Annotated in this window: 42 protein-coding genes (1 of these 42 only partly in view); 26 read left to right on the top strand and 16 right to left on the bottom strand. The window is 64.8% G+C overall.

All coding sequences use genetic code 11. The features are described 5' to 3' along the window. Positions 1-4 precede the first annotated feature (4 nt). The 3 genes from htpG to KUW00_RS08595 form a co-directional block, all read right to left on the bottom strand. Positions 5-1,909 (bottom strand): molecular chaperone HtpG, encoded by a 1,905-nt coding sequence (htpG, locus tag KUW00_RS08610; protein ID WP_045993791.1) that lies wholly within the window; start codon positions 1,907-1,909, stop codon positions 5-7. Positions 1,910-2,210: 301 nt separating this feature from the next. Beyond that, a complete protein-coding gene (locus KUW00_RS22375) occupies positions 2,211-3,230 on the bottom strand; it encodes a PaaI family thioesterase (protein ID WP_231498734.1) in 1,020 nt (339 codons plus the stop codon). A 196-nt stretch (positions 3,231-3,426) separates the two neighbouring features. Beyond that, the gene (locus KUW00_RS08595; RefSeq protein ID WP_045993792.1) at positions 3,427-3,783 is read right to left on the bottom strand and encodes a YkvA family protein; all 357 of its coding nucleotides are present in this window, start codon (positions 3,781-3,783) and stop codon (positions 3,427-3,429) included. Between the two features lie 260 nt (positions 3,784-4,043). Between KUW00_RS08595 and KUW00_RS08590 the strand changes: the two genes are divergently transcribed. After that, the gene (locus tag KUW00_RS08590; RefSeq protein ID WP_124803029.1) at positions 4,044-5,987 is read left to right on the top strand and encodes a transglycosylase SLT domain-containing protein; all 1,944 of its coding nucleotides are present in this window, start codon (positions 4,044-4,046) and stop codon (positions 5,985-5,987) included. Between the two features lie 158 nt (positions 5,988-6,145). On the opposite strand, the gene KUW00_RS08585 is transcribed toward KUW00_RS08590, so the two are convergent. Next, entirely contained in the window at positions 6,146-6,799 is a 654-nt protein-coding gene (locus KUW00_RS08585; RefSeq protein ID WP_045993794.1) for a LysE family translocator, read from the bottom strand. After that, complete coding sequence (locus KUW00_RS08580; RefSeq protein ID WP_045993795.1) at positions 6,799-7,224, bottom strand: NINE protein; 426 nt, start codon at positions 7,222-7,224, stop codon at positions 6,799-6,801. The genes KUW00_RS08585 and KUW00_RS08580 overlap by 1 nt, the downstream gene beginning before the upstream one ends. Positions 7,225-7,581: 357 nt before the next feature. Here KUW00_RS08580 and KUW00_RS08575 point away from each other — a divergent pair, with 357 nt between their 5' ends. Next, positions 7,582-7,788, top strand: a complete 207-nt coding sequence (locus KUW00_RS08575) for a cold-shock protein (protein ID WP_045993796.1) — start codon at positions 7,582-7,584, stop codon at positions 7,786-7,788. A gap of 272 nt (positions 7,789-8,060) precedes the next feature. Here KUW00_RS08575 and KUW00_RS08570 read toward each other — a convergent pair whose 3' ends face one another. Next, the gene (locus tag KUW00_RS08570) at positions 8,061-8,621 is read right to left on the bottom strand and encodes a hypothetical protein (protein ID WP_222568826.1); all 561 of its coding nucleotides are present in this window, start codon (positions 8,619-8,621) and stop codon (positions 8,061-8,063) included. A gap of 425 nt (positions 8,622-9,046) precedes the next feature. Then, entirely contained in the window at positions 9,047-9,976 is a 930-nt protein-coding gene (gene yegS / locus KUW00_RS08565) for a lipid kinase YegS (protein WP_045993797.1), read from the bottom strand. A gap of 259 nt (positions 9,977-10,235) precedes the next feature. On the opposite strand from yegS, the gene KUW00_RS08560 reads away from it, so the two are divergent. Together KUW00_RS08560 and KUW00_RS08555 are read left to right on the top strand one after the other, a co-directional pair. Continuing rightward, complete coding sequence (locus tag KUW00_RS08560) at positions 10,236-11,858, top strand: cation:proton antiporter family protein (RefSeq protein WP_205254743.1); 1,623 nt, start codon at positions 10,236-10,238, stop codon at positions 11,856-11,858. A 297-nt stretch (positions 11,859-12,155) separates the two neighbouring features. Continuing rightward, positions 12,156-12,449: a hypothetical protein gene (locus KUW00_RS08555; protein WP_045992573.1), complete on the top strand. Its 294-nt coding sequence runs from the start codon at positions 12,156-12,158 to the stop codon at positions 12,447-12,449. A 112-nt stretch (positions 12,450-12,561) separates the two neighbouring features. Here the strand turns inward: KUW00_RS08555 and pepN are convergent, their stop codons facing one another. The 4 genes from pepN to KUW00_RS08535 all read right to left on the bottom strand — a co-directional run bounded on the left by pepN (position 12,562) and on the right by KUW00_RS08535 (position 17,007). Continuing rightward, positions 12,562-15,195 carry an aminopeptidase N gene (gene pepN / locus KUW00_RS08550; protein WP_222568825.1) on the bottom strand — a complete coding sequence of 878 codons (2,634 nt, stop codon included), beginning with the start codon at positions 15,193-15,195 and terminating at the stop codon, positions 12,562-12,564. Positions 15,196-15,318: 123 nt separating this feature from the next. Further along, the gene (locus KUW00_RS08545; protein WP_231498735.1) at positions 15,319-15,699 is read right to left on the bottom strand and encodes a YbaN family protein; all 381 of its coding nucleotides are present in this window, start codon (positions 15,697-15,699) and stop codon (positions 15,319-15,321) included. Between the two features lie 174 nt (positions 15,700-15,873). Then, positions 15,874-16,359, bottom strand: coding sequence for a YajQ family cyclic di-GMP-binding protein (locus KUW00_RS08540; protein ID WP_108133842.1), 486 nt, complete (start codon positions 16,357-16,359; stop codon positions 15,874-15,876). A 27-nt stretch (positions 16,360-16,386) separates the two neighbouring features. Continuing rightward, on the bottom strand, positions 16,387-17,007 hold the full coding sequence (locus KUW00_RS08535; protein ID WP_222568824.1) for a GNAT family N-acetyltransferase: 621 nt from the start codon (positions 17,005-17,007) through the stop codon (positions 16,387-16,389). A 327-nt stretch (positions 17,008-17,334) separates the two neighbouring features. Here KUW00_RS08535 and KUW00_RS08530 point away from each other — a divergent pair, with 327 nt between their 5' ends. Continuing rightward, positions 17,335-18,897 carry a RimK family protein gene (locus KUW00_RS08530; protein ID WP_045992570.1) on the top strand — a complete coding sequence of 521 codons (1,563 nt, stop codon included), beginning with the start codon at positions 17,335-17,337 and terminating at the stop codon, positions 18,895-18,897. Between the two features lie 78 nt (positions 18,898-18,975). Continuing rightward, complete coding sequence (gene cobO / locus KUW00_RS08525; RefSeq protein ID WP_222568823.1) at positions 18,976-19,581, top strand: cob(I)yrinic acid a,c-diamide adenosyltransferase; 606 nt, start codon at positions 18,976-18,978, stop codon at positions 19,579-19,581. A gap of 203 nt (positions 19,582-19,784) precedes the next feature. Here the strand turns inward: cobO and KUW00_RS08520 are convergent, their stop codons facing one another. Beyond that, positions 19,785-25,802: a retention module-containing protein gene (locus KUW00_RS08520; RefSeq protein WP_222568822.1), complete on the bottom strand. Its 6,018-nt coding sequence runs from the start codon at positions 25,800-25,802 to the stop codon at positions 19,785-19,787. A gap of 871 nt (positions 25,803-26,673) precedes the next feature. Between KUW00_RS08520 and KUW00_RS08515 the strand changes: the two genes are divergently transcribed. From KUW00_RS08515 to mgrA, 7 genes are all read left to right on the top strand, one after another. Beyond that, complete coding sequence (locus KUW00_RS08515; RefSeq protein WP_108450058.1) at positions 26,674-28,020, top strand: UDP-glucose dehydrogenase family protein; 1,347 nt, start codon at positions 26,674-26,676, stop codon at positions 28,018-28,020. 10 nt (positions 28,021-28,030) lie between these two features. Further along, positions 28,031-29,944 carry a glycosyltransferase gene (locus KUW00_RS08510; RefSeq protein WP_213231479.1) on the top strand — a complete coding sequence of 638 codons (1,914 nt, stop codon included), beginning with the start codon at positions 28,031-28,033 and terminating at the stop codon, positions 29,942-29,944. Between the two features lie 108 nt (positions 29,945-30,052). After that, complete coding sequence (locus KUW00_RS08505) at positions 30,053-31,621, top strand: PilZ domain-containing protein (RefSeq protein WP_045992564.1); 1,569 nt, start codon at positions 30,053-30,055, stop codon at positions 31,619-31,621. An 81-nt stretch (positions 31,622-31,702) separates the two neighbouring features. After that, a complete protein-coding gene (locus KUW00_RS08500) occupies positions 31,703-32,581 on the top strand; it encodes a polysaccharide lyase (RefSeq protein ID WP_213231484.1) in 879 nt (292 codons plus the stop codon). Between the two features lie 275 nt (positions 32,582-32,856). After that, entirely contained in the window at positions 32,857-34,017 is a 1,161-nt protein-coding gene (locus KUW00_RS08495) for an alginate lyase family protein (protein WP_253552709.1), read from the top strand. 29 nt (positions 34,018-34,046) lie between these two features. After that, positions 34,047-36,818, top strand: a complete 2,772-nt coding sequence (locus tag KUW00_RS08490; protein ID WP_261392067.1) for a tetratricopeptide repeat protein — start codon at positions 34,047-34,049, stop codon at positions 36,816-36,818. Between the two features lie 295 nt (positions 36,819-37,113). Then, positions 37,114-38,142, top strand: coding sequence for an L-glyceraldehyde 3-phosphate reductase (gene mgrA, locus KUW00_RS08485; protein ID WP_124803047.1), 1,029 nt, complete (start codon positions 37,114-37,116; stop codon positions 38,140-38,142). A gap of 211 nt (positions 38,143-38,353) precedes the next feature. Here the strand turns inward: mgrA and KUW00_RS08480 are convergent, their stop codons facing one another. Further along, positions 38,354-38,806: a hypothetical protein gene (locus KUW00_RS08480; protein WP_045992561.1), complete on the bottom strand. Its 453-nt coding sequence runs from the start codon at positions 38,804-38,806 to the stop codon at positions 38,354-38,356. Continuing rightward, entirely contained in the window at positions 38,806-39,654 is an 849-nt protein-coding gene (locus KUW00_RS08475; RefSeq protein ID WP_124803049.1) for a tyrosinase family protein, read from the bottom strand. The genes KUW00_RS08480 and KUW00_RS08475 overlap by 1 nt, the downstream gene beginning before the upstream one ends. Positions 39,655-39,934: 280 nt before the next feature. Here KUW00_RS08475 and KUW00_RS08470 point away from each other — a divergent pair, with 280 nt between their 5' ends. From KUW00_RS08470 to KUW00_RS08460, 3 genes are all read left to right on the top strand, one after another. Beyond that, positions 39,935-40,234 carry a 2OG-Fe(II) oxygenase gene (locus tag KUW00_RS08470; protein WP_124803051.1) on the top strand — a complete coding sequence of 100 codons (300 nt, stop codon included), beginning with the start codon at positions 39,935-39,937 and terminating at the stop codon, positions 40,232-40,234. 417 nt (positions 40,235-40,651) lie between these two features. Continuing rightward, entirely contained in the window at positions 40,652-42,070 is a 1,419-nt protein-coding gene (locus KUW00_RS08465; RefSeq protein ID WP_222568820.1) for a DUF1800 family protein, read from the top strand. A 33-nt stretch (positions 42,071-42,103) separates the two neighbouring features. Further along, positions 42,104-43,243, top strand: coding sequence for a DUF1501 domain-containing protein (locus KUW00_RS08460; RefSeq protein WP_222568819.1), 1,140 nt, complete (start codon positions 42,104-42,106; stop codon positions 43,241-43,243). Between the two features lie 61 nt (positions 43,244-43,304). Here the strand turns inward: KUW00_RS08460 and zigA are convergent, their stop codons facing one another. After that, the gene (gene zigA, locus KUW00_RS08455) at positions 43,305-44,528 is read right to left on the bottom strand and encodes a zinc metallochaperone GTPase ZigA (RefSeq protein ID WP_222568818.1); all 1,224 of its coding nucleotides are present in this window, start codon (positions 44,526-44,528) and stop codon (positions 43,305-43,307) included. 115 nt (positions 44,529-44,643) lie between these two features. On the opposite strand from zigA, the gene KUW00_RS08450 reads away from it, so the two are divergent. After that, positions 44,644-45,333 (top strand): DUF1826 domain-containing protein, encoded by a 690-nt coding sequence (locus tag KUW00_RS08450; protein WP_222568817.1) that lies wholly within the window; start codon positions 44,644-44,646, stop codon positions 45,331-45,333. A gap of 61 nt (positions 45,334-45,394) precedes the next feature. Here KUW00_RS08450 and KUW00_RS08445 read toward each other — a convergent pair whose 3' ends face one another. After that, positions 45,395-46,666, bottom strand: a complete 1,272-nt coding sequence (locus tag KUW00_RS08445; protein WP_222568816.1) for an NAD(P)/FAD-dependent oxidoreductase — start codon at positions 46,664-46,666, stop codon at positions 45,395-45,397. 153 nt (positions 46,667-46,819) lie between these two features. On the opposite strand from KUW00_RS08445, the gene KUW00_RS08440 reads away from it, so the two are divergent. The 9 genes from KUW00_RS08440 to KUW00_RS08400 all read left to right on the top strand — a co-directional run. Continuing rightward, a complete protein-coding gene (locus KUW00_RS08440) occupies positions 46,820-48,271 on the top strand; it encodes an NAD-dependent succinate-semialdehyde dehydrogenase (RefSeq protein WP_222568815.1) in 1,452 nt (483 codons plus the stop codon). 263 nt (positions 48,272-48,534) lie between these two features. Then, positions 48,535-50,718 (top strand): putative bifunctional diguanylate cyclase/phosphodiesterase, encoded by a 2,184-nt coding sequence (locus KUW00_RS08435; RefSeq protein ID WP_222568814.1) that lies wholly within the window; start codon positions 48,535-48,537, stop codon positions 50,716-50,718. A 106-nt stretch (positions 50,719-50,824) separates the two neighbouring features. After that, on the top strand, positions 50,825-51,421 hold the full coding sequence (locus KUW00_RS08430) for a sigma-70 family RNA polymerase sigma factor (protein ID WP_045992553.1): 597 nt from the start codon (positions 50,825-50,827) through the stop codon (positions 51,419-51,421). Then, complete coding sequence (locus KUW00_RS08425; protein ID WP_222568813.1) at positions 51,418-52,176, top strand: anti-sigma factor domain-containing protein; 759 nt, start codon at positions 51,418-51,420, stop codon at positions 52,174-52,176. Before KUW00_RS08430 ends, KUW00_RS08425 begins: the two co-directional genes overlap by 4 nt. 335 nt (positions 52,177-52,511) lie before the next feature. Next, positions 52,512-52,967 carry a hypothetical protein gene (locus KUW00_RS08420; protein WP_045992551.1) on the top strand — a complete coding sequence of 152 codons (456 nt, stop codon included), beginning with the start codon at positions 52,512-52,514 and terminating at the stop codon, positions 52,965-52,967. Between the two features lie 393 nt (positions 52,968-53,360). Then, positions 53,361-54,293 carry a 4-hydroxyproline epimerase gene (locus KUW00_RS08415; protein WP_222515852.1) on the top strand — a complete coding sequence of 311 codons (933 nt, stop codon included), beginning with the start codon at positions 53,361-53,363 and terminating at the stop codon, positions 54,291-54,293. Between the two features lie 122 nt (positions 54,294-54,415). Continuing rightward, on the top strand, positions 54,416-55,363 hold the full coding sequence (locus tag KUW00_RS08410) for a dihydrodipicolinate synthase family protein (protein ID WP_222568812.1): 948 nt from the start codon (positions 54,416-54,418) through the stop codon (positions 55,361-55,363). Positions 55,364-55,514: 151 nt separating this feature from the next. Continuing rightward, positions 55,515-57,092, top strand: coding sequence for an aldehyde dehydrogenase (NADP(+)) (locus KUW00_RS08405; protein WP_222568811.1), 1,578 nt, complete (start codon positions 55,515-55,517; stop codon positions 57,090-57,092). Between the two features lie 109 nt (positions 57,093-57,201). Continuing rightward, on the top strand, positions 57,202-57,671 hold the 5' portion of the coding sequence (locus KUW00_RS08400; protein ID WP_222568810.1) for a GntR family transcriptional regulator. Its footprint extends 202 nt past the window's final position; 470 of the gene's 672 nt are visible here — the first part of the coding sequence; its start codon is at positions 57,202-57,204; its stop codon lies off the right edge, out of view.

Here is a 57,671-nt window from a genome sequence, read left to right as displayed (position 1 = left end):
CTTGTCAGGCACTCAGCAGGGCGTTGAGACGCTTGACGTAGGCGGCCGGATCGTCGAGATGACCACCCTCGGCGATGATCGCCTGATCCAGCAGGATCCGCGCCAGATCACCGAAGCCGTCACCGTCGGCCCCTTCCAGGCGAGCGACCAGGGCGTGGTCCGGATTGAGCTCGAGGATCGGCTTGACCTCCGGCAGGCTCTGGCCCGCAGCCTCCATGATACGGCGCATCTGGAAGCCCATCTCGTGCTCGGGCAGCACCACGCAGGCCGGTGAATCGGTCAGGCGGTGGGTGATCTTGACCTCCTGAACCTCCTCGCCGAGCGCTTCCTTGACCCGCTTAACCAGATCCTCCTTGGACTTGGCGGTCTCCTCCTGAGCCTTCTTCTCGTCCTCGTCCTCGACGTCCCCCAGGTCCAGATCGCCCTTGGCAACATCGGCAAACTTCTTGCCGTCAAACTCGGTGAGATGGCTCATCAGCCACTCATCGATGCGATCGTGGAGCAGCAGCACCTCGATGCCCTTCTTGCGGAAGATTTCCAGGTGGGGGCTGTTCTTGGTGGCGTTGAAGCCATCGGCGACGATGTAGTAGATCTTGTCCTGACCTTCCTTCATCCGCTCCACGTAGTCGGCCAGGGACTGATCCTGGGTGGCGCTGTCGGTGTGGGTGGAAGAGAAACGCAGCAGGCCGCTGATCTTGTCGCGGTTGGCGTAGTCCTCCGCCGGGCCTTCCTTCAGCACCGAACCGAAGGTGTTCCAGAAAGTCTGGTAGGCTTCCTTGTCCTTGGCCAGCTTCTTGAGCATGTCCAGGGCACGCTTGGTCAGCGCGGACTTGATCTTCTCTACCTTCGGGTCCTGTTGCAGCAGCTCACGGGACACGTTCAGCGACAGATCGCGGGTGTCCAGCACCCCCTTGATGAAGCGCAGGTACAGCGGCAGGAATTGCTCGGCGTCGTCCATGATGAACACGCGCTGGACGTACAGCTTGACCCCACGGGCGCCGTCACGCTCGTACAGGTCGAAGGGTGCGCGGCCCGGCACGTACAGCAGGCTGGTGTACTCCAGGTTGCCCTCGACCTTGTTGTGGCTCCAGGTCAGGGGGTCGGAGAAGTCGTGGGCCACGTGCTTGTAGAAGGCCTTGTACTCGTCCTCGGAGACCTCGCTCTTGGGCCGCACCCACAGCGCGGTCGCCTCGTTGACGGTCTCCCAGGTGGTGACCTCGCTACCGTCGACCTCGTTGCCATCGTCGTCGGTGGCCTTTTCGGTACGCGGCATCTTCACCGGCACTTCGATATGGTCGGAGTACTTGCGCACCAGGCTCTGCAGACGATAGTCGTCGGCGAACTCCCTGGCGTCCTCCTTGAGGTGGAGGATGATCTCGGTGCCGTGCTTCTCGCGCTCGATCTCGGCGACCACGAACTCGCCCTCGCCTTTCGAGCGCCACTCGACGCCGGCATCAGCGGCGTCACCGGCCTTGCGGGTACGCACGGTAATCTCGTCGGCGACAATAAAGCCAGAATAGAAGCCGACCCCGAACTGGCCGATCAGCCGGGCGTCCTTCTGCTGTTCGCCGGAAAGCTGCTTGAGAAACTCGGCGGTGCCACTCTTGGCGATGGTGCCCAGGTTGGCGATCACGTCCTCGCGGTTCATGCCGATACCGTTGTCACGAAGGGTGACGGTGCCGGCCTCGCTGTCGTGCTCGATCTCGACGCGCAGCTCGCTGTCGCCCTCGTAGAGCGCATCATTGTCCAGCGCCTGATAACGCAGCTTGTCGCAGGCGTCGGCGGCGTTGGAGATCAGCTCCCGAAGAAAGATCTCGCGGTTGGAGTACAGCGAGTGGATCATCAGGTTGAGAAGCTGCTTGACCTCGGTCTGAAAGCCCAGGGTTTCTTCGTGGGTAGCGGTGGTCATGGTAGATCGAACCCCTTTCGACATGGCGATTTCCGGGCCAGCGATGGGTCGCTGGCGGTCCAGAGTGCACGGCTCGCGCCGCACGTCATTCAAGATGACAATCGATATGGGGTCCGCGCTGCGCTTTTCAAGGCTGGCGCCACCAAGTCAAGGCTGGCACCACCAAGTCAAGGCTGGCACCACCAAGTCAAGGAAGGCACCTTCACATCAAGGCTGGCGCCAGCAGGTCGACCTTCCCGGACCTGGGCCGACGTCCCTGGCCGTGGTCACCTGGCTAACCGCTGCCCGGGCCGGCTCTCACCTACGCCGGCGCCCCCAGCACGTAGGTCAAGCGAGCCCGGGCAACCGGCGCGTCTTCGTCGTCCTGCCACGCCCATGCCTCGACATTGGCCATGCGCCGCCCTTCTCGCACCAGACGACAACGCGCGTAGGTTGGCTTCACCCCGGCCGAACTGAGGTAGTCCACGGTAACGTTGACCAGCCTCGGCAGGCGCGGCTCACGGGTCTGCGCCAGGGTATCCAGCGCTGCCGCAGTCTCCAGAAAGGCCGACACCACACCACCGTGCAGCGCCGGCAGCATCGGATTGCCAACGTTGTGGGGACGCGTCTCCAGTACAAAGCGCCTGCCGTGCTCATCGCGGTCCTCCCTCACCCCGATGAAGTCGGCGTAGGGCACCTCGCCAAGCCAGGCGTTGATCTCACCGCTGGCACGCCCACGTTCCAGCAAGCCGCTGACACTCTCGTGTGGAGCCGCCGCTATCGCACCACTGTCGGCATCGCCAACTGGGGCCTTCTCTTCGATAAGGGGATCGCCCTCGTCTTCCATAAGACCGGCGAACATGGCCTCGGCAAAACCTGCTGGCGTGTTGCGCGGCCCCAGCCGGGCAAAGTGCCCGCGGGCGCAGGCCACCACCTGTCCTTCGTGCTGCCAGGCCCGGGCCTCGGTGAACACCACCGAGTCGGTGATGGCCTCCACTTCGGCACGTACCCACAATGACGCCCCCTGACAGGCAGGGCGACGATGACTGATATGCAGATCCAGGGTGGGACAGACCTCAGGACTTGGCAGTGCCGGCAGGACCGAGGCACCGCAGGCGGTGTCCAGCAGTACGCTGAGCACCCCGCTGTGCACCAGGCTTCTCGAGCGATCACCGCACAACTCGGCGCCCCCGGGCAGATATAGGGTGACGCCGCTGGCATCCACCGCAACGACGCGCATGCCGAGCGCCTGGGTATGTGGAATGACATCGACAAAGCGCTGAAGCGCCTGCCGCCAGAGCGACACGGAGGGTGGCTGCAGGGTGCGGTGCGAGGAGGACATGAGCGGGCTCGAATTCAAACGTTTGACTGACAATCTAGACCCAGCCCGCCGACGCCACAATACGTCCTTGGTCCGCATTTTTACCTTTTACCCGCCAAATGCTCGCCAAGCGTCAGAAACAGACGACGTACCCTGAAGCAAACGCAAAAAGCTCGAATCCGCACACTTCGAGCCAGAAAATCAAGAACAAGGCACCTTAGATGTCGTGGATATCCCGCTCCTCCCGCGGAGCATCGTCCTCGCCAATACCACGCCAGGCGCGATAGTCGGCCAGACTATTGTCCACCTTGGTCAGCAACCAGCCGACGATGACCACATCATCGAGAAGACCGAACAGCAGCAGCACATCGGGAATCAGGTCCAGCGGTGACACCAGATAGGCAAAGGCCACCGCCATCCAGCCGAAAGCCGCCCAGGGCACCGGGCGGTAGCGACCGCTGAGCACGTCCTGCAGCATCGGGATAAACAGCTTGAGCGCCCGCATTATATGCTTGAACGCTCGTGTGCGTTGGGTAAAGCGACCAATAACGGGGATTCGATCAAACAGGGCCATGGATAGTCTCCTCGACTCAATTCAGCACCAACGATTGCCGATGGTATTTATCGGGTGTCAACGGCTATCTTCATGGCGTCGACGTCGTCTTATCGCAACATGGGGGCGAAGCTGACCGGGGTCAAGTCTCGTAACCTGGCCGGGCAACTGTTCAAGGCCCGCCGGTTCGGTCACCATGTGGCTTCGATCCGACATCGATTCGCCGTCTACGGCACAAAAAGGCAGCAATGTCTTCTTCTTCACAGACCAGGAGGGTCTCCATGCCATTCGCCTTGTTTCGTCGCCTCGTGCCGCTGGTGGCAGCCACGGCACTGTGCATGCCATTGACGGCTACCGCCCAGGGCAGTGACGGCGCCATGCGCAGCGCCCTGGAAGCCGCCCGTAGCGGCAACTTCCACAACATCAACGACGCCGCCATTCGCGGCCACGAACTGGCCGGCTATGTGGCGTACTATCGTCTGCGCGACCGCCTGCCCAACGCCAGCCCTCAGGAAGTTCTCAGCTACATCTCGGCCAATGCCGATGCACCGCTGGGTGACTGGATGCGTGAGCAGGCCATCCTGCGCTACGGCAAGGCCGGGCGCTACGGCGACCTGCTGGCCGTCGCCGGCGGCGTTCCCGAGACCACCGCCGAGCAGTGCTACTACTACACCGCGCAACTGGGTCAGAGCCCCGCCGTCGCCGCTCAGGGCGGCCGCGAACTATGGCTGGTGGGTCGCTCCCAGCCCGATGCCTGCGACTCGCTATTCTCCACCCTGCGCGCCCGCGGCGAGATCGGTGGCACGGAAATCTTCGAGCGCATGATGCTGGCCTGGGAAAACGGCGAAGACGGACTGGTCAGCTATCTTGGCCGTCAATTGGGACCCGCCTGGAGCTCCGCTGCAGCAGCACAGCAAAGCGTGGCCGCCAACCCGTCTCGACTGGCAAGCGTAGCGCGCTGCGTCGGCCCCAACTGCGCCGGCACCGCCTCCTTTGTGCGGGCCGCCATCATCGCCACTGCAGAGTCATCCCCGGCGGCGGCGCTGTCCGCCTGGCAGCAGGTCTCCGGCAGTGTGAGCCTGCCGGCCCAGTCGCGCCAGGCGCTGGAGCGCGAGATCATCTATTACGCCCTGCGCCGCGACCAGCGCAGCCTGCTCGGCTGGATCGACGGCGCCCTGGCCGGCCAGCAGGATCCGGAGGTGTTCGAACTGCGTGCACGCCTGGCCATCCGCGATCGCGACTGGGCCGCCGTCGAGCGCACCGTTGGCATCATGCCCGCCGAGACCCAGGCCAAGGCGCGCTGGCAATACTGGCTGGGCCGCGCGCTGGCCCTGCGCGGGCAGCAGGCAGACGCGCAGGCCGCCTACGCCCGGGCAGCGGGTCAACGCGACTTCTTCGGCTTCGTCGCCGCCGACCGCCTCGGCCAGTCCTACGATCTCAACATGGAAGACACGCGTTTCAGCGAAGCCGAGCGCGCCCAGGTCGCCGGCTGGCCGACGGTGCGTCGCACCGAGGCGCTGCTGCGCGTCGGACAGGAAGGGCTTGCCAACCTCGAGTGGAATCACGCGGTACGCAGCGCAGGCCCCACCGACGCCCGGCGCCTGGCGGACTACGCCGCAGGACGCGGTTGGCACGTACGCCTGGTGCAGACGACCATCGTCGGCAAGATGCTCGACGCCCTGCCCTGGCGCTTTCCCGAAGCCTACCGGGAGGACTTCCGCCGCTGGGGCCAGGCCAACAATGTCGATCCCTACCTGCTGATGGGGATCGCCCGTCGCGAGAGCGCCTACAACCCCGAAGCGCTATCACCCGCCGGGGCCAGGGGCCTGATGCAGTTGATGCCGGGTACCGCCGCGCTGGTGGGACGCCAGGTGGGCATCGGTGATCCTGGACCCTACGGCGTGCTCGACCCGGCCACCAACATTCGTCTGGGCAGCACCTATATCCGTGACATGATCGCGCGCTACGGCGGCAACCGTATCGCCGCGGCGGCGGCCTACAACGCCGGCCCCCACCGGGTCGACACCTGGCTTGCCCGCGCGCCGGGCGAATTCGACCTGTTCGTCGAGGAGATCCCCTTCAAGGAAACCCGCCGCTATGTGCGCGCGGTGCTCGAGTACCGGGTAGTGTTCGAGAGCCTGGCCCAGGGCTCGACCCAGGGCGTGCAGGTGCTGACAGCGGCCGAGAAGAGCTCGCGCTACGACGGTTCCATGGTACGTCGATGATGTGGCGGAGCCCCGGCACGTCGATGAGGTGAGATCGCCTCGCAAAGCAAGAACCCCCGGCCTGTGGTCGGGGGTTCTTGCTGTCGAGGTCCGGTTTTTTGCGGTAGCTTCGCTGGCCTGTGTCTCGGGCTATTGACCTCCGCGCCAATCGCATCGGCTCAGGACGGCGCCCGCGTCAACGCCAACTTGACCCCGAACGCCACCAGCACACCGCCGGTCAAGCCGTTGAGCACGCGCGAGAACGCCGGCCGAGCGAGCCAGTGGCTGGCGCTGCCCACCAACACCGCGACCAGGATCTGCCACAGGTTGGCAATCACGAAGTGGATACCGGCAAGCCACAGGGACTTCAGCAAGGCCGGATCCGTGGGGGCGATGAACTGGGGCAGAAAGGCCATGTAGAACACCACCGTCTTGGGATTGAGCACGTTGGACAGCAACCCCTCGCGCAGCGGCCGCCACGGCGATACGCGCTGGCGGCGGGCGCCACTCGCCGCCGACACCGCGAGCCCCTTGCCGGCCCAGGCCTGACGCAGGCTGGCGACTCCCAGCCAGGCCAGGTAGCCGGCCCCGATCATCTTCAACGCCGAAAACGCCCAGGCCGACTGCAGCAGGATCAGCGATACCCCCAGGGCGGAGATGGTGGCGTGGACGAACAGCCCCGAGCAGATCGCCAGGCTGGTCAGCACACCGTCGCGCAGACCGCCCCGAGCGGTGTTGCGAATCACCAGCAAGGTGTCGACCCCGGGAGTGACGCTCAACAGCGTGATCGCCACCACGAAGCCCAGCAGCTGGGCATCGATCCAGCCTTCCATCAGCGCACGGACTCGAGGCTATCGGAGTGTTTCAGCGAAATCTGGTCGTTGAGCGTCCAGAAGTCGTAGAGGATGCCGATCAAGAACAGACCACCGGTGAGCAGATAGATGATGCCGGTCACCCATTTGCCCATGTAGAAACGGTGCAGGCCGAATACCCCGAGGAAGGTCAGCAGCACCCAGGCCAGGGTGTAGTTGGTGGGACCACCGCGGAACCGCAGGTCGGCCTCGCGATCCATGCTCGGGATCAAGAACAGGTCGATGATCCAGCCGATGAAGAACAGTCCGAGGGTCAGAAACCAGATGGTGCCGGTCACCGGCTTGCCGTAATAGAACCGGTGGGCGCCGAGGAAACCGAACAGCCACAACAGGTAGCCCACCACCTTGGAGTGGGTATCGTCGCTATGGATCACGGGGGCAGTCATGTGAATTCCTTGTGTCATCTTTTCCGTTAAGAGGCAGCAACGGGCGTCCGGCTGGACGCTGCTGGCCTTTCGATCTACAGTAACTTGGCGAGTCGAGGTAAGCCATTCTCGCCTGCCAGGGGTGGTCGACACCAGAGGTGTCGTTTCCCGGGTGATCGGAATCGCGAACTCGACCGCAGCGTAGGACAGCAAGTAGAAACGTCAGCAGTGGTAGTTCGATCGCTCTATTGTCGAAACACGCAATGCGCCCTTCTTTCTTGTCATGCCCACGCAACAGGGTTCAGACCACACGACGGGAGAAAAGCTCCCCGGGTGGTTGAGCCTGCACCATCATTTAGCGAGTTAAGGAAATCGACAATGGCAACTGGCACTGTCAAGTGGTTCAACGATACCAAGGGCTACGGCTTCATCTCTCCGGACGACGGCGGAGACGACCTGTTCGCCCACTTCTCCGAGATTCAGGCTGAAGGCTTCAAGTCCCTGCAGGACGGCCAGAAGGTCTCCTTCGAGGTGACTCAGGGCAAGAAAGGCCTTCAGGCCTCCAACATCAAGGTCGCCGACTGAGCCTAGTGCCTGTCTGACCTTGTCACGGGGAGATCGCATTCTGCGTGATCTAGCCACCCCGTGAAGCAACAGCGCTTGAGCAGGATTGCCGCAAGTTGTGACAATCCTCGATCATGCGACAAGAAGGCCCACCATATGGTGGGCCTTTCTTGTTGGTCGGCAGAGCCTGCCGGGGGGCCGATCGGATGCCGTAAGAGCTTGCTAGCACGCCTTGGGCCCATGACTAAGCCCTGAACTAAGCCACCCGGACCTGATACCCTGCCAATACCAGCTCAGGGCGCATTGTCGGTACGGGTCTCGACGTCGCCTTCGGCGTTGACGTCGGCATCGAAGGACGCGTCCGCGTCGGCGGGCACCTCCTCGGGGACCTGGCGCTCGGCCTGCTCGAAGGTCTCGTCGATCTTGCGCTTGGCTTCCTCGAACCGGCGTTCGGTTTCCTGAAGGATGGCGTCGACTTCCTCGCTCGATCCCTCGAGTTGTACCGGTTCCTCGACAGGGTCCGGCACCGAGGGCGCCGAGGCTTCTCCGTCGCCTGTGTCGCTCTGCTGCCCTTCACTGTCCGGTGTGCCTTGGGTAGCGCTCGTTGCCTCGGCCTGCTTATAGGTCTCGTCGATCTTGCGTTGCGCTTCCTCGAAGCGACGCTCGGTCTCCTCCAGGATGGCATCGACATCTGACTCGGTGCTCTCCCCCGGCAGCGCCTGGCCCTGCTCCAGGGTGTCGGTGGCACTGCTGCCGAGGTCTACATCGGCCCCATCGGCGTCACTGTTGGTCTCCGCCCCGTCGGCCCCGCTCGACGCCGCTTCACTCGATGACTCTGACTGGGCTGCGGACATCCCGCTCTCGGAATCGGATGGCTGTTGTTGAGTCGCTGAGGGCTCTTCGTCAGTAGCTGAGGGCTCTTGCTGAGTCGCTGAAGGCTCTTCTTCAGTGGCTGAAGGCTCCTCCTCAGTAGCTGACGGCTCTTCCTGAGCAGCTGAAGGCTCTTCCTGAACAGCGGAAGGCTCACTCTGAGACGCCGGGGGCTCCTCGCCATCACACCCAACCAGCCACAGCGGTACGCTCAGTGCCACCAGGGCCGCCGCCATTCGAGGGGTCATTGCCATCGTCTTCTCTCCATAAAGCCTTTGTCCATGCGCCCAATCTCCATGATTGATCGCGCGCTATTGCACCAAAGCCACCCCGGCCACGCAACTTGCGTTGGCGCTGCAGCACGCCGCAATCTCGCCTATCGGGCGACGTCTATGGCGGCCCGCCCTGATCATTCTCCCCGGGGTGAGGCCATGCGACAGCTGTCGGGCATGGTCAGACGCAGCGCCAACGGCATGACCCGGGCCTCGAACGCGCGCTGATAGCAGGCTTCGCCGTCCAGCGTCAGCGGCAGGCGCGCCTCGCCATCGGCTTCAAAGCGCAACCAGGCACTGCGAAAGGCGTCGACGTACTGCCCATGGTAGGGCCTGGCCCGCAGTTCCTGCATCATCGCCCGAAGCTGGCGCAGCGAGCGGAAGTCACGCACCAGCAGCACGTCGAACAGGCCGTCGTCCAGTCGCGCCGCCGGCGTCAACTGCTGACCGCCACCGGCCTGGATGCCATTGCCGATACCCAGCAGAAAGATGCCCGCTCGACTCTCCCCGCCATCCCAGGCCAGGTGGCCCTGGTAGAGCTGATAGCGCCAGGCCTTGAAGGCACCGAACACCGAGTAGGCTCCCCCGCCCATCAAGCGCTTGAGTGGCTTCGGCGTCGATGTGGTGATCTCGGCACCGAAACCTCCGGTGGCCATGTTGATGAAATAGCGATCGTTCATCCTTGGCACATCCACCCAGCGGCTGGGCAGACGACAGGCGGCGTCCAGCGACGCTGCCTGGCCGAGCGGCAGGCCCAGAGACTTGGCCAGGTCATTGGCGCTGCCCAACGGCATGATGGCAAGCTCCGGACGCTCTTCGCGCGGCAACTGCATCAGCCCGTTGACCACCTCATGCACGGTACCGTCACCACCGCCGGCGATGACCCGCTTGACCCGATCGCGTCCAGCCTGGGTGGCCTGGCGTTCGCCGTCGCCCTTTTCCCAGGTGACACGCACATCGACATCGAGGCCGCCTCGCCGACAGGCGAAGACAGCGCTTCGCACTTCCGGCAATTGCGCCGATTGTCCGTTGAGGATCAGCCGATTGGTGCCCGGCGGCTGGGTCATCCTGACGCTTCCTTTTTCACATGAGGTTCATGAAAGTCGCACATCCTCCCTGTGCGGCGCCTATTTCATCACATCCTTCCCCCGGCATGGAGGCCCGCAGCGGCGATCCGATACCTGCCGGCCTCTAGCCACGTCCTGCTGCCGACGCCGCACCTATGCTGTTGCGGGACGGGCACAATCGCAGCCATAGCGCTGACTTGACCCGTATTTCCCTTACAATTGATCAAGACACGCCCCCCCTTTGCGACCGAGTTCCTGCATGATTGAACCAATTTTTGTGCTGACCGCCTTTGTTTCAGGCCTGGCCGCCATGGCCCTCAGACTACCACCCTTGGTGGGTTTTCTCGCCGGTGGCTTCATCCTCAATGCACTCGGCTACGACGAAACGCCGGTCCTGACGCTGATCGCCCACCTTGGCGTCACCCTGATGCTGTTTACCATCGGTCTCAAGCTCAACGTCAAGACCCTGCTGCGCCCGGACGTCTGGGGAGGCGCCAGCCTGCATATGCTGGCAAGCGTCGTGCTGTTCGTAGGTATTCTGGCTGTCCTGAAGGCGATCGTCACCCTCGGCTGGCTGACGTCACCCAACGGTCTGCTCGCCGGACTCGACCTGACGACGCTGCTGGTGCTGGCGTTCGCCCTGTCCTTCTCCAGTACCGTCTTCGTGGTCAAGGTGCTCGAAAAGCGAAGCGAGACCCATGCGGCCTACGGACGCCTGGCCATCGGTATCCTGATCATGCAGGACCTGTTTGCGGTGATCTTTCTCACCGCCTCCACCGGCAAGCTGCCCAGCCCCTGGGCCCTGGGCCTGTTCGCGCTGCTGCCGCTGGCGCCGTTGCTGCGGCGGCTGCTCGACCGCATGGGCCACGGCGAGATGCAGATGCTGTGTGGCGTGGTGATGGCCCTGGTGCTGGGCTACGGCCTGTTCGAGGCGGTCGGCGTCAAGGGGGATCTCGGGGCGCTGATCATCGGCATGCTGCTGGCGCCCCACCCCGCCGCCCAGACGCTGTCGCGCTCGATGTTCAATATCAAGGAACTGCTGCTGGTCGGCTTCTTTCTGAGCATCGGCCTTACCGCCCTGCCCAGCTGGTCGCTGTTCGGCATCGCCCTGCTGCTGGTGGCGCTGTTGCCGCTGAAGAGCCTGCTCTACCAGTTTATTCTGATGCGTTTCGGCATGCGCCACCGCACCTCGGTGCTGGCCACCCTGAGCCTGAGCAACTATTCCGAGTTCGGTCTGATCGTCGGTGCCATCGCGGTATCCAGCGGCTGGCTGGCGCCGCAGTGGCTGGTGGTGGTGTCGCTCGCGGTCGCTCTGAGCTTCGTGGTATCGGCGATCCTCAATGGCGTCAGCGAGCAGTTCTACCGCTGGCTCGAGCCACGCCTGCCACCGGTCGACGAGGCGTCGCTGTCCCCCAGCGACCGCCCCATCGAGGTCGGCGACGCCGAAGCGGTGGTGCTGGGCATGGGCCGTATCGGTCGCAGCGTCTACCGTCGCCTGACCAAGGAGTATGGACTCAAGGTGCTGGGGGTCGACTCCAATCCCAAGAGCGTGAAGATGCTGGCCGACAAGGGCTTCAATATCGTCGAGGGCGACGCCGTAGACTCGGACTTCTGGGACAAGATGCTGATGTCCTCTCAGGTAGAACTGGTGGTGCTGGCGATGCCCCACCACGCCGGTAACCTGTTCGCCCTGAAGCAGCTGCGAAGCCGCCACTTCCCGGGCAAGATCACCGCAGTGGTCGAGTACCTGGAAGAGATCGACACCATCCGCGAACTGGGCGCCCACGCGGTCTACCACGTCTACGACGAGGCCGGCCGCGCCCTGGCCGACAGCGCGGCGGAGGAAGCGGGAATCATCTCGCGTACCGAACAACTCGGCTAGGCGCTGTCCGAAAAGTCGACGAGCGAAGGTTAGACAAGGCAAAAATCGGTGAGACAGCGCAGTTTACGGGGTGTAAATGAGCATTTTGATCCGATTTTTAACGCCGTATTACCGAGCGCAGGCACTTTTCAGACAAGCCCTAGCAAGTGGCGCGCGCAGACCTGTGCAACACCCAGACGCGCTCGGCCACGGGGCTTGCCGTGGACAGATCGGATGCGGATACTCGGGGCTCCCATGGCCAAGGCTCGTGCTCAAGGCGCGCGCCGAGGCCCTTTGCAAGCTCCACGACAAGGATGCATGGCGGTGGAAGACGTCTTTACCTGGCTGGGCGAGGCCCTTGGCACCCTGATTCGCTTTGTGGTCGATACCCTGGGCACCTTCTTCAACAGCATCGATGACGCCGCCGCCGGCTTTATCGACGGCCTGTCTCGCTCGCTGGGCATCGCACCGACCTTCTTCACCCTGGCGCTGCTGGTGCTGGGCCTTTTCTTTCTTTGGCGGGGGCTGCGCGCGATCCTCACAGGCTCCCCCATCGCCGCCCTGCTGTGGGCACTGCTGGGCCTCTTGACCCTGGGCATGCTGCTGCCCTGAGGCGGGACGGTCTTCAAGGCCAGCCGAGCCGGTAGCACACAGCACAACGCCGCCCCGAGGGGCGGCGTTGGCATTTGTGACGGTGGCTCCAGCAGTGATCGTCGTCGCTACATCAGGCCAGCGCCTTTTCCACGATCTCGTAGACGTTGGGTGAGATTTCCTCGCCACGGATGCGCTCCAGCTCGGCGCGCATCAGCGCCTGGCGAGCCTCGTCGAAGCGCTGCCAGCGGGTCAGCGGCGTGATGATGCGTGCGGCGATCTCGGGATTCAGCCGGTTCAACTCGATCACCACGTCGGCCAGCAGGCGATAGCCTTCGCCATCCAGGCGGTGGAAGTTGACCCGGTTCTGCCCGGCAAAGGCACCGATCAACGCGCGCACCTTGTTGGGGTTCTTCAGCGAGAAAGCCGGGTGCTCCATCAGATAGCGGACCCGATCCAGGGCGTCCGCCTGGGGACGGGTCACCTGCAGGCTGAACCACTGGTCCATCACCAGCGGATCGTGGGACCACTTGCGCCCGAAGGCCTTGAGTGCCGGATCGGCGATATCCGAGCGGCTACTGTGGACCAGCAGGGTCAACGCTTGGCGCACGTCGGTCATGTTGTGGTCGGCCTCGAACTGGGCCTGGGCCAGCTCGATCGCCACCTCGTCCTCGATGCTCATCAGGTAGGACAGCGCGACATTCTTCAGGGCGCGCTGGCCGATCTGCTCGGGCGTGGGCGCGTAGGCGGCGTCGCTCTGGTTGTCGCGATACAGTGCCATCAGTTCGTCACGCAGCTCTTGCGCCAGCGACTGCTGGATGAAGGTGCGCGCGGCGTGGATGGCGTCCACGTCGACCAGCGGCTGCTGTTCGGCGATGTAGGCCTCGCTCGGCAATTGCAGCATCTCGGCCAGCACCGCCTTGTCGTCATTGCCTTCCTCGATCAGTGCGCGGAAGGCCTCGACCAGGCGCGTATCCATGACCTTCTCGACACCATTGCGGTGGGCCGCGATCAGATCATCGAGGGCCAGCAGGGTCAGCCGCTGGCCGGCGTCCCAGCGGTTGAAGCCATCGCTGTCGTGGGCCATCAGGAAGGCCAGATCCTCCCGCGAATAGGGGAAGGACAGCTTGACCGGCGCCGAGAACCCGCGCAGCAGCGAGGGCACCGGCGCCTCTTCGATATCGGTGAAGATGAACTCCTGCTCGTCTTCACGCAGATGAATCACGGCGTCTCTACCCAGGCTCTCGCCGTCCAGGGTCATCGACAGGTCGCGGCCGCTCTTGGTGCCGACCAGGCCCAGGCGAATGGGGATATGCAGCGCCTGTTTCTCCGGCTGGCCGGGGGTGGCCGGTGTGCGCTGACGCAGGATCAGGCGGTAGCGGGAGTTGGCGTAGTCGTACTCCCCGAAGGCGTCGATCTCCGGCGTACCCGCCTGGGAGTACCAGCGCATGAACTGCTCGAGATTCTGCCCGGACACCTCGGCCATGCAGTCGACGAAGTCCTCGATGGTGACCGCCTGCCCGTCGAAGCGCGAGAAGTACAGATCCGAGCCCTTGCGGAAGGTCTCCGGCCCCACCAGGTTGGACAGCATCCGCACCACCTCGGCACCCTTCTCGTAGATGGTCAGGGTGTAGAAGTTGCCGATCTCGATGTAGGAGTCGGGGCGAATCGGATGCGCCGTGGGGCCTGCGTCCTCGGCGAACTGGGCGGTGCGGAAGAACGACACTTCCTCGATGCGCTTGACCGGCGCGGAATTGACCTCGGCCGAGAAGCTCTGATCGCGAAAGACGGTGAAGCCTTCCTTCAACGACAGTTGGAACCAGTCACGGCAGGTAACGCGGTTGCCCGACCAGTTATGGAAGTACTCGTGGGCGACGATTCCCTCGACCCGCTGGAAGGCAGCGTCGGTGGCGGTGTTGGGGTGGGTCAGCACCGCCGCCGAGTTGAAGATGTTGAGCCCTTTGTTCTCCATGGCGCCCATGTTGAAATCATTGACCGCCACGATCATGAACAGGTCCAGGTCGTACTCGCGACCGTAGGCCTCTTCATCCCAGCGCATGGCACGCTTGAGTGAGCCCATGGCGTGGTCGGTCTTGTCGAGGTTTTCTTCCTCGACCCAGATCTGCAGGGTGACGTCGCGGCCGCTCATGGTGGTAAAGCGGTCCTCGACCTTCTTCAGGTCACCGGCCACCAGCGCAAACAGGTAGGCGGGCTTGGGATGAGGATCGTCCCAGGTCACGAAGTGGCGGCCATCCGGCAGCTCTCCTCGCTCCACCGGATTGCCGTTGGACAGCAACACCGGCTCACGAGTCAGGTCGCCGATCACGGTGGTCGAGAAGGTCGCCATCACGTCCGGGCGGTCCGGGTAGAAGGTGATGCGGCGGAACCCTTCGGCTTCGCACTGGGTGCAGAACATGCCACCGGAACGGTAGAGGCCGGATAGCGCGGTATTGTCCTCGGGCGAGATGTCGACCTCGGTGTCCAGAACAAACGCCTCCGGCGCACCGGTAATCGACAGCCCCTTGCGGGTCAGTTCGTACTCGCCTTCCTCCAGCGGCTGGCCATCGATGGCGATGGCCTTGAGCGAAAGCTGCTCGCCATCCAGCCAAAGCGGTGCACCAGCCTCGCGCTCGGGATGACGCTCCAGATGCAGGCGTGCCTTGACGCGGGTGGTGCCAGGCGCCAAGTCGAAGGTCAACTCGGTGCGTGAGACAAGGTAGGCCGGCGGACGATAGTCGCTCAGATGGATCGGCTGGGGGTCGGACATCGGGGATGCTCCAATCAGAAAAGTCGTCGATATTGTACGGGTACGGACGTGCCGGGCTCAAAGAACCGGCGCGACCCGGAGCACGTCGGAACCATCAGGCGAAACGGATCAAGGCGGAAGACGTCAGGACGAGGAGGCGGGCTCGGGCCGGGTCACGATCCAGATGGCAATCCCGATCAGCATGACGGTCAACCCAAGCTTCAACCACCACAGTGACACCGTGATCAACAGCACCACCACCGACAGTGACAGCATCGCCAGCGCCATCCACTTGGCATGACGGGGAATCGCACCGGATTCTTCCCAGGCCACCACCGCAGGGCCGAACCGAGGATGACTGCGAATCCAGCGAGCGAACCGCGGCGACCCCTTCGACGCCGCCCACACCGCCACCAGCAGAAAGCAGGTACTGGGCAACAGCGGCACGAAGGCCCCGATGACACCGAGGGCAAAGCTGGTCCAGGCCAGCAACTGCCAGGCCAGGCGACGGGTGGTGGAAATCAAGGGCGAACTCCGGCGGCGCACTCGCCACGCCAATTGGTCAAGAATTCACTTATTGAAACGCAGCAGGTGCGACGAGGCCAATCGGACGCCGCTATCAGGCCAGTAGCCTGCCGAATCCGCAGGGCCACTCGCCTCACGATGCCGGCAACAGAGACATGTCAGCCGCCGATCCTGTCAGTCGCGGAAGTTGTCGAACTGCAGCGCCAGATCAGGGCCCTCATCAGCGCGCAGCAGTGCCATCACACTTTGCAGGTCATCGCGCTTCTTGCCGGTCACGCGTACCTTGTCGCCCTGGATCTGGGCCTGGACCTTGAGCTTCGAGTCCTTGATGCGCTTGACGATGTCCTTGGCTTCCTTCTGCTCCAGCCCCTGCTTGAGGGCGACCGTCTGACGCGCCTTGACGCCGGACAGCTCAGCGTCCTGAACGTCCATGATGCGCGGGTCGATGCTTCTGGCGATCAGCTTGTTGCGCAGGATGTCGAGCATCTGCTTGAGCTGGAAGTCGACCTCGGCGTGCAACGCCACGGATTCATCGGACAGCTCGAAACCGGCGTCGACACCGCGAAAGTCAAAGCGCCCCTGGACCTCACGGTTAGCCTGGTCCACGGCGTTCTGGGCTTCGTGGCGATCGAATTCGGACACAATATCGAAAGAGGGCATGCTCGCTCTGCTCCGCTGACAAAAACGCTAGTCTACCATCGACGGCGACCCGCAGGGTGTCACTACCGCGTCCTCCCCGGATGTCACGGAGGACGGCTCGGAAGGTGGTGTAGAAGACGGCGCAGAAGATGTCGCTGGAGCTGCCACGGACGGTGAACCCTGAGGCACGACGGCAGGCTGCTCTCGAGACAGGCCCAGCGCCTTGACCATGCGCCAGGCGGCACAGCCATCCTCATAGTAGTCGTCGAGCCAGCAAGCCAGGCGAAAGCCCGCCCGTCGATAGAGGCCGAGAGCAACACGATTGTCGGCCCGCACCTCCAGCGTCATGCGCTCGCAGCCACGCTTGCGCCCGTCACGCTCGAGCGCCTCGAGCAAGGCCTTGCCCACTCCTTGGCCACGCGCCTCGGGGGCCACACACAGCGAATAGAGGCGCGCTGCGCGGCTGTTGCGACGAAACAGCAAGGTACCGTAGCCGAGAGGCACAACGGAGCCGGTGGCGTCCTCGGCGATCAGGGTCAGCCCATGGGCGCGCTGGAGCAGGTGGCGCAATTGGCGACGAGTGAAGCGGTCCCCCGAAAAACCGCGACTCTCCAGTCCCTCCAGGGCATCGAGATCGCTTGGGGTGGCCGAACGCAAGGCAAGTGGCATAGTGAGAGGTCCCGTCTCGGCAGCCCGACGCCCGACTCGGGCGAGGTGTGTTATCTGTTGATTCTGTCTGGCCCACACGCCGCTGTCAGCCGCCGACAGAATGAATATTTTTCACTTTCTTGCCGTATTGCTTTGCCGCCAACCCAGGCGCATCCTGCCACCGTCGGCCCTGACCTCTCCCCGACTCGTGCGGTGTCCTCCGGCTTCGGGCTATCACCTTGTTTCGGCCTTGCTTCACCCTTGCTCCGCCATTGTCTCGTCCCAGTTTCGTACCAGTTTCGCCCCTTGTCTCGCCCCTATCTCGCCCCTTGCCGAGGAATTCTTGCGATGTGCGCCCTGCGTATCGTTGTCGACCGCCAGCGCGACTGGCAGCCCTACCACCCCAGTGACGATGTGATCGACGCCGACCACTATGTCGACGCCGCGGACATCGCCGATGCCAAGGCCACCTCGGGCGCCACCAGCGCACAGGTCATCAACCTGTGTTCCGACCTCGGCTACCTGGGCCGAGGCTACTATGTCTCACTGCTCGCCCAGGCGCGGGGTGCCAGAGTGATCCCCAGTGTCGATACCCTCAACTCCCTGCGACGCAAGTCGACCACCGACATGCAGCTCGAGGGCCTTACCGGGCTGCTCGATGAGCTGAGCCGGCCCGCTGCAGTCGAGCGACTCGGCGATGACGTCCATTTCAGGGTGCTGTTCGGCGAATGCGTCGAGCCCCTGCTGGCACGTGTCGCCCGCCGCCTGTTCGAGCGACTTCCCTGTCCGCTGATGGAAGCGCGCCTGAATCGCACCGCCCAGGGCTATCGACTGGTGCGGCTGCGTCCGCTTGCGCTTGGGCGGCTTCACGAAGACGAGCAGGACGCCTTCGCTCGCGCCCTCAATCGCCATTCGCTGAAGATCTGGCGTACCCCCAGGGCGCGGCGGCGCTATCGCTTCGACCTGGCCATGTTGATAGACCCTGAAGAACACCTGCCGCCCAGCAACAAGGGCGCGCTCAAGCAGTTTATCCGCGCTGGTCGGCGCCAGGGCATCAACGTCTCGCTGATCACCCATCGCGACAGCGCCCGGCTGGCCGAATTCGACGCTCTGTTTCTGCGCCAGACCACCGCCCTCGACCATCCCACCTGGCGCATGGCCCGGCGTGCCGAACACGAGGGCCTGGTGGTCATCGACGCACCCCAGGACATTCTGCGCTGCACCAACAAGGTCTATCTGCATGAACTGCTTCGCACCCGGGGGGTCGCCGCTCCCGAGGGACTGTTGCTCAAGCGTTCGGATAGAGCACGTCTCCTCGAGCAGACGCAGGGGCTCAGCTACCCGAGGGTGCTGAAGGTCCCCGATGGCGCCTTCTCCCGTGGCATCGTCAAGGTGACGTCCAGCGAATCGCTGGCGCGGGAAGCCGATACCCTGTTCAAGAGCTCGGACCTGCTGTTGCTGCAGGAATGGCTGCCTACCGAATACGACTGGCGCATCGGCGTGCTCGACGGTGCTCCACTGTTCGCCAGCCGCTACTACATGGCCCGTGGCCATTGGCAGATCTACGATCATTCCGGTGCTCGTACCCGCAGCGGCGGCTTCAGCAGCCACCCCATCGACGAGGTGCCGGCCGCCGTGCTGCGTGCGGCGCTCAAGGCCACCCGGCTGATCGGCAATGGCCTCTACGGTGTCGACCTCAAGCAGGTCGGCGACCGTGTGCTGGTGATCGAGGTCAACGACAATCCCAACATCGATGCGGGCATCGAGGACAGCGTGCTGGGTGCGGCGCTCTACGATCGCCTGATGGAGGTCTTCGCCAGGCGCATGGAGGCGCGCCGACAGGCACGCTCGGCTAACACGGCTTCGCCCCAGGCGGGACGCCAGAGCCTTCCAGCCAATGATCCCGGCTGAGGCGGAAAGGCATATCCGGGCTGACGCCGGCGTCCGCCTCGGCTACCCTGCGCTTTTCACCAGACAGCGGGAGCCGGCATGAGCGAGCAGGACAGAAACACCCGACACAAGAAGGCCATGGAGAAGCTCAAGTCCCACGTCGACGCCAAGGTCGCCGCCGCCGACGAGGAGCGCGGGCTGATGCTGGTGTTTACCGGCAACGGCAAGGGCAAGACCACCGCCGCCTGGGGCACCGTCACCCGCGCCCTGGGTTACGGCTACCGGGTGGGCGTGGTGCAGTTCATCAAGGGACTGTGGGAGTGCGGAGAGCGCGACCGTCTCGAGGCCGACGACAACCTCGAGGTGGCGATCATGGCCACCGGTTTCACCTGGGATACCCAGAATCGCGAGTCGGACACCCAGGCATGCCGCGAGGTCTGGCAGGAGGCCAGCCGCATGCTGGGCGACCCCGAGGTCTACCTGGTGGTGCTCGACGAGATCACCTACATGCTCAAGTTCGGCTACCTGGACATCGACACCGTGCGCACGGCCATCGCCAACCGGCCTGCCGAGCAGACGGTCATCATCACCGGGCGCAACGCCCATCGCGAACTAATTGCCATGGCCGACACCGTGACCGAGATGCAGGAGGTCAAGCACGGCTTCACCAATGGCCTCAAGGCCCGCCGCGGCATCGACTTCTGAGCGCACCCGACACCAGCAAGCGCCGCGAGCGACGATAGGCACCCGCGCCACAAACGCCCTCGACTCAACGACACAGAGCCCGACGCCAGCCGGGCTCTGTTCCTTTTCACTCGCCGAGACCGGACGCCCCGGCCCGGCGTCGGCCTCCCCCGGGCGCGCCGAGGGAGACCGCTGCCCTGCAACTCAACCTGCTATTCCACCTGCTACTCCACCTGCAACTGGCCGTCGTCGATCATCTGCTGCAGGAAGGTCGCCGAGTCCTGTCCCCCCATATCGACGCCATTGAGGGTAATGACCTGATCGGCATCGCCTCCTGTATTGCCGATGCCACCATCGCTCTTCACGTACAACACGGTATTGCCGCCGCCGTCCTCCTCGGCGTAAAGATAGTTGTTGACGGTTGCCTCGGTCGCTCCATCGAGTAGATCCGACATCTCCAGGCGATCGGCCTCGGCGTCACTGCCGACGTCTCCCAGGGTAAAGCCATTGATCTCATCACTGGCAGGCGCAGCACTGGTCCCAGCGTCGCCATCATTCCAGGCGACCACATCGGCGCCGGTGCCCAGATCGATGATATCGTTGCCCGCGCCGCCATCGAGCGTATCGTTGCCCGCGCCGCCATCGAGCGTATCGCCGCCCTTGCCACCTATCAGGGTATCGTTGCCTTCGCCCCCAAGGAGGGTATCCACTCCGGCGCCACCAATCAGGGTATCGTTGCCATCGCCGCCGTCCAGGGTGTTGCTACCGCCATCATTTCGCGTGTCGTCGATCAGGTCATCGAGATTGTCTCGGATATAACCGATCATTTCGCCATCGGTGGGTTCGGTACCACCATTGACTCCCCACTTGACGTATTCGTAGAGCCCTTCGTAGCCCAGGCCGTCATGCCCGCCCGCGGTAAAGACCTCACCTGTGTCGGTATTCGTCCAGGCCAGATGGTCACTGTTGAGCACATCGCCGATCAGGATGTCGCCGCCGCCTCCGCCCGACAGGACGTCATCGCCAAGTTGCAGAAGCCCTCCTGCGGCTTCCTGGATGGCACTGTTGAGACCGTCCTCGTCGTTGACGATCTGAACCTGGCCGACCGGATCATTAAACGTCGTACCGCCAATGGTCAGGCCTCCGGTGCCATCGACGTTGCTGTTGTCGAAGTACTCAAGCGTTTCCTCGTTGATCCCGTTGCCGATGCCGATAGCGGCCACCTCGACTTGCGGATAGCCAGCTCCCGGCGTGGTTGGTGCAAGATCCTGGAACGCTTCCAGGGAGTTGTTCATGACGGGGACGCTGTTGTTTCCCCCGGGGCCGTAGCGGCCGGGGGTGCCATCTCCATCAGCGTCGTCCAGATAGAACGTCGGCTCACCGTCGGTGAGAAACAGGGCCAGGTTCTTGTATCCGGGTGTCGACGTGTATTGTTCGCTGAAGAACTCCTGAGACTCACGGAAGCCCGCCTCGTAGTTGGTGCCGCCTTCGGCCACCATGGCGTCGATAAAGGCCATGGCGGCGGCCAGATCCGAAGCGTCAAAGTCTTCGATAGTAATCGAATCGACCCCGACCACACCGCCACCGTCCGTACCAACCCGGACGCCACTGTCAAAGTCCACGATCTGCAGATTGATGGTCCCACCGTAGGTCTGGAGATGGACAAGAAGATTCTCCAGGGCGTCCTTGGCCAGCTGCATCCGCGTCTTGCCGGCGGTGCCCGACGCATTGCCCATGCTGCCCGAGCTGTCGATGATCAGTGACAGGTTGTAATTCTCCGGCTGCGCCTGGGCCACCCCGCCGGCGTCGCCGATCAGCACGTCGTCGCCATCACCACCGGCCTGTTCGCTGTTGTCGTTGTCATCCACGTACAGGGTATCCGGCGCCTCTCCGTTAAGGGTCAGGGTGCTCTCGAGCCGATCGCCGTCGCCATCGACACCGACCAGACCGAGGGGCACCTCGAAGTCCTCGCGCTGCTCGCCGCTGCGATGGTTGATGTCACCCAGTGACAGATCGCCAGGGGACTCACTGCCACTCTGCTGCGCCTCGATGGAGACCGCCTCGAAGGGGCGATCGTCACCGGTGCTCAGGCGCACCTCCCAGCCATCCTTTAAGCCGTCGACCTCAATGCCATCGCCGGTATCGACCAACAACACCCTTCCCGTGACATCCACGCCCCGAGCGTCGAACACCTTGACGTCATCGACGCTCAGATCCATGGCGGCACCGCTGGTCGCCCCTGGATCACCGTTGCCTGCGCCTTCAGCATCGAACACGACGGCAGAGAGCAACAGAGCGGCGGTGACACCGTTGGTCACATGGACCTTCTGCGAATAGCTCGTCAGGCCAACGTGGTCCTGCCACTCGGGCGTCGTCCCGGAGGCGCTAACGCCCTTGAGCGCATCGATGCGTAGGGTCCCGTCGGTACCAAGGGCGATACGGCCGTCGCTATCCTGGTCGGTCGTTCCCGATAGCAAGAGGTCGTTGACCGCGACGTCATCACCGGCGTGCAAGGCCAGGTAGTCACCGATCGTCTGGGCATCTGCCGGGCTTGAGTCGAACGCCTCGCCATTGGTGATCGCACCGATCACCTCGACGCTGTAGCCGTCACCTGCTGCGTTGAGGGTGACGCTGAAGCCGTCCTCGGCACCGTCGGCGCTTTCGGCGTACAGCGTCGTTCCGTCGGCGCTCAGACGATAGCTCAGCGGCTTGCCGTCGACCCGCAGCGCGTTGCCCTGGCTATCCGTCGCCGGCTGTCCGTCGAGGGCGGCGGCAAAGACCACCTCCCCGACCCCATCGGCTCCGACATTGGGCCCGAAGTCCAAAGTGCCGTTGCCACTTTCCAGGACGTGCTCCGCCTCGGAGAACACCTGGGGCACGTCGTCCTTGATGTCGATGGTCAGGGTGGCCGGATCACTGGCGTCACCGTCGGAGTCGGTCACCACCACGCTGAAGGCGTCCTGCACAGCGTCGCTGGCGGTACCCTGGCTGGTGTGGTCCGTGCTGTTGTCGGTCAGGGTATAGCGATACTGATAGGTCCCCGCGCTATCCTTCCACACCTCCAGGGTGCCGAGGTCTCCGTCGACCTCGACCGGATTGGCCTCGGTACCGTCGGTCACATCGATACCATCGATCTCCACCTTGGCCAGGCTGTCGCTGCCGGTGTCGATGGTGAGCGACCCCAGAGCGGTCTCGAGGTCGGTGGCGGCCTTGCTCCCGCCGTCGTCGAGACCCGCCTCGTCCACCTCGCTGTTGCCCGAGGCGTTGGGCGACTCTGGATTGACCTCGACCTCGGGCGTGGCGTCCACGGTGATCGTCAGGGTCGCGCTGCTGATATCACCGTCGGCGTCGCGGATCGCGTAGTTGATCACCGCGTCACCCTCGAAGCCGTCGGCCGGCGTGAAGGTGATATTGCCGTTGGCGTCGACGTTGGTGATGGTGCCGCTGCCGCTTTCCAGGCTCACGCTGTCGGTGACGAAGGTGTAGGGACCGTCGGCCCCGGTCACGTCAGGCTCGCCCGCCGTACCGTCGAGCACATTGACGGTGATCGGCTGGTTCTCGTCTGTCTCGGCGGCGTCATCCTTGGCCAGGGGCACGTCATCCTTGATGTCGATGGTCAGGGTGGCCGGATCACTGGCGTCACCGTCGGAGTCGGTCACCACCACGCTGAAGGCGTCCTGCACAGCGTCGCTGGCGGTGCCCTGGCTGGTGTGGTCTGTGCTGTTGTCGGTCAGGGTATAGCGATACTGATAGGTCCCCGCGCTATCCTTCCACACCTCCAGGGTGCCGAGGTCTCCGTCGACCTCGACCGGATTGGCCTCGGTACCGTCGGTCACATCGATACCATCGATCTCCACCTTGGCCAGGCTGTCGCTGCCGGTGTCGATGGTGAGCGACCCCAGAGTGGTCTCAAGGTCGGTCTGCGCCTTGCTTCCGCCGTCATCGAGACCCGCCTCGTCCACCTCGCTGTTACCCGAGGCATTGGGCGACTCGGGATTGACCTCGATCTCGGGCTCGTCGTCCTCCACCTCCACCCGCCAGGTCGCCTGGCTGGTATCACCGTCGTTGTCGGTCAGGGTATAGAGGATTTCGGCGGTCCCCTCGAAGCCCGCCGCCGGAGTAAAGGTGATGGTACCGTCGGCGTTGAAGTCCAGGCTGCCGGCGGTGCTGTCCACCAGTTCTGCGGCGGTCAGCTCGGCGCCATCGGCACCGAGCGTATCGGCGCCTGGCCCATCGTTGATAACGTTCAACATGACCGGAGCATTGTCGGACGCGCCGATAGTCTCGTCATCCTTGGCCTCGGGCACGTCGTCCTTGATGTCGATGGTCAGCGTGGCGCTGTCGTTGACGTCGCCGTCGCTGTCCTCGATCACCAGCGCGAAGTCGTCCTTGATTCCGTCGGTGGCGGAGCCCTGGGTCGAGTGCTCTTCGGTGTTGTCAGCCAGGGTGTAGCTGTAGCTGTAGTCGCCGTTCGACTCGGTCACCGTCAGGGTGCCGTAGACGCCTTGCACAGTACCGCCATTGGTCACGTCGACCTGGGTGCCATCCTTGTCCACGATCTTCAGCGAGGCCAGGCTGTCACTGCCGGTGTCGATGGTGAGCGACCCCAGAGCGGTCTCGAGGTCGGTGGGGGCCTTGCTCCCGCCATCGTCGAGACCCGCCTCGTCCACCTCGCTGTTACCCGAGGCGTTGGGCGACTCGGGATTGACCTCGATCTCGGGCTCGTCGTCCTCCACCTCCACCCGCCAGGTCGCCTGGCTGGTATCACCGTCGTTGTCGGTCAGGGTATAGAGGATCTCGGCGGTCCCCTCGAAACCCGCCGCCGGGGTAAAGGTGATGGTACCGTCGGCGTCGAAGTCCAGGCTGCCGGCGGTGCTGTCCACCAGTTCTGCAGCGGTCAGCTCGGCGCCGTCGGCACCAAGCGTATCGGCGCCGGTCGTATTGGTGATGACGTTGATACTCACCGCCGTATCGTCGGTGGTCTCGACGGTAGGATCGTCTTCAGCGCGGGGCGCGTCATCCACGATCAAAATGTCGAGCGAGCCGCTGGCGCTACTGCCGTCCACGTCCACCGCCTGAACATTCAGGCTCTCGAGATAGCCGCCATCGGTGGCGCCGGCAACGCTGTCATTGTCGACGTTGTCGGTCAGTTCATAGGTGTAGCTGACGGTGCCCCCTGCGGCCGACCCGGTGAAGCCGGTCAGCGTCACCACACCATGATCGGTGACGATGGTGACCGGCGAGGTCCCCAGGGCATCAAGCTGGGCAAGCGTCAGGGAAACCGGCCCCACCGTCAGGGTGGCCAGGCCATCAGGTGAATCAAACCCAAAGGAGCCGGTGCGAACCAGCTGGGTGGCGTCGCCACGGCTACCGCCGGCCAGGTCTGCTTCGAACAGCACTTGTTCGGCACCGGCGGCGCCAATCGGCAGCTCGCCAGGGCCGCCAGGACCACCAGGGCCGTCAGGACCACCGGGGCCGTCAGGACCACCGGGGCCATCAGGACCACCGGGACCAGTGGGATCTTCTGGGCCGTCGAGACCGGTCAGGGTGACACCTTCATCGTCATCGCCGGGATCCACCGCGTCGACACCGGTGAAATCGCGCTCGATGGGACCATCGCGCCCCTCAAGGCCAAACTGGAAGGCCAGCGGATCTACCGTCTCCACGATGCGCAGCAGACGGACAAAACCACTGCCCTCGTCGTCCCCTCCCCCGCCGGTGCCGCCGGCCGCCGGATCCTCAAGATCATCGAACAGGTCGCCTTCGCCGGAGTCGATGGCGGCCAACAGCTCGTTGAGCTCTTCGTCACCCAGCACGTTGTCGGCCTGCTCGGCGATCTGGGCGAGAGCCGCGAGCTCATCGTCCGTGGAGCCGGACGCCTGGGTACCCTCGGGAACCGGTGCGTCAATGCCGACAGCCGCGCCAGCCGTCACCGGGCTGCCCAAAGGTGTCGCGGGTGCATCAATGGGTGCCGAGTCGTCGGTGGTCTGCACAATACCCTGATCGACCAGCGAAGGGCCGGCCGGCTCGGTGGTGGAAGGCAACAGGCGCACCTGTCCGCTACCGGAAAGTGTCACGGGGTCGCCGACGCCACCGGGCGAAATCGAGATTTCACCACCCTGTGACGTCACCAGGCGCTCCCCGTCGCTGATCACGTCTCCCGGCCTGAGTTCGCGAAGGCTTCCATCGGTGCCCTGAACAAAAGCCTGCCCCTGTACCATCACCACCGTCGCCGTGCTCATGTCGCTTCCCCTGATGCTCGTTGTCGTTTATCGAGCGCGCCCAAGGATATTTCTGTCCTCGATAACGCACCTTATCGGCACACTGTGGAAGCAGTATTAGCGAAGCTTTTTTATGACTAGCATTGGACTCAAGTACAGTGTTTTCGGGATCCATCTATTCAATTGGTGCTTTATGCAAACTTCTGAAAACAACGTTCATATAATTAACGCCAATAACTTCGCGTCATTCATACTTAACTAACACCAATGATGGCGAGAAACTTCATACTCGTCTGTGTACGCATGTGAGCTTCGGTCCCTCCCGGTAACCCTGCCCGCCCCTCATTCAAAGCCTAAGCCACTGTTCAAAAAAAGCATTCCTCCCCTCATCCGCTGATGGCGCTGTTTCACTGCCGGGTCATCCAGCTCGACGTTCGCCGCGGCTCGACGCCTGGCAGACCTGCCGCTACTCGGCGTCGACAACGTCAGCATGGCGATCGTCATGCCGCAAAAACCGTCTCAAGCATGATGCTCCGATCGGGTGCTGATCGGAGAAACGTAAGAAAACAGTGTTTTCACTTTATTATCAATAACTTATAACACAAAAAACCATTGGCGTATCCATAGAGCAACATATAACTAATTGATTTCTAATGCTTTATACGAACGTCGCGCACCATTGTCTGTTAATGGCGACATTCCGGCCGACCATCGGTCATCCCGGAGAACGCTCACTAGAGCACGCATCCAAATAAGTTGTTGTTTTTAAAATACAAAAAGATAAATGGATCGATCCTTGCCCTCATTGCGGTCAGAACAAGGCTTTCCCGGCGTCCCTCCGACGCCCGAGGCAAGGCCGCCAATATCACAAGCGACGGCAAGGAGTGAGTTCATGAAAATCACGATTCACGGCTCGGGTTACGTAGGACTGGTCACCGGCGCCTGCCTGGCCGATGTGGGACACGACGTGATGTGTGTGGACGTCGATCAGGTCAAGGTCGCCCGCCTCAAGCGCGGTGAAGTACCGATCTACGAACCAGGCCTCGAGGATCTGATCCGCCACAATATGGAAGACGAGCGCCTGACCTTCTCCGATAGCCCGGAGGAAGGGGTGGCCCATGGCCTGTTGCAGTTCATCGCGGTGGGAACGCCCCCTGACGAGGACGGCAGCGCCGACCTGACCCACGTGCTTGGCGTGGCCCGTACCATCGGCCAGCACATGGACGGATATCGCGTCATCATCAACAAGTCCACCGTCCCGGTGGGGACCGCCGACAAGGTTCATCAGGCGGTGGCCGATACCCTGGAGGGACGCCAGGCCGAGGTCGACTTCGACGTCTGCTCCAACCCGGAATTCCTCAAGGAAGGCGCGGCAATCGAGGACTTCTCGCGGGGGGCGCGGATCGTCATCGGTACCGACAGCGACAAGGTCCGCAAGCTGATGCGCGAGTGCTATGCCCCCTACAGCCGCCAGCGCGACAAGCTGATGTTCATGGACGTGCGCAGCGCCGAACTGACCAAGTACGCCGCCAACGCCATGCTCGCCACCAAGATCAGTTTCATCAACGAAATCGCCAACCTGGCCGAGCACCTGGGTGCGGACGTCGAGCAGGTCCGCCACGGTATCGGCAGCGACCCGCGTATCGGCTACCACTTCATCTATCCCGGCTGTGGCTACGGCGGCTCCTGCTTCCCCAAGGACGTCAAGGCACTGGCCCGCACCGCCAGCGAGGTCGGCGCCCCCGCCCGCATGCTGCAGGCGGTCGAAACGGTCAACGACGCCCAGAAGACGCGGCTGTTCGACAAGCTGGAACTGGCGCTTCACGGCAACCTCAAGGGCCGCACCATCGCCCTGTGGGGACTCGCCTTCAAGCCCAACACCGACGACATGCGCGAGGCGCCGAGCCGGGTACTGATGGAACAGCTGTGGCAAGCCGGCGCCCGGGTCCAGGCCTACGACCCCGAGGCCGCCGCCGAGTGTCACCGCATCTACGGCGAGCGCTCGGACCTGTGTCTCTCCAAGCAGCGTGACGCTGCCCTGGAAGGCGCCGACGCCCTGGTCATCTGCACCGAGTGGAAGGCCTTCCGCACCGTCGACTTCGACAAGATCGCGCGCACCCTCAATCACCCGCTGGTGATCGATGGACGCAACCTCTTCTCACCCGAGGACGTCGAAGCGGCGGGTCTCGAATACTACGCCATGGGTCGCGGCGCCTCCCTGCAACACCCCCGGGTGTAAGGACGCCACCATGTCATCGCTACCCAAGCACACCTCCGTGGCCAGCAAGGCCACGGAGCTGACCACCCTGGCGCTGCTGCTGTCGCTGCTGATCGTGCTGGTCAGCGAGTTGCCCTCCGAGGTGTTCTCGCCGGCGTCGAAGAGCTTCTTCTTCGCCATTGGCGCGGTCGGAGCGTGGCGCTATTCATGGTGGTTCGTCCAGGCGCTGCGATCGGTGTGGTACAACCGCCGCGTCTTTCCACAGATGCGGGCCGAGGCCGACGCCCTGGGAGAGTCCGGCAAGCCGTCAGAGCTCTACGTGCTGTGCACCTCCTTTCGCATCGACCCCGACGTCTGCTTCCGGGTCTACGACGCGCTGATCGAGGAGACCCGGCACTATGGCGTGCCGACCACCATCTTTGCCTCGGTCTCGGACCAGACCGACGTGGACATCATCTCCCACGTGCTGCAGGAACACCGCTGGCCGTCGCACATCGAGGTCCGCTACATGTTCCAGAAGGGCGACGGCAAGCGCTCGGCCATGGCCGAGGTGCTGCGTGCGATCTCGCGCCGGGCCCCGGCCCCCGACGCCCTGCTGGTGTCCATGGACGGGGATATCCTGCTCGAGCCCGGAACCCTGGAGCGCTCGCTGTCGTTCTTCGCCCTGCGCGATGATCTCGGCGCCCTGACCACCAACAACAGCGCCATCGTCACCGGCAACGATGCCACCAAGGAGTGGTACGACCTGCGTTACGCCCAGCGTCATCTGGTGATGAGCTCGATGTCGGTGTCCGAGCGGCTGCTGGTCCTGACCGGCCGCTACAGCGCCTTCCGCGCCGACCTGGCGACCCACCCGGACTTTATCGACATGGTCGAGAACGACCACGTCGAGCATTGGCGCTTCGGCAACTTCAAGTTCCTGTCCGGGGACGACAAGTCGACCTGGTACTGGTTGCTCAAGAACGGCTGGAAGATGCTCTACCTGCCGGATGTCTACGTCTCGGGATTCGAGGAGCTGCCGGACCGCAAGCGCTTCTTTGCCTCGACCACCGACCTGATGCGTCGCTGGTACGGCAACATGCTGCGCACCAGCGGTCGCGCCATTGCCCTGGGGCCGAGGCCGATGGGGCTATTCACCTGGTGGAGCCTGATCGACCAGCGGCTGTCCATGTGGACGACCCTGATCGGCCCCATCGTGGCGATCCTGGTGACGCTGTTCGTGCGGCCGTCGTTCATCTTCGCCTATGCCCTGTGGATCCTGTTCACCCGCGGGATCTCCACCTCGATCCTGGCCTGGCAGCGTGGTCGCTTCAGCCTTCTGTGGATCCCGCTGATCTACTACAACCAGGTCTACGGCGCCCTGCTCAAGACCTACGTGAGCTTTCGCTTCAACCGTCAGAAGTGGTCACGCCAGGGCATCTCCGCCGGTGAGCCTGGTGACGAAAAGGCGGTTCGCCGCCAGCGTCGCATGGGTCACCTGCTGCATGGCTTTCACGTGTGCCTGATGTTGTTCGTGCTGACCCTGGCCACCGGCGTACTGAAGGTACCTGACGCTACCTCGCTGAAGATCCTCGAGCGTGCAGGCCCGGTGCCCAGCGACAGTGCCGCGCTGCCTGACGCCAGTCGCTGGCTGGCCAGCCGCATCGAGGATGGCTCGGGCGAGCTGCGCCTGCCTGCCGGCGAGCTGCGGATCAGCGATCGGCTGATCGAACGCCTGGGCGCAAGCAGCATCGGCGAGGCCACCAATCTCAGCGGCAGCCCCCAGGGCACCACGCTAGAGGTCCCGCCGGCGTTGATCGACCGCCTCAAGGACGCCCAGGGCACCACTCCAGCCCCCGGCGATCTGTTGAGCTGCACCGACCAGCAGCGCTGCTCGCTCGATCTTCACGACACCAGGCTGTCGCTGAGTGACCTGCGCATCCAGGTGCAGCCACGCCACGGCTGATAGTCACGCCACGGCTGACAACGACGACACGGCCACACTTTGTCGCTGGGCCGCATGTACGGCCAGACACCGCCACGGCTCAGCGAATACTGACTTCAGGACACCGATATGAGCGATTACTTCGACGACAAGGACACCTCAACACCCCGCCACGAGCCTGCTCGTCAGCCGGACCCCGCGCCGCGCGCCGAACCCCATCTGGGCGATGCGCGCTCCCAGCCGCGCCAAGAAGAGGCACCGGCAGGCTCGGGACTGGCCCATGAGCGCCGCGATGAACGCCGCTACATCCGCGTTTCGCCGACCTTCGAGGTGCGCTTCGATGACGGCAACCGCTTCCGCGGGCTGGACCTGTCCCAGGGCGGCTTCGCCATCGAGAGCCCGCGCCCGATGCGCCAGGACGCCAGGGTGCGCGGCAGCATCGCCATCACCACCGCCAGCGGCGAGCTGCTGGTGCCCGTGAGCGCCCAGTGCCGCCATAGCCTGGCGCTGGAAGGTCGCGGTGGTGCACACCACGCCGGCTTCGAGATCACCGACATCTCCCCCTCCCACCTTGAGCTGCTGCGCCGCGTGGTCCGCGCCCACCTGGCCGGCCGACCGCTGGACGTCGAGCAGATGGTCCAGGGCGAGGATGCCCAGACCCCACGCAAGCGTCGCGGCACCGGCAGCACGCCCCAGGCAGCGGCTCGTCCGCCGAGACCCATGGGCCGCTACGTGGCGCTGTTCATCGGCTTCGCGGTGCTCGCGGTGGTGGCGGCGGCCACCGCCTACCGCAACTTCATGCTGATCGAGCCCAACTTCGCCGCTGTCACCGCGCCACGCATCGACATTCGTGCACCGAGCCCCGGCATCCTGATGGCGCACGAGCTCAAGGCCGGTGACCGTGTCACACGGGACGAGCAGCTCACCCGGGTCAAGGACGTCGATCTGGAGTCCGACCTGATCCTGGCCGAGGCCGCCCAGCGCTACAACAGCCAACTGATCGAGAACCTTCAGGAAAACCTCGACGGCGCCAATGGCGGACAGGTCAGCCTGGCCAACTCCGCCGAGCCCGGCAACGGTGACGCCGTAAGCTTCGAGACGGTGTCCCCGGACATCGCTCGTGCACGTATCGATCAGTTCGAGACCGCCCGAGACTTCCAGGCGTCCAGGGTCACCGCGCTGCAGGCGCGCCAGTCCCAGAACGAGATCTACAGCCCCTGCGACTGCCTGGTGGCGTGGGCGCTGTCGAGCTCCGACGGCACCTATATCAACGAAAGCGAAAAGATCATGACGCTGATGCGTACCGGCGACGACGAGGTCATGGTCGAGGCGCTGGTGCATATGGACGACATCGATCGCATCGAGCCCGATCAACTCGCCTATCTGTCGCTGCCCAACGCCTCCGGCCCGATCAGCGCTCGGGTGCGCAGCGTGGCGCTGGACATCGAGCGCCAGCCGCGCGCCGGCTTCCCGAGCTGGGTACGCCAACAGCAGAACGTCGCCAGCGTGCTGCTGGTACCGGAAAAGCCGCTGCCGGTGGAAAGCGTCGGTACTCCGGTGGACGTGCGCTTTACCGAACAGGCCCTGCTGGGCGCCACCGCCGAGTGGATCTGGCAGAGCGGCCGCCGGGTGGTCCAGCAGGCCAGCCAGCTGTTCTCGGGCATTGGTGACAACGACGCCGCCGACACCGCCGGCTGAGCCACGCTCTTTCTTTACACGCATCCGTCACACTTGCCACGACCACCGCGGTGGTCGTGAGCCAACAGGAGTACGAACGCCATGTCGACACTGACGACGCGCCTGTCCGCCACCCTGCTGGCCATCTGCGCTACCCAACCCGCCCTGGCGGACAACGGCGCCAATGACAGCGACGCCGATCAGCAGAGCCCCGGCGTCCCCCAGGTCGCCGCCTGCTCGGCGCGCCATCCGCTGGTCGCCTCACCCGCCCCTGCGCTGGGTGAGAAAAGTGCCCACGACGCCATCCGCAAAGGCTTCGACACCACCCGTACCTGGGGCACCGAGGAGAACGTCGAGCTGTTGTCGGGTCATTCGGCGAGACCGGCGCTCAGGGTCCTCTATCCCGAGGACACCTCCTCGCCTGGCGACACCGACACCGGGGGCGCCGGCTTCTACACCGAGCCTTCCGCGCTCGAAGGGCGCGATCACGCCTGCCTGAGCTACCGGGTTCGCTTCGAGAGCGGGTTCAACTTCGTCAAGGGCGGCAAGCTGCCGGGGCTCTACGGCGGCGAAGCGCCCAGCGGCGGTGACGATGTCACCGGCGAGAACGGCTTCTCCATGCGCTACATGTGGCGCGAAGACGGCCAGGGTGAACTTTACGAATACGTGGTCGGCGGCGAGGGCGACTACGGCGACTCGGTGGCCCGAGGTCGCTTCACCTTCCCCACCGGTCAGTGGGTCACCCTGGAGCAGGAGATCATCCTCAACGACCCCGGCAAGGCCAACGGCATTGCCCGGGTGTGGGTCGATGGTCGGCCGGTGCTCGAGCAGACCGATCTCACCTACCGTACCGACGACGACGTGCACATCGATGGCCTGATGTTCTCGACCTTCTTCGGTGGCCACGGTGAGGACTGGCGCACCCCCAGTGACCAGCACGCCGACTTTGCCGACTTCCGTTTCTACGCCCCCCGTTCATGATCGCGGCGCCCCCAGGGGCGCCGCCAAGGAGACGCTTGATGCACCCATCCCATGGCTCATCCCCCGGTCCCCTCCCCACCCGAGGCCTGGGCCCATCGATGCCGGCATTCGAATCCGGCCGGTGCCACCACTTCGACCAACGCTCGGCAAATCCGCTCAAGCGTCTGGCACACAGAGTGATGGGATGGCCGACGGCTGGGTTGTCGGGAAAGCTGGCAACGGGCCTGACGCTCGGCCTGACGATGGGTGCCGCCCTGGTATCGTCCGCGCACGCCATGACCCTGGAAGAACGGGCCGAGCTGGACCTCAGCGACTACCGAGTGACCAGACCTGACGCCTCCTACTTCGATGTAGAGGCCCGCATGGAAACACTGGCCGACACCGACAACTCGATCCTGTTGCAGGAGCTCGATCAACTGACCAACGGACCCAGCTGCCAGCAACTGCTGGCCCAGGAGCCGATCACCACGCGCCTGCGGATCCCCGGCTATTATCCCAGCCCCAAGGAGTGGGAACTGGCATCCGAACCCCTGTTCGACTTCGAGGACAGTGTGTCGATGCTCGCCGGCTCCTTCGTGGCCACCGGCGACACCTACTACGCCGACTGCCTGGTTTCCTTTCTCGATCAATGGGCCCAGCACGATGCCCTGACCGACTTCCACTACGATCCCAAGGAGCCTCAGGCCTGGTTCGCCACGGAATCGATGATCTTCGCCGCGGGCATGGCCTACTCGGTGGTGCGTCCCCGCGTCGAGGGCAGCGACCAGGCCAAGCAACGTGTCGAGCAGTGGCTCAACCGGCTCGCCCACAAGCACGCCGCCATTCAGGGGCAGCCCGGCAACAGCTGCTGCAACAACCACTTCTACCGCCGCGCCCTCTACGCCAGCATGATCGGCGTGATTACCGAGGACGATGAGCTGTTTCGCTTCGGCGTCAGCGCCATCCATTCGGCGCTCTCCGACATGACCGAGCGCGGCGCCTTTCCGCTGGAGATCGAGCGTGGTCGTCGCGCCACCCACTACCAGAACTATGCGCTGCTCTACCTGATCACCAACATGCAGGTCATCGCACGCCAGGGCTATGACATCTTCGAACTCGAGATCAACGGCCATGACATCCACGACGCCGTGGACTTCGCCATGACCATCTTCAACGATCCCGAGGCGCTTGGAGACCTGGCGCCCCACGAGCAGTACACCGGCTTTCTCAAGGACAACCAGTACTTCGCCTGGATGGAGATCTATCAGAGCCGCTTCGATGACCCGCGCATCGAACGGTTCCTGGCCCAGGTGCGTCCGGTCTACAACCGCAGCGCCGGCGGTTACCAGACGTTGTACTTCATGTCACCCGAGGCGCAGCAGCACCTCGTCGTCGATGAACAGGAGCGCGAGACCACCGCCTTCGAGGGTCTCGACGACGACAGCGCGTCTCAGTGACAGCACACGATCAACCAGGAGGCCTGCTTATGATGCTCCCCCGTTTTCGCCCCCACACCGCCCAAGGCCAACGCTGGTCCCGGGCCTTTCCGCTCACCGCCTCGGTCGCCGTGGCGCTGTGGCTCGGCGGCTGCGCCGCCCCCGGTACCGAGTTCCAGAGTACCGGCGTCGACCCGCTGCCTGCCGAGTATCAGGACTTCTTCGACAAGGAGCAGCCACGCAACCCCGAATGGATGCATGACAACACCCTGGAAGAGGCGCAGCAGCTCGTCGCTGCCGGCCAGACCCGAGAGGCGATCCTCAAGCTCAAGGGGCTGGCCGCCCAGGACATCCCCAAGGCCTACTACGAACTCGGCAAGATCTGGGATCAGGGCAAGGGCATCCAGGCGGACCCCGCCAAGGCCGCTGCCTACTACGAGGACGCCGTGCGCACGCCGTCCTATATCCTTGGCCACGCATCGCTCAACCTGGCCAAGCTGAGCCTGGAACAACAGGGTGCGCCCTATCGTCCGGTACTGGCCTACTACCTGCTCGAGCAGGCCATGGAAGAGGAAATCGGCCGTGACGAAGGCGTGGTGATGGCCTCATTGCTGGCCCGCGGCGCCGAAGGCGTCGCGGCGGACCCCCAGCGCGCCCTGGCGCTGTATCGTCAGGCGGCGAACAACGGTAACCCGGATGCCATCCTGGCACTGGCCAACGCCTACGCCGAGGGCGGTTGGCTCGACACCGACAAGGCACGCTCGCGCGAGTACGCCGAGCGTTACGCCGAAGGCCTGCGCGAGCGCGCCGGCGGCGGCGATATCAAGGCGATGACCGAACTGGCTGAGCTGTACTCGGCCGACGGCCTGCTGGCCGGCGACGACGATCGCCGCCTGCACTGGCTGACCCAGGCCGCCCAGGCCGGTGACCCTGACGCGGTGGCCAAGGCTGGCCGCGAGATGCTCGACAGCGGCCGCGCCGAGCAGGGCGTGACCCTGCTGACCCAGGCGGCCGAGAACGGTGACGTCGACGCCATGGAGCGCCTGGGCCGGATTCTGCTGGAGGGCGACGGCCTCAGGGCACGGCCAATCGAGGCACGCAATTGGCTCGAAAAGGCTATCGACGAGGACTCGGTCGACGCCCGCGTGACCCTGGGTCGCGCCTTGCTGGAAGGCGATGCCCTGCCGGCGGAACCCCAGCGCGGCATCCGCCTGCTCGAGCAGGCCGCCCGACACGACGACCCGCTGGCACTGGCGATGCTCGGCCAGGCCTACCTGGCCGATGAGGTGGTGCCGACCCAGCCAGTGATCGCCGCCCGCTATCTCGAGCGCGGACATGAGCTGGGCCATCCGTTTGCCACCGAACAGCTGGGCGCGCTCTACCTCAGCGGCCGTGGCGTGGCCACCGATCCGGCCCGGGGCGAACGGCTGTTGCGCGAGGCCATCGACCAAGGGCAGAGCGGCGCCCTGCGCACCCTCGGCGAGGCCTATCTGGCCGAGGACGGCCCCCTGCCCTATCAGCCCCGTGAGGCGGAGCGCCTGCTGACCCAGGCGGTGGAAGCCGGCGATACCAGCGCCGCCACCCGCCTGGGCGAGGCCTATCTGACTGGCGAGCTGACCGGCGAGCTGAGCCCCGAGACGACAGGCCCGAACCCCACCCAGGAACCGGGCGGCGACGCCATGGCCGTGGCCGATGGTGCTTCGACCCAGCGAGGAAATTCTCGGGTGGATCACGGACGGCGCCTGCTGGAGAACGCCGCCGAGCAGGGCGACGCCTACGCCATGGTCGTCCTCGGCCGCGCTTACCGCGACGGTACCGGGGTGAGCCGTGACCTTGCCCAGGCCACCGAGTGGCTCGAACGGGCCGAAGCCGCCGGCCACCCCTCCGCCGCCGAGGCGCTGATGCGCACCCAGCGCGATCGCGGCCAGGCCGGTGACATCCAGGCGCTGATCGCCTCTGCCCGTCAGGGCAACGTCAACTCCATGGCGGACCTCGGCCGCGCCTATCGCGACGGCCAGGGCGTCGGGCGCAACCTGTCCGAGGCCAGCCGTTGGCTCGAGCGTGCCGCCCGCCAGGGTCATCCAGGCGCCGCCGCCGCGCTTGGCCGCATGTACCTGGACGGTGAAGGCGTCGCCCGCGACCCGGCCAAGGGCGCCGAACTGCTCCAGGTGGCGGTGGCCGGTGGCCACGCCGGCGCGCGTGCTGACCTGGGCGGCATGCTGCTGACCGGAAACGGCGTGGAAGCCGACCCCGAGCGGGGTCGTCGCCTGCTGAGCGAAGCCGCCGAGGCCGGCAACGAGTATGCCGCCCAGACCCTTGGCGAGGCCTACCTCGAAGGCAATGGCGTAAGCGCCGACCCGGCCGAGGCCGAGCGCTGGCTGACCCGGGCCAGCGACGCCGGCAGCCTGTCGGCACGCGCCCTGCTTGGCACCGCCCTGGTGCGAGGCGACCAGAGCCTAGCTCAGGACCCGAGCCGGGGCGAACAGCTGCTGACCAGCGCCGCCGACCAGGGACACGCCGGCGCCCAGGCCAGCCTCGGCCGCGAGTACCTGCGTGGCGAAAACCTCGAGCGGGACACCCGCCAGGGCGCCGACTACCTGCTCAAGGCCGCGCGTCAGGGCCACGAGACCGCGCGGCTGGCGCTGGCCAAGGCCTACCTGGCCGCCAATGGCCTGGAGAACGCCAACCGTGAGCAGGCGCTGGTATGGCTCGACGGGGTCATGGACGGCAACTCCCAGATGGCGTCCCAGACCCTGCACGACCTGCTCTCCGACGAGGCTACCCTGGCCGCCATGCCGGAGACCATGAACGCCGGCGGCTGACCCCTGCCCCTGGCGTCACGCCCCAGGCGCCATGTGCCCACTAACTGGCACATGGCGCCCTGGGTTACCTCACGGCTTCTCATGCCCGCAGCTTCACCGTCGCCTGAGCCCCCCCTGAGTCTTCTCACGCTCGCCTTTCCAGGCGCTCACCATCTTGCCCGGACTGCGCCCTTGCTTGCGTGCTGCCCGCCTTCACCTGGCTTTTTCGGGGCGGCCCTTTTGGATACCTCGACAAACACAGCTAAAGTGCTGAGACGACAGCCACGGCGCCCGTGCGCCCTGACAGGAGACCATCATGAGCTATCGTCCCGCCGAAGACCGTTACGAACGCATGCGCTATCACCGCTGCGGTCGCAGTGGCCTCAAGCTGCCCGCCCTGTCCCTCGGGCTGTGGCACAACTTCGGCCACAACGCCCATGAAGACAACGCTCGCGAGATCTGCCGTACCGCCTTCGATCACGGCATTACCCACTTCGACCTGGCCAATAACTATGGCCCGCCGCCTGGCAGCGCCGAGTCCATGTTCGGGCGCATCCTCAAGACCGACTTCGCCGGCCACCGCGATGAACTGATCATCTCCACCAAGGCGGGCTATAACATGTGGCCTGGCCCCTACGGCGAGTGGGGCAGCCGCAAGTATCTGCTGTCGAGCCTCGACCAGAGTCTCAAGCGCCTGGATCTGGACTACGTCGACATCTTCTACTCCCACCGCTTCGATCCCGAGACACCGCTGGAAGAAACCATGGGCGCGCTGGACCAGGCGGTACGCTCGGGCAAGGCGCTCTACGCCGGTATCTCGTCGTACAGCCCTGAGCGCACCCGCGAGGCCGCTCGCCTGCTGCGCGAACTGGGAACCCCCTGCCTGATCCACCAGCCCAGCTACTCGATGATCAACCGCTGGATCGAGGACGACGGGCTGCTCGATGTGCTGGACGATGAAGGCATCGGCTCGATCGTCTTCTCGCCACTGGCCCAGGGCCTTTTGACCGCCAAGTACCTGGGTGGGGTGCCTGACGACAGCCGTCTTGCTCGCGGTGGTGCGATCCGCGAACAGCACCTGTCCGACGACAACCTCGAGCGTGTCAGGGCGCTCAACGCCATCGCCGAGCGGCGTGGCCAGAGTCTGGCGCAGATGGCGATTGCCTGGGTGCTGCGCGGCGGCCGCGTGACCAGCGCCCTGATCGGCGCCAGCCGCCCCGATCAGGTCAGCGACTGCGTCGAGGCCCTGGACAACCTCGACTTCAGCGACGAGGAGCTGGCCGACATCGACCGCTACGCGGTGGATGGTGGGGTCAATCTATGGGCCCAGTCCTCCAAGGCCTAGGGCTTGGCTGAAAAGTGCCTGCGCTCGGTAATACGGCGTTAAAAATCGGATCAAAATGCTCATTTACACCCCGTAAACTGCGCTTTCTCACCGATTTTTGCCTTGTCTAACCTTCGCTCGTCGACTTTTCGGTCAGAGCCTCGGCTAGCCAGCTCGGCAAGCCAGAAAGCATCAAGCCTGCCGCGCGCACCGAAACTGCGCCTGCGCTCGATCACAAGGTGACCAGTTGCACCCCGCTGCAACACACCAGTGACTTGTCGCCACGATCGGGCCAGGCCTCGCGCGTATAGGCGTAGATCTGGATGTCCAGGGTGCTCTTGCCGGCGTGCAGGTGGCGCTTCAGGGCCTGGGTCACCGGTACCCGCTTGAACGCCGGTGTCATTGGATGGGAAGGCCGGGTATCGAAGCGTCTGAGACCATCCGGGCCATGGCAGTGTCCTGGCGAGCCCCAGCATTCGGCGTGGCCGAACAGCGCAAAGGTGCCGGCATAGCCCCGGCTTTGCGGGGTCACCCTGGCCGGCAGGCGCGCGCTGAAGAAGAGCCAGGCGGTGTAGCTGGGGCGCAGGTGGTGGATGCCATAAAGCTCGACGAAGGCTTCCTCGAACTCATCGGCGCGAAGCGCGCCCAGGTCGAGCCGCGGCAGGCGATAGCGTTGCTCGATCATCAGGCCTCCTCCAGACCGCTGCCGGCCAGGGTCAGGTCCGCCACCGAACGGGCATACTCGTAGCCCAGCGACTGGACATTGAGCACTTCGCCGACGGTCAGGCCGAAGGGTTCCAGCACGATCTCCTCGAGTCCCGGGGGAAAGTTGGTGATGCCGTGGCGCTTCTGCCACAGCGACCAGAGCCGGTCGATCATGCAGTGGTGAGAATAAAAGATCGGATCATAGGCGGCGTAGGTGGTGCTGGCCATGGTCGCACCGACATAGACGTGGAGCTGATCATGCACCGTCTCGATCAGGTCGTTGAACTGCTCGAAGGTGTCCACCCGCTCCACCAGGAAGGCCGCGATTTCGCCCAGCGTCGCCCGGCCATCACCGTTCACGTCGGCCACTGGAAAGGAAAACACCGGCAACAGGCCGCCAGGATTGCGCTCGGTGACCAGGTCCACCGGTTCGGGCACCTGGGGGGGATAAAGCTGGATGCGCGAGGAGTGGAGCGGATTCTCCTCGCCATCGATCAGTGCAACATCGAAGGCCTCGGGAATGCCCTCGCCGCGGGTCCAGTCCCACCAGGGGATCGAGACCTCTTCATCGATATCCTGCAGCGACTGCTCCAGACGATGGAGGTAGGCCCGGTGCCAGGGCAGAAACAGCCTGGCGCTAAGGCTGGTGCGAGGCGAGAACTGATGATGCCAGCACCAGCGCCCCGGGGCGCCATGGATGCCGGCGTAGTGGTAGAAGCCTCGATTATCCTGTCGAGCCTTGGACGCGCCCAGTGCAGCGATGTAGCGGCGCATGTGCACACGCTCGGCAACTTCCACCGGCAGGCGATACATCATCTGACCCGACATGCTTCCCCCTTGCCGTCGCTGTCGACGGCAGTCCCGGGCGCCGAAGGACGGTTATCCCCGGCTCGTTTCAGCCTAGTTCAGTCCCCCGGGCTCGGCCACGCCGCCGTTCGCCCTCATTACCGGCCAGCCAGCCGGCTCGGCTCGCCCCCAGGACATCGTCCTGATGGTCCCAGCCTGCACGGAGCGACCGCCCGTTATTGAGCAATTGCTCAAAATGCGTTTGAATGGCGGCCACCCACGACATCACCGATGTCGTCCCGCGCCCTTCCAAGGAGTCCCCATGGCAAGCGTCACCAATCGAACCCTGCTGGATCTGGGGCGGCTGACCGCCAACCTGGTCACCTACCCCGAAGGCCACAGCGTCTATCGCCACAACGACCCCATGGGTGGCGGCCGCTACTACAAGCTGAACCTGATCCTGAAGGCCCCTCGGGCCGGCGGGGTATTCGAGACCGAAAAGGTGATCTTCAACCTGTTCGACCGGGTGATCCTGTTTCGTCCCGACCTCTACCAGCACAGCGTCTCGAAGATCGAAAAGGGCAAGCGGGTGTTGTTGAGTATTGCCCTGCACACGCCCTGAGCCTATGGCTTTGTATGAAAAGTGCCTGCGCTCGGTAATACGGCGTTAAAAATCACACCAACATGCTCATTTACATCTCGTAAACTGCGCTGTCTCACCGATTTTTGCCTTGTCTGACCATCGCTCGTCGACTTTTCGCCATCCACCTTGCGCCGTCGCCGAAGACTCTGACCTGAGACGTTGGCGTTGGCGTTGGCGCGACACGCCTATCGAAAATGCACGAAAGGTGCGCCTCAGGCCGGTGCAAACGTAGCCCTGGCCTCGGACCTGGGCCTGCTCGATCATCCCCCCCCGCTCGGCTGAACGCCCCGCCACCTACCGGCCAAACTGTTGGCGATCCCCGGCGCCTCACCCCAGGGCCGGCCCCCGGCATCCTGCCCCAGGCTTCGTCAGCCATGCCAACAGGAGGCGTCAGCTGTGACAACCACCCTCGTTCAGGCGGAAATCGCCGCCAATCGCTTTGGCCTCGGCGCGGGGCCAGGTGAGCTTGCCGAGATCGCCAAGGACCCCCAGGGCTGGGTGCTGGCGCAGATCGACGAGGCCGAACGAGCGCCACTGATCGATCCTCTCGCCGCGTTGCCATCCACCATCACCTACCTGGAGCGCTTTGATCGCTTTCGCCGAGACCACGCGGCCGCCCGTCGACGCATGAGCGAGGCCGCCGCCAATGACAAGCCCACACAGAGCCTGCCGACCCTGCTCGAGCGTTTTGGCGCGATGAAACAGGCCGAGATCCAGGCCAGGGGGCGCCAGCAGTGTCTGAGTCCGTTTCTGGTACTCGAGCGCTGGGTGATGTTCTGGAGCAACCACTTCACCGTGTCTGCCGACCGCGGCGGCGTACAGTTGCTGCCCGGGGCCTTCGAGCGCGAGGCCATCCGGCCCTATGTGTCGGGTAGCTTTTCGGCCATGTTGCTGGGCGTCGAGCAGCATCCGGCCATGCTGCTCTATCTCGACAATGCAGCGTCGGTGGGCCCCGATTCGCCGCTGGCCAGAAGTGCCAGAGCCTCTGCGGGGCGGCTCGGGCTCAACGAGAACCTGGCGCGGGAAATCCTGGAGCTGCATACCCTCGGCGTCGACGGCCCCTATCAACAGCAGGACGTGATCGAACTGGCCAGGGCCATCACCGGATGGCGGACACGGCTCGAACTGCCGCCATCGACCGAGGCGCCGGCCCTCGGACCCTACGGCAGCCTGTTTCATGGCGCGGCCCATCAAGGCGGCGAGCGAGAACTGCTGGGACGGCGCTTCGCTGCAGGCGGGGCCAGGCAGGGGCGTGACATGCTGCGCTTTGTGGCCGGCCAGGAGGCCACCGCAACCTTTGTCGCCACCAAGCTTGCCCGTCACTTTGTCGCCGACGACCCACCCGGTGAGCTGGTATCGGCCTTGGCCTCCACCTTCCAGCGCGAGAACGGTCGCCTGTCGGCGCTGTTTCGTACCCTGTTCAGCCACCCCCAGGCGTGGCAGCCGCAAGCGCTCAAGTTTCGCCGTCCGCAGGAATATCTCGTCGCGCTCTATCGAGCCCTGGGCAAGGCACCCTCGCCCGATGGCAGTGACTGGGGCCAGCAGCTTCGCCTGCTGGGCCAGCCACCTTTTCTCGCCGGCGCCCCGGCCGGATGGAGCGATGATGCCAACGACTGGATCGGTGCCGACGCCTTGAACAAACGACTACTGGTGGCCCAGCGCCACGCCGGTGACGCCAGCGGCGAAGCCATGGAGCTGGCCCAGCAGAGCCTGGGCCCTCGCCTGCGTGAAACCACCGCCGTGGCACTCAGTCAGGCGCCCCGCAACCAGGCGCTCGCCATGGTGCTGGCAAGCCCCGAGTTTCAGTGGCGCTGAGCGCCGTCGCGACACCACTCAATGGAATCCGCCATGTTCAACCGACGCGAGTTTCTCAAGGCGCTGAGCGCAGGCACCAGCCTGCTGCTGTGGCCCTCGCTGGCTGCGGCCGACTCCCCGCTCGGCAAGCGCCGCCTGGTCGTCGTGCTGCTTCGCGGTGCCCTCGATGGCCTCGCCGCCGTCCCCTGCGACAGCGACCCCGCCTACCAGCGCTTGCGCGGTAGCCTGGCATCCCAGGAAGGAGTCGTTGCACCACGACTGGACGGGACCTTTTCGCTGCATCCGTCACTGGCCTTCTGCCACCGTCTCTACCAGGCCGGCGACTTCGCCGTGGTTCACGCCTGCGGACTGCCCTATCAGGGACGCTCGCACTTCGACGCCCAGGAGTGCCTGGAAAACGGCACCGCCACCCCCACAGGAAGCCGCACCGGCTGGCTGAACCGTGCGGTGGGCAGCCTCGGCGACACCCAGGGACTGGGCCTCACCTCATCGCGCCCGCTGTTGATCCGTGGGCCGGCCCCCTTCGCCACCTGGTCGCCGTCGGCACACGGCACCACCCAGCCGTCACTGGCCCAGCGGGTCGCCGCGCTCTATCGACAGGACCCCCGGCTGGGCCCGGTGTTCGAGCGCGCCCTGGCGATGCAGCAGATGGCACCTACCGATATCGACAGCGGTGGCCGCCTGGAGGATACCCTGGCGGCGGCAGCACAGTTCCTTGCCGCCGCGGATGGCCCCCAGATCGCCATGGTGGAAGACGACGGCTGGGACACCCACGCTCGCCAGAATGCGGTGCTGTCACGCAAGCTTGAACAGCTGGATAGCGGGCTTGCAGCGCTGCAAGGCAAGCTCGGCGAACGCTGGCAGCACACCGCCGTAGTGGTCATCACCGAGTTTGGCCGCACGGTGGCCGTCAACGGCACCGGTGGCACCGATCATGGCACCGCCAGCTGCATCCTGCTGGCCGGTGGCGCCATTCGAGGGGGGCGCGTCCACGGCCAGTGGCCGGGGCTCGCCCGGTTGCGTGACGACCGTGATCTGATCGCCGCCCAGGACACCCGCGCCGTCCTCAAGGGTGTGCTGCGCGACCACCTTGGCCTCGATCTCGATCCCCTGGCCGAGCAGGTCTTTCCCGACAGCCGGCAGGTGGCCCCTCTAGCAGGCCTGATTGGCTAAGCGTTTGGCCCGAACTGACCGGCCCGAACTGACTCACTGAGCCAGCGTCGATAGCCTGGTTTTACCAGGCTGGGAAAGGGTCATCCGAGCCGACCCAGGCGTCCATGCCGAGGGCCAGCTCCGATTCGCTCAGCAGGCACTCATCCAGCGCCTGACGAATGCGCTGCTCCGCCAGGTTCTGGCCGATGAACACCAGTTCCTGGCGCATGTCACCGAAGGGCTCCTGCCATTTGGCCAGAATCGCCTCGCGATACTCCGGGTCCTCGGGCCACTGCTCCTCGGGTACCGCCCGCCAGAAGCGACCCGCCAGGCCGTGGTGAGCGATGCCTCCCGCCTGACTCCACTGACCGGCGAACTGAGGACGGCTGGCAAGCCAGAAGAACCCCTTGGAGCGCAGCAAGGTGCCACCGAACCAGTCGCCATGCAGCAGTTCATGAAACCTGCGCGGATGGAAGGGGCGGCGCGCCTCATAGGCAAAACTCGAGATACCGTACTCCTCGGTTTCCGGCACATGCTCACCGCGCAGCTCCTTGAGCCAGCCCGGCGCCCGCTGGGCCCGCTCGAAGCTGAAGCGTCCGGTATCCAGCACCCGCGACAGCGCCACCTCGCCCTGGACCATGTGGACGATATCGGCCTCGGGATTGAGGGCGCGCAGCACCGCCTCGACCTCCGCCAGTTGCTGCGCCGAGATCAGATCGCACTTGCTGATCGCCAGCACATCGCAGAACTCGATCTGGTCCACCAGCAGGTCGGCGACATTGCGCTCATCGTCCTCGCCCAGCGACTCCCCTGCCTCCTTGAGGGAGCGGGCTTCAGCGTACTGGCTCAGAAAATTGGCGCCATCGACCACGGTGACCAGGGTATCGAGTCTGGCGATCTCGGACAGGCACTGACCGTCCTCATCGGCGAAGGTAAAGGTCTCCGCCACCGGCAGGGGTTCAGAGATGCCGGTGGATTCGATCACCAGGCTGTCGAAGCGCCCCTCCTCGGCCAGCCTGCGGACCTCGATCAACAGGTCCTCGCGCAGGGTGCAGCAGATACAGCCGTTGCTCATCTCCACCAGGCGCTCTTCGGCGCGGTTCAGCGTGACCCCGTCCTCCAGCTCGTCTGATGCCCCTGGCCCACCGCGCACCAGGGCGGCGTCGATATTGACCTCGCTCATGTCATTGACGATGACCGCGACCCGACGCCCCTGGCGATTGGCCAGAAGGTGATTCAGCAAGGTGGTCTTGCCGGCTCCCAGAAAGCCTGACAGTACCGTGACCGGCAACCTGGCATCATTCATGAACCTGTTCTCCCGATGTGCGCTCGCAAAGGGAAGCCCCTCGCGGCACGAGGTGCTTTCCTTGTTTTAAATGTTACGTTATAACATTGTAAACACATCCCATGGAGACGCCAAGATGCCGCTGTCCAGCTCACCGTCCACCTGCGTCGACGGAGACGCCCCGACCGCGTCTTGCGAGGCGCAGCCAAGTGTCCACTGGGCCCAGGGTATCGATGCCTCGATCCTGCCGCGCATCTTCGAGCAAGGCATCACCATCGCGGTGATGCAGCGCGCGCTGTCCCCCAGCCTGGAACACAGCATCCAGGCACAGTGCGATACCGAGCGTCGCTGGAGTTTTCAGTGGTTGGGAGTTCCCGACGCCGCCATGAAGCGCGAACTCCGGCGCAGCATGCCCGCCCCGGAGCAAGCCTGCCCCCTGGTAGACGACGTCGTGCTGTTGACCCAGGCCATGGCGATGCTGTTCGACACCGACACTCTGGGAATACGGCTACGCCTGCTGGACAGCGCCATGTGTCCACGCTTTCACTGCGACAAGTTGCCGGTGCGACTGGTCACCAGCTATCGGGGGCCGGGCAGCGAATGGCTGCCCGAGTCTGCGGTCAATCGCGCCGGGCTCGGTGCGCCTTCGCCGGACAAGCCCGAGACGCTTCGCCAGGCCCATGCCATTCAGCGGCTGGGCACCGGCGACCTAGCACTGTTGAAGGGAGACGGCTGGAGCGGCAACGAGGGCCGCGGACTGGTACATCGCAGCCCGGCGCAGCAGGCAGGAGAGACGCGCCTTTTGTTGACCATCGATCCGAGCTGAGTCGAGCGGCCGCCGACGCTTTGCCAGGGGCGTGGCGGCCGCCTGCGCACGCAACGCGTGGTCAGTGGATCTTCAGGCGTGGCCCGACCGAGCGGCCGAGGACGTCGCTCAGCGCCTCGGCGGTACCCTTGAGTGGCCCCAGCAGGATGAACTGGTGCTGGCGCTGCAGCCCCTGGTAGGCCGCCCGCGCGAGTCGCCCGCGCAACTGGACGTCGTCGGCGAACCAGCCTTTCACTTCGCCGACGCTGCCGGCCTCACCCAGCGACAGCAGGGTACCCTTGTCCTCATAGACGAAGGGCGCCGGCGTTTCCCCCGCGAGAAAACGCGGCATTTCCTTGGCCAGATGTTCTGCCTGCTCGCTGGCCGCCTGGGCGGTGGGCGGTGCGGGCTCGTCGTCGATAACCGAGCAGTCACCCAGCGCAAAGACGTGATCACTGTCGACACTCTGCAGGGTCGGCTTCACCCGCCACTGGCGCTTCTTGTTGGTCGCCAGCGCGTCGATCGAATCGGCCACCGGCGGCCCCACGCGTCCGGCCGCCCAGATGGTCAGGTCCGCCGGAAACTCGTCGCCGCCATCGGTGGTAAGACGGTCGCGATCGACGCGACTGACCTGTTGTTCGGTATGAATGTCGATGCCGACATTCAAAAGGCGCTTGCGGATGGACTGGCGCACCTCATCCTCCATGCCCGGCATGAAGGTATCGGTCGCCTCCAGCAGGGTCACCTTGACCCTGGGCTGGCACTCTCGTGGGGCCACACTCGAGGCCCGCGCCTCGGTAGCCAGCAGCCCTGCCAGTTCCACCCCGGTGGCCCCTGAACCGACGATGGCGATATGGAAGGGATCACTGCGCTGCCCGGCGCGATGCGCCAGCAGCCCCGTCGAGAAGCGCTCGAACAGTCGCTCGGCGTCGGCCTCGCTGTCGAGCATCAGGGCATGCTCGAGCACGCCCTCCACGCCCATGTCCGGGGTCACCCCGCCAATCGCCAGCACCACCGCCTGGTAGCCGATGCAGCGACCGGGCACCCTCACCCGACCGTCGTCTTCGCGCCACTCGGCCAGGGTCAGGGTACGCGCCTCGGGATCGATGTCCGCAAGTTCACCGCGCTCGAAGCCAAACCCCCAGTGCTCGGCGAGCCCTGCGTAGTCCAGCTCATCGACCTCGCCACGCCGAAAACCGGCGGCAAGCTCATGCAACCGCGGTTTCCACACATGGGTGGCGCTACGGTCGATCAGCAATACGTCCTTGTGGCCTGCCTTGGCCAGCCGGATGGCAAGCTCGAGGCCGCCGGCACCACCACCTACGATCACCACGCCTTCACTGCGAACGTTCATGGGACCTCCTGTCATCGCCCCTGCGGGGGATCCACAGGGACGTCCGGTGTCGATTCGTCCCCACCCTACCACTCCGAGCCCGGCTTGAGGACATGCTCGTTGCAGCGTAGTTTGGGGAGGTCGGAAACGGAACTTCTTCAGGAGATTGCCCCTATGCACACCCCTGAGAACCAGCTGATGACGGACCATGCCTATCTTGGCGGACGTTGGGTCGAGGCCAGTGACGGCAAGACCCGGGAGGTCGAAGACCCGGCCACCGAAGAGACCATCGGCAAGGTGCCCCAGCTGACCGAGGACCAGTTGGGCGAGGCCATCGACGCCGCCAGTCAGGCCTTCGAGCGCTGGCGTGACACCCCCGCCCTGGAGCGCGCCGACGCGCTGATGGCCTGGTACCAGGCGATGCAGGACAACGCCGAGGCGCTGGCCCGCCTGATGACCCTGGAGCAAGGCAAGCCCCTGGCCGAGGCCCGTGGCGAGGTCGATTACGCCGCCAGCTTCCTGCGCTGGTTTGCCGGCCAGGCGCGACGCATCGCCGGTGATACCCTGGCCTCGGATGACCCCGACATCTCGCTTGGCACGCTGCGCCAGCCGGTCGGCGTGGTGGCCATCATTACCCCCTGGAACTTCCCGCTGGCGATGATTACCCGCAAGGTCGGGGCCGCGCTGGCGGCGGGCTGCACCACCCTGGTCAATCCAGCAAGCCAGACCCCTTTCTGCGCGCTTGCCCTGGCCAGACTGGCCGAACAGGCCGGGCTCAACCGGGGCGAGTTCAATGTCCTCACCTGCCCCGGCAAGCGCTTTTCCGAAAAGGTCTGTGACGACGATCGCGTTCGCGCGCTGTCGTTCACCGGCTCCACCGAGGTCGGCCGGACGCTGCTGGCTCAGGCCGCCGACACGGTCAAGCGCAGCGCCATGGAGCTGGGTGGCAACGCCCCTTTCATCGTCTGCGAGGACGCCGACCTGGACGCCGCCGTGGAAGGCGCCATTGCCGCCCGCTTCCAGACCAGCGGCCAGGACTGCGTGGCGGCCAACCGCCTGTTCGTCCACCGTTCTCTCTACGACACCTTCATCGAGCGCTTCACCCAGCGCATGAATGACATGCCGGTGGGCAACGGCTTCGATGAGGACAGCAGGATCGGCCCGCTGATCAACCGCGACGCGGTGGCCAAGGCCCGCGAACTGGTAGAGGACGCCAGATCCCGGAGGGCGCGCGTGCTCGGTCGCGGCCAGGACCAGGCCCCAGGGCCACGCTTCTTCATGCCGACCCTGGTGGCCGACTTCACCGATGATATGCGCATCGCCAGTGAAGAATCCTTCGCGCCCCTCGCCCCGGTGCGCGCCTTCGACAGCGATGACGAGGCCATCGCCGCTGCCAACGACACGGTCTACGGTCTGGCCGCCTACGTCTATGCCAAGGACCAGCAGCGCATCCGTCGCTACCAGCAACGTCTGGAAGTCGGCATGGTCGGTACCAACACCATGGATATCACCGGTCCCCAGGTCCCCTTTGGCGGCGTCAAGCAGTCCGGCCTCGGTCGTGAAGGCGGCCTCGAGGGCATGGAGGAATACCTCGAGACCAAGTACCTGTGCACCGCCCATGGCTAGCGTGTACACACCCTGAGTCCCCCGGGAGAAGCGCAGCCTTCTCCCGGGGAGCACGGTTATCTCCTGCTACCCCGTCCCGCCGAGGATACCCGGCAGGGGCTGCGGCGCCCCCACCGACTCACAGATCCCCCTCCAGACTCCGTCAGAAACTTAAGAAAAGCTGGCTTTTCAGGAGATTGCCTCACCTCCTGCACAAGGCTGAGGGTAAAGTGAATGCGACACCTGGCCGATACTAATACTTTACTCTCAAGGATCTCACCTGCATGGACCACTCGCTTGCGTCCTACAACCCGGCACTGGTCGCCCTGAGCCTTGGCATCGCCGCCATCGCTTCGCTCACTGCCCTGGATCTCGCCGGACGCGTCAGAGCGAGCCAGGGCCTTGCCCGCCACCTGTGGCTTGCCGGCGGTGCCTTCGCCATGGGCACCGGCATCTGGTCGATGCACTTCGTCGGCATGCTGGCCATGGACCCCGACTCGCACTTCGCCTACGGGATCCCCCTTACCCTGGCGTCCCTGCTGGCGAGCCTTCTCGCTTCCGCCTTGGCACTGGCAACAGTGCAGTCAGGCCACCTCACCGGTCCTCGACTGGCCGTCGGCGCGCTGATCATGGGTAGCGGCGTCTGCCTGATGCACTACATCGGTATGGAGGCCATGCTGTCGGTAGACAGCCTGCGCTACCGACCGGACCTGTTTGCCCTGTCCGTGGTCATCGCCGTGCTAGCCTCGGCGGTCGCCCTCAGCCTGGCCTTTCGACTCAACCCGGTGGGGGGACGCTCCCCGCTGTGGCAACGTGGCCTGGCCTCGCTGGTCATGGCCGCAGGCATTTCGGGCATGCACTACACCGGCATGGCCGCCACCAGCTATCGCACCCTGAGCTACTCGGCCTCGGCCCCGGGCATCGGCACCGACCGGCTGGCCATCGTGGTGGCGCTGATCGCCACCTGCATCATGCTGGCAGCGTTGATGATGTCGATCTACGACGCCCATCTGTCCTCGCGCAATGCTCAGCTGGCACGTTCGCTACAGCAGGCCAATCAGGAGCTCAAGGACCTGGTCCATCATGACGTCCTGACCCAACTGCCCAACCGACTGAAGCTCGAGGAGCACCTCGATGAACTGCTCGAGGACAACATCGATACCTTCGCGGTGTTCTTCGTCGACCTGGACCGCTTCAAGCAGGTCAATGACGGCCTCGGCCACCATGTGGGTGACGAGCTGATCAAGGGCGCGGCCCGACGCCTGCAGATGGCGGTGCGCGACAGCGACCTGGTCGCCCGGGTGGGCGGCGACGAATTCATGGTGGTCACCCATCAGGTTGCCAGGCGCGGCGACGCTGAAGCGCTGGCCCAGCGCATCGTCAGTTCGCTGGACAAGCCCTTCCAGATCGGCAACAGCATGGTCAAGGTCTCCACCAGCCTGGGCATCAGCCTTTACCCCGACCACGGGCGCAGCAAGCACGCCCTGATGGTCCACGCCGACGCCGCCATGTATCGCGCCAAGCAGCAGGGACGCAACAACTTCCAGTTCTTCGCCTTGGACATGACCTCCGAGGCAGACCGTCGCAGTACCCTCGAGCGACGCCTGACCCAAGCCATCGAGGAAGATCGCCTGAGCCTGGCCTATCAACCGAAGATCCGCGTCGACAGCGGTGAGGTCTCAGGCGTCGAAGCGCTGCTGCGGTGGCACGATGAGGAACTCGGCCAGGTCACTCCTGACGAGATCATTCCCGTCGCCGAAGACTGTGGCCTGATCCTTCCCCTGGGCGCATGGGTGCTACGCACCGCCTGCCGGTTTTCGAGCGAGTGGCTCAAGAAGTCCGGCGAGCCATTGCCGGTGGCGGTCAACATCTCGGCCATTCAGCTCAATCATCGCGGCTTCGTGGCCACCATCGAGGCTGCGCTTGCCGAATCGGAGCTTCCCCCTCACCTGCTGGAACTCGAACTGACCGAAAGCACCCTGGTACAGAACCCTGATCGCGCCCTGGAAGTACTGAGTACCCTGCGCAACATGGGTGTGCTGCTGTCCATCGATGATTTCGGCACCGGCTATTCCAACTTGACCCAGTTGAAGTATCTGCCCGTGGACCGTCTGAAGATCGACCGCACTTTCATGCAAGGCGTGGTCGATTGCGAACAGGACGCGGCCATCGTCCAGGCGGTGATCTCGCTGGCCAGGTGCCTGGGGCTTCATATCATCGCAGAAGGTGTCGAGAGCGAAGAACAGCTGGCCTTTATCCGCCAGCTGCAGGGCCACGAGTACCAGGGCTACCTGTTCAGCAAACCGGTCCCGGCCGAAGAGCTCAAGGCACTGTTGGCCAAGGGTCACCTCTTGTCAGCGGCCGCAGCGGAACCCCGACACGTCACCCGGGATACGCTGGCGCACCAGACGCGCCTATCAGGACTCGAGCCGGAAGGCAGACCTTCCCACCCCACTGGCATCGCCTGAGCGATCGTCCAATACCGTCGATACAGGCTGCTTGACCTTGCCGGTCAGGCAGCGTCACCCTTCTGCCACCACGACAACAACACTCCGCAGCGCAGAGATCGCCGCCATGTCCAATGCCTTTCGCGCCCCGCCCCCGGCGCACCAGGAATCCCCGCCGCTATCCTCCCCGGAGCGGCTGGTTCATCTGCTGTCCAGAGTCGCCGACAAGGACCGGGAGGCCTTCGCCGAGTTGTACGAGGCCAGCGTGGCGAAACTCTTCGGCACGGTGTTACGTATCTTGAAGCAGCAGGCCTGGGCCAACGATGTCATCCAGGAGGTCTACGTGACCATCTGGCAGAAGGCCGGACGCTTCGAGAGCGAGCGCGCCTCCGCCATCACCTGGATGGTGACCATCGCCCGCAATGCGGCCATCGACGAGCTACGCAAGGCACCGACACGGCCCACCGAGAGCGACAGTATCCTCGAGAACTGGGTCGCCGAGACGCCCTCCGCCTACGATCAGCGTCACCAGGACGAGACGTCGACACAGCTGACGTTGTGCCTTGATGAACTGGAAGAGAGCCGGCAGCAAATGGTGCGCCTGGCCTATCTGGAGGGCTGGTCGCGGGCCGAACTGGCAAGCCACTTCGACCAGCCGGTCAATACCGTCAAGACCTGGCTACATCGTGCACTGAAACAACTCAAGGGGTGCCTGGGATCATGAGCGACCGCGACGACAAGGACATGCTGGCCGCCGAGTTCGTGCTGGGCACCCTGGATCGTGACGAGCGCGACAGGGTGCGCCGCCAGCGTCAACACGACAGCGAACTCGAGCAGCGTATCGGTGAATGGGAGAGCCGGCTGGCGCCTCTGGCCGACGAGATCCAGGACCTCACCCCGGGCCCGGACCTGTTGCCGCTTATCCAGCAACGCATCAAGGCCATCGAGGACGCCGCGCGTGGCGATACGGCATCCGACGCCCCCCCGAGCACCGCCAGCGTCACGCCGCTGCACCGCCGTCTGGCCTTCTGGAAGGCCGCCACCGGCCTGTCCAGCGCCGCGGCGGTGATCCTGGCGGCGGTGCTGCTGGCACAGCCGTCTCCGCCCACCAGTGAGTCCAACTTTGTGGCGGTGTTCCAGCAGGACGATCGCCAGCCCGCCTTCATGCTCAGCGTCAACCTGGAGCAGCGCCGCCTGCATGTCCGCCCGGTCAGCGCCGAACCTCTGCCCGACCGCTCCTATCAGCTTTGGATCAAGCATGATGATCTGGGCTCCGCTCCCCGGTCCGTCGGTGTACTCGACGATGACCTGAGCCTCGACCAGGCCGCCCTGCGCGACTACGAACCTGAATTGCTGAAGCATGCCACCTTTGGCATCAGCGTCGAGCCTCCGGGTGGCTCGCCCACCGGCCAGCCTACCGGCCCCGCTATCCACGGCTACCTGTACCCCACCGAGCCCAGCGGCGGCCAGCGTCTCTGAGAATTTCAGCCCTCACTGAAACCTTTTCGCCTCCCCTGCGTAGCTAGTCGATGACCCCGCCACCGGCAATGGCCGATGGCGGGGTCATCGTGGCGGGCGTGGGTTTCGACACCCTCGAGGCGTACGCCCCGCACCACGACTTCCCTGCTTGGCCACTCGTTCGAGTGGCCTTTTTTATCTGGACGTCGGCTCTCGCCTTGGCGTCAGGGCACAACATTTTTTTCGATGACCTGAAACCCACCGTGGCATCGGCACGTAGCTGTTATCAACTCGGCAGCCATCCTGTCGTGGAGCACCTTCGGCAAGCCAATCAGCAACACCAGGAGACCATCACCATGTTCAAGCCATTGGCAGCACGTACCCTCATCACCTCAGCCCTCCTCGTCGGCGCAGCCACCCTGGCCACCGGCGCCCAGGCCGCCCACCATGGAGAGATGGACGAAGCCGGCCATCTCGGCGTCTGGGCCGAAGATCAGTCGGTGGAGAGCGGCACCGTCACCGCCGATCGCATCGTCGCCGAGAACAACGGTTGGCTGGTCGTCCACCGTACCGACGAAAGCCACAAACCAGGGCGCGTTGTCGGTCACGCCCCGCTCAAGGCCGGTGAGAACACCGACATCGCGGCCATCCTGACCGAAGAGGTCAGCAGCGGCGAACATCTGATGCTGATGCTCCACGGCGAGGACGGCGGCATGCAGACCGGCATCTTCGAATACACCCTGGGCGCCAGCGAAGACGGCCCGGTCAAGGTCGACGGCAACCTGGTGATGAGCGTGATCACCGCTCAATGACACCAGCCCCCTCCTTTTGACGACTTGGCGAGGGCCCTGCCCCTCGCCTTTTTTGTGCCTGCTGCTCGTCCTTCGTACCCCACCGCTGTCCTTCCGCGCAGGCCTCCCGGTCTTTCCTGTGCCTGCCGCTCTTCCTGCTCGCGCCAGCCCCCGCGCCCTGTGACGTGTGCCTCGGCCGACAACGAGCCCTCTGGCTGACCACCCCCCGTGTCGGCAAAGCGCCCAACCACAGGCCTCCCTCTCCGCTCATGACTCCGGCTTTCCCGTCGCCCGCGAAGAATCCTCTTTGATGACTTCACAACGTCTCTTGAAGATTGTATAAAATATAAAAACTGATCAACGACGCCCAGATGATCATCGATCACCACAACCGACAACAAACCGGGGTACTCCATGCAACGCGTACACGTCATCGATTCCCACAGCGCCGGCGAGCCCACGCGCCTGGTCATGGACGGCTTTCCGACGCTTGCCGGCGCCACCATGGCCGAGAAACGCGACTGTCTTCGCGACCGACACGACCACTGGCGCCGCGCGGTGATGCTGGAGCCCCGCGGCCACGACGTGCTGGTCGGCGCACTCTACTGTGAGCCGGTATCTCCGGACGCAACCTGCGGGGTGATCTTCTTCAACAACGCCGGCTACCTCGGCATGTGCGGTCACGGCACCATCGGCCTGGTCGCCTCGCTGCATCACCTGGGCCACCTCAGCCCCGGCGACCACCGCATCGACACGCCGGTGGGCCAGGTCGAGGCGACCTTGCATGCCGACGGTGCCGTGACCGTACGCAACGTCCCCTCCTACCGCTATCGCCGGCAGGTCGCGGTGGAAGTGCCCGGCCACGGCATGGTCCATGGCGACATTGCCTGGGGCGGCAACTGGTTCTTTCTGGTCAGTGACCATGGCCAGCGCATCGCCCTGGACAATGTGGAGACCTTGACCGGCTATACCTGGGCCATTCGTCAGGCGCTTGCAGGCCAGGGCTTCACCGGCGATGACGGTGGCGAAATCGACCACATCGAGCTGTTCGCCGATGACGACGAGGCCGACAGCCGCAACTTCGTGCTGTGCCCCGGCAAGGCCTACGACCGATCCCCCTGCGGTACCGGCACCAGCGCCAAGCTGGCGTGCCTGGCCGCCGACGGCAAACTCGCTCCCGGCGAACGCTGGCGCCAGGCCAGCGTCTGCGGCGGCCTGTTCGAGGCGAGCTATGAATGGCAGGGCGATCAGATTCGCCCCAGCATCACCGGACGCGCCTTCATGAGCGCCGACAGCACCCTGCTGATCGACGAGCAAGACCCCTTCGCCTGGGGCATCGGCGGCTGAAGTCCCAGCGGCTGGCGCCCCAGTACCCGACGACGGCCATTGACGTTTTTACCCACCGGCGGCTGCCCAAGAAGGGCGGCGCCTCCCTGACCCCGTGACATCGTCCCACTCAAGGACCCGACATGAACGACAATATCTTCACCGGCTGCATCCCCGCCCTGATGACCCCGTGCACCAAGGACCGCCAGCCCGACTTCGACGCCCTGGTCGCCAAGGGCCGTGAACTGATCGAGGCCGGCATGAGCGGCGTGGTCTACTGTGGCTCCATGGGCGACTGGCCGCTGCTGACCGAGGCCCAGCGCCAGGAAGGCGTCGCCCGCCTGGTGGCAGCCGGCATCCCCACCATCGTCGGCACCGGCGCGGTCAATTCCCGCGAAGCGGTATCCCACGCTGCCCACGCCGCCAAGGTCGGCGCCCATGGCCTCATGGTGATTCCCCGGGTGCTGTCTCGCGGCACCTCGGTGACCGCCCAGAAGGCACACTTCGCCGCGATCCTGGACGCCGCACCGGACCTTCCCGCGGTCATCTACAACAGCCCCTACTATGGCTTTGCCACCCGCGCCGACCTGTTCTTCGAATTGCGTCGCCAGCATCCCAACCTGATCGGCTTCAAGGAATTCGGTGGCGCCGATGACCTGCGCTACGCCGCCGAGCACATCACCTCCCAGGATGATCAGGTCACCCTGATGGTCGGCGTCGACACCACCGTCTTCCATGGCTTCGTCAACTGCGGCGCCACCGGCGCCATCACCGGCATCGGTAATGCCCTGCCCCACGAAGTGCTGACGCTGGTGGCCCTCAGCAAGAAGGCTGCCAAGGGCGATGTCGAGGCCCGCCGCCGGGCCCAGGAACTCGAGCAGGCCCTGGGAGTGCTGTCCTCCTTCGATGAAGGTGCCGACCTGGTGCTCTACTACAAGCACCTGATGGTGCTCAACGGTGACGAAGAGTATCGCCTGCACTTCAACAAGAGCGACGCCCTCAGTGATGCCCAGCGTCGCTACGTCGAGACCCAGTACGACCTCTTCCGTACCTGGTACGCCGGCTGGTCAGCCTCGCTCGACCTGTCCTGAAGCCCGACATGTCCTGAAACCACCGGGGAGGCTCGCTCGACGCCGAGCCTCCTGTTGTTTTCGGCATGGGCGACAGGGGCGTTGGCACAACCCCCCTTTCGCCCATGCTGCTTCCCGCACTTCCCACACTTCCCCTTGACAGGAGAGTCAAATGACACTGGAAGGCAAGATGCTGATCGGACAGGAGGCCGTGCTCGGCAGCCAGGCGCCGATCCACGCCATCGACCCCGCCACCGGCAAACGCCTGGAGCCGGCCTACCCGGGCGGCAGCCAGGCCGAGGTGGAGCGCGCCTGCGCCCTGGCAGAGGCCGCCTTCGATGACTACCGCGAAACCACGCTCGAGACACGCGCCCGTTTTCTCGAGACCATCGCATCGGAAATCGAGGCACTCGGCGATGCGCTGATCGAGCGCGCCATGCAGGAAACCGGCCAGCCCCAGGCCCGCCTTGCCGGAGAGCGCGGACGCACCTGCGGACAACTCAGACTGTTTGCCGACACCGTACGCGCGGGCGAATGGCTCGACGTTCGCATCGACCCTGCCCAGCCACAACGCCAGCCCATGCCCCGTGCCGACCTGCGTCAGCGTCAGATCGCCCTGGGGCCTGTCGCGGTGTTCGGTGCCAGCAACTTTCCGCTGGCCTTCTCGGTGGCCGGCGGCGACACCGCTTCGGCCCTGGCCGCTGGCTGCCCGGTGGTGGTCAAGGCTCACTCGGCCCACCCCGGCACGTCGGAGCTGGTCGGCCGCGCAGTACAACGGGCGGTGGCCCGGTGCGAGCTGCCCGAAGGCGTGTTTTCGCTGATCTTCGGCTCCGGCCGCGTGGTAGGCCAGGCGCTGGTCGAGGACCCCCGCATCAAGGCAGCCGGCTTCACCGGCTCTCGCTCTGGCGGCATGGCCCTGTGGCAAAGCGCCCAGCGCCGACCGGACCCCATCCCCTTCTACGCAGAGATGAGCTCGATCAACCCGGTGTTCCTGCTGCCCGAGGCGCTCAAGGCCCGCGGCAAGGACCTCGGCGAGGCCTTTGTCGGCTCACTGACCATGGGCGCCGGACAGTTCTGCACCAACCCGGGGCTGGTGATCGCGGTCAAGGGCGAGGCCCTGGACGCCTTCATCGAGTCGGCCGCCGAAGCCGTCAAGGCCGCGGGCGCCCAGACCATGCTGACCCCGGGCATCCATGACGCCTACACCCAGGGCGTAGAGACCCTTGGCGACAGCGACAAGGTCCGAGAAATCGCACGTGGGCAGCAAGGCGAAGGCGTCAATCAGTGTCAGGCGGGACTGTTCGTGGCCACGGCCAGTGACTTTCTCGGCGACGAAGCGCTACAGGCCGAGGTATTCGGTTCGACGTCCCTGGTGCTGGAGTGTGCCGACACAAGTGAGGTCAAGGCGCTGGCCGAAGGTCTCGAGGGCCAGCTGACCGCCACCCTGCAGATGGACGACGGCGATACCGAGACGGCCCACGGCCTGCTTTCGATCCTCGAACGCCGGGCCGGACGTATCCTGGTCAACGGCTGGCCAACCGGGGTCGAGGTATGCCACGCCATGGTGCATGGTGGCCCCTTCCCCGCCACCTCCGACGCCCGAACCACCTCGGTGGGTAGCGCCGCGATCCAGCGCTTCCTGCGCCCGGTGTGCTATCAGGATCTGCCCGAAGCGCTGTTGCCCCAGGCACTGCGCGACGACAACCCCTGGGCCCTTGGCCGCCTCGTCGACGGCAAGCGCGAGGCCTGAATCAGGTCCCTTGCCCAGGCGGCGGCCCCCTGGGGCCGCCGCCTGCCCATGGACATTCATCGCGGTTTGTATACAGTGTGCAATAACATCCGATGGGCAGAGAGAGGCTATGGCGACTTTCAAGACACGCGCACAGTTCGTCGCGGATGACCTGCGCAGGCGTATCCTGGGCGGAGAGTTCCAGGGGGGAACCCAGCTGCGCCAGGATGCCCTGGCAAAGGACTATGACGTCAGCCGTATTCCCGTGCGCGAAGCCCTGCTGACCCTGGAGTCCGAAGGGCTGGTCGAGTTCCATGCCCACCGCGGTGCCTTTACCACCGAACTGTCGGTCGCCAAGATTCGCGAGCTGTTCGACCTGCGAGTATTGCTCGAGACCTACGTCCTGCGCCATGCCATCAGCGAGTTGACGGAAGACGACCTGCTCAAGGCAGAGCGCATCCTCGAGAAGTACGACGATGCCCTGAACAGCGGCGGCGAGATCGACAACTGGAGCGAGTACAATTTCGCCTTCCACCAGGCCCTCTATGCACCGGCCAGGTTGCCCGAAACCCTGGCGTTGATCAGTCAGCTCAACACCAA

It is taken from the genome of Halomonas sp. DP5N14-9, from assembly GCF_019802175.1.
GTDB classification, from domain to species: Bacteria; Pseudomonadota; Gammaproteobacteria; order Pseudomonadales; family Halomonadaceae; genus Halomonas; species Halomonas litopenaei.
The sequence above is the reverse complement of the archived record's forward strand: the minus strand, read 5'-3'. Positions and strand labels throughout refer to the sequence as shown.

Excerpts from the sequence above, each read along its gene's own strand:
- htpG (WP_045993791.1), bottom strand. The coding sequence starts at position 1,909 with ATGACCACCGCTACCCACGAAGAAACCCTGGGCTTTCAGACCGAGGTC.
- KUW00_RS22375 (WP_231498734.1), bottom strand. The coding sequence starts at position 3,230 with ATGTCCTCCTCGCACCGCACCCTGCAGCCACCCTCCGTGTCGCTCTGG.
- KUW00_RS08595 (WP_045993792.1), bottom strand. The coding sequence starts at position 3,783 with ATGGCCCTGTTTGATCGAATCCCCGTTATTGGTCGCTTTACCCAACGC.
- KUW00_RS08590 (WP_124803029.1), top strand. The coding sequence starts at position 4,044 with ATGCCATTCGCCTTGTTTCGTCGCCTCGTGCCGCTGGTGGCAGCCACG.
- KUW00_RS08585 (WP_045993794.1), bottom strand. The coding sequence starts at position 6,799 with ATGGAAGGCTGGATCGATGCCCAGCTGCTGGGCTTCGTGGTGGCGATC.
- KUW00_RS08580 (WP_045993795.1), bottom strand. The coding sequence starts at position 7,224 with ATGACTGCCCCCGTGATCCATAGCGACGATACCCACTCCAAGGTGGTG.
- KUW00_RS08575 (WP_045993796.1), top strand. The coding sequence starts at position 7,582 with ATGGCAACTGGCACTGTCAAGTGGTTCAACGATACCAAGGGCTACGGC.
- KUW00_RS08570 (WP_222568826.1), bottom strand. The coding sequence starts at position 8,621 with ATGTCCGCAGCCCAGTCAGAGTCATCGAGTGAAGCGGCGTCGAGCGGG.
- yegS (WP_045993797.1), bottom strand. The coding sequence starts at position 9,976 with ATGACCCAGCCGCCGGGCACCAATCGGCTGATCCTCAACGGACAATCG.
- KUW00_RS08560 (WP_205254743.1), top strand. The coding sequence starts at position 10,236 with ATGATTGAACCAATTTTTGTGCTGACCGCCTTTGTTTCAGGCCTGGCC.
- KUW00_RS08555 (WP_045992573.1), top strand. The coding sequence starts at position 12,156 with ATGGCGGTGGAAGACGTCTTTACCTGGCTGGGCGAGGCCCTTGGCACC.
- pepN (WP_222568825.1), bottom strand. The coding sequence starts at position 15,195 with ATGTCCGACCCCCAGCCGATCCATCTGAGCGACTATCGTCCGCCGGCC.
- KUW00_RS08540 (WP_108133842.1), bottom strand. The coding sequence starts at position 16,359 with ATGCCCTCTTTCGATATTGTGTCCGAATTCGATCGCCACGAAGCCCAG.
- KUW00_RS08535 (WP_222568824.1), bottom strand. The coding sequence starts at position 17,007 with ATGCCACTTGCCTTGCGTTCGGCCACCCCAAGCGATCTCGATGCCCTG.
- KUW00_RS08530 (WP_045992570.1), top strand. The coding sequence starts at position 17,335 with ATGTGCGCCCTGCGTATCGTTGTCGACCGCCAGCGCGACTGGCAGCCC.
- cobO (WP_222568823.1), top strand. The coding sequence starts at position 18,976 with ATGAGCGAGCAGGACAGAAACACCCGACACAAGAAGGCCATGGAGAAG.
- KUW00_RS08520 (WP_222568822.1), bottom strand. The coding sequence starts at position 25,802 with ATGAGCACGGCGACGGTGGTGATGGTACAGGGGCAGGCTTTTGTTCAG.
- KUW00_RS08515 (WP_108450058.1), top strand. The coding sequence starts at position 26,674 with ATGAAAATCACGATTCACGGCTCGGGTTACGTAGGACTGGTCACCGGC.
- KUW00_RS08510 (WP_213231479.1), top strand. The coding sequence starts at position 28,031 with ATGTCATCGCTACCCAAGCACACCTCCGTGGCCAGCAAGGCCACGGAG.
- KUW00_RS08505 (WP_045992564.1), top strand. The coding sequence starts at position 30,053 with ATGAGCGATTACTTCGACGACAAGGACACCTCAACACCCCGCCACGAG.
- KUW00_RS08500 (WP_213231484.1), top strand. The coding sequence starts at position 31,703 with ATGTCGACACTGACGACGCGCCTGTCCGCCACCCTGCTGGCCATCTGC.
- KUW00_RS08495 (WP_253552709.1), top strand. The coding sequence starts at position 32,857 with ATGACCCTGGAAGAACGGGCCGAGCTGGACCTCAGCGACTACCGAGTG.
- KUW00_RS08490 (WP_261392067.1), top strand. The coding sequence starts at position 34,047 with ATGATGCTCCCCCGTTTTCGCCCCCACACCGCCCAAGGCCAACGCTGG.
- mgrA (WP_124803047.1), top strand. The coding sequence starts at position 37,114 with ATGAGCTATCGTCCCGCCGAAGACCGTTACGAACGCATGCGCTATCAC.
- KUW00_RS08480 (WP_045992561.1), bottom strand. The coding sequence starts at position 38,806 with ATGATCGAGCAACGCTATCGCCTGCCGCGGCTCGACCTGGGCGCGCTT.
- KUW00_RS08475 (WP_124803049.1), bottom strand. The coding sequence starts at position 39,654 with ATGTCGGGTCAGATGATGTATCGCCTGCCGGTGGAAGTTGCCGAGCGT.
- KUW00_RS08470 (WP_124803051.1), top strand. The coding sequence starts at position 39,935 with ATGGCAAGCGTCACCAATCGAACCCTGCTGGATCTGGGGCGGCTGACC.
- KUW00_RS08460 (WP_222568819.1), top strand. The coding sequence starts at position 42,104 with ATGTTCAACCGACGCGAGTTTCTCAAGGCGCTGAGCGCAGGCACCAGC.
- zigA (WP_222568818.1), bottom strand. The coding sequence starts at position 44,528 with ATGAATGATGCCAGGTTGCCGGTCACGGTACTGTCAGGCTTTCTGGGA.
- KUW00_RS08450 (WP_222568817.1), top strand. The coding sequence starts at position 44,644 with ATGCCGCTGTCCAGCTCACCGTCCACCTGCGTCGACGGAGACGCCCCG.
- KUW00_RS08445 (WP_222568816.1), bottom strand. The coding sequence starts at position 46,666 with ATGAACGTTCGCAGTGAAGGCGTGGTGATCGTAGGTGGTGGTGCCGGC.
- KUW00_RS08440 (WP_222568815.1), top strand. The coding sequence starts at position 46,820 with ATGCACACCCCTGAGAACCAGCTGATGACGGACCATGCCTATCTTGGC.
- KUW00_RS08435 (WP_222568814.1), top strand. The coding sequence starts at position 48,535 with ATGGACCACTCGCTTGCGTCCTACAACCCGGCACTGGTCGCCCTGAGC.
- KUW00_RS08430 (WP_045992553.1), top strand. The coding sequence starts at position 50,825 with ATGTCCAATGCCTTTCGCGCCCCGCCCCCGGCGCACCAGGAATCCCCG.
- KUW00_RS08425 (WP_222568813.1), top strand. The coding sequence starts at position 51,418 with ATGAGCGACCGCGACGACAAGGACATGCTGGCCGCCGAGTTCGTGCTG.
- KUW00_RS08420 (WP_045992551.1), top strand. The coding sequence starts at position 52,512 with ATGTTCAAGCCATTGGCAGCACGTACCCTCATCACCTCAGCCCTCCTC.
- KUW00_RS08415 (WP_222515852.1), top strand. The coding sequence starts at position 53,361 with ATGCAACGCGTACACGTCATCGATTCCCACAGCGCCGGCGAGCCCACG.
- KUW00_RS08410 (WP_222568812.1), top strand. The coding sequence starts at position 54,416 with ATGAACGACAATATCTTCACCGGCTGCATCCCCGCCCTGATGACCCCG.
- KUW00_RS08405 (WP_222568811.1), top strand. The coding sequence starts at position 55,515 with ATGACACTGGAAGGCAAGATGCTGATCGGACAGGAGGCCGTGCTCGGC.